Raw genomic sequence first — 42,589 nt, 5'->3', positions numbered from 1 at the left:
ACGTAGGGTAAAGCCAGGTATGATTGTACATTCGGATCGAGGGGGCCAATATCTGTCGCACAAAATGAAAAAACTGATTAAGACTTTTAAGCTAAAACAGAGCATGTCCCGGGCCGATGATCCGTACGACAATGCGTGGGCCGAGTCGTTTTGGAGCAGGCTAAAGGCAGAGCTGAATATGCCGAAAGGTGGATATGAAAGCCTAGAAAAATTAAAGACCGTCCTATTTGAATACATTGACGGATACTATAATACACGAAGGTTGCATTCCTCTTTAAACTATCTGAATCCGGCTGCCTTCGAGGCTGAATACTATCGGCAAACTGGATGAGAAATGAGACTTTTAATTTTACTAACCCGCAAAAGTGTAAACCAAAACGGAACCACGTCACCTATCCCCCAACCTACCGCTGTAATTTTAATGGACAATGAAGAATACCCGCTATCACCATCGGTGGTCAGGTGCGGATAAAAGTTAACTACTGCGGACCAGGTGGAACTGACTTTAACCTTCGTTTTGTACGGAGTAGATAGGAAGCTCCTTACTCATTCGGAAATTTGTAATCCAAACCCCGCGTATGAAGTTTCGGTTCGCAACTGCCAGTACGAAACCTTGCTTTTCGAAGAATGACCTTGCGGTTTTACTTACGTCAGAGGTTAAGATCTTTGCACCCCTTTTAGTGGCCTTGTCTTCTAATCTATCATAGATGGCTTGCGCGATGCCTTGACGGAAATAATTTTTATCTGTGTACATAAAGTCGATGTAAGAGCAGTCTTTTAATGACCTGAAACCGGCTACATTTCCGTCCACTTCGGCGACAATAAAATATTGGGTCCGGATTGCAGCCGTCCAGCGCTCAACGTTTTCAGTTCCTTGCCTCCAGGCATTGCGCTGATCCGGATCGTAGTCGTTGATGCAGGAATCCCCTTATTTCTTGCTGGCGGAATAAACAAGGACAACGTAAGGCAAGCTATTGAAACAGTTCAGCCATTCGGACTTGACCTTTGCAGCAGCGTTCGTACAGGAGGAAAACTTGACCCTGAAAAACTAGAAGACTTCTTTAATGCAATCGTGAACAACGAGTAAGGTTTTTCTTTTAACTCACCATTTCAATTAACAATACTAACATTTCACCGGCCTAACTATACACTTGAAATGTTTTACAATTTTTCCACATAGACCCATTTACCAACTTTGTCCCATCGAAAATGCAGCAGCAATGGAGAATTGCTGCACTGCACTCCCAGATGCAATAATACCAAAACCATATTTAGCCATGAATTCAAAAGAAACACTCGTCTGCGCGGGCCTGATGATGGGTGTGCTTCCCTGTCAGACGACAACAGAATGCACAAGCTCTTCATTTAGCAGGAGTTTGATATTACAGTGAGTAAAACGTATAACACTGATTGTCAGAAATGATTAACCTCAAACAAACAATGCGGGCCTTCTGGATCGTGCTCTTGCTTACAACCTCCCGTATGGCCCATGCCCAGTCCATGCGACTAGCATATTTTGGTAAAACCCTCACGCACTACGGCCTTACAACACTTCTAACCTCATACGTTTCGCTTTGGAAGCAGGAACATTGATACCACTGAGAAAAGGATGAAATCACTTACAAAACTACTGTTGATATGCTCGATGATCTGGCTATTCTCCTGCCAGGACAAGGATGCGTATCCGCGTGAGGACGCTACTTTGTTTCTGCGCCACAAAGGCGCTAATATGCCTATTTGGGTCAAAGGGAACAGCCAGCCTAATAAAATTGTGCTCTTCGTACATGGCGGCCCCGGGGATTGTGCGATGTGTTACCGCTACTACCTCAAAGACCTGGAAAACGATGTGATGATGGCTTACTGGGACCAGCGCGTAGCTGGCGCATCTTCTGGAAAAGTTGATACTGCAACGTTGCGGCTTGAGCATCCTTTTCTGGGTTGATTCAATTTTTTTGCCACCAATTCTACCAGCAGGTGCCATGAACCCCACTGATCCGCAAAATAGCCGGCAAAACTATACCTGTCAACATTTTAAAGGCTGAGCCTTCTTACGATCGGTGTTACCTTTCTGTTGTTCGCGATTTTAATTGCGCATGGCTATTATTATAGACCTTCCCTTTTTTTGGATGTGTGAATTTGAGGCCGGACCACACTGAATCAATACTTAAACAAGTGCTTTCAACAAGTCCAAAGTCATAACCAATTTTGATCACTTTCGGTAACGACAAGTCGGTATCCAGTTGCCCGCCTTTGGGCCAGGATACCCAAAGCATTCCGTCGGATTTGAGTTTGGATTTTAATTTAGGAAAGAGATCTTCCTGATCAACCTGCCGTGTTACAAATAAATGAATGTAATCAAACCCACCTGTCAACTGCTCGCTGAATTCAACATCTGGTAAGTCAAGCGATTGGATCACTACCTTAGGAGCATTGACAAAAAGTGCTTTTGAATTCGGACGAACTCCCATCTTTTCAGCTACCGACCTCATTTTTTCAGCGAGTCTAATATTTTTAAATAATGCGGATTATACATGATCCCAAGTATGTTACCGAAAGGGTCAACGACAGACGCTGTTACAAACCCATCCTCCCTAGCAGTAATCTTTTCATACTCCTTCGCACCTTGAGCGATTAGCTTAGCAAAGACCGATTCCACATTTTCCACATGCCAAAATGCCACAACGCCTCCTGGTTGATCTGTAGCAGATGTTGGATGAAATTTCTTATCGATAATACCCAACTCATGCTCGAAATCCCCTAAACGAAATTCGATGTAAGCAGGATTGTCACCGTTTGGGAATAAGTAATAAGGTTCAACTTCTAGAAAGTTGGAATACCACTTTCTAGCTTCCTGCAAATTGTCAGCAAACAAGGTTATATCCATTGGGTGCCTGTTTTCTTAAAGCAAACAGTGGACCGCCAACGCATATCGATCTCATCACCACTAGCCCGCATTCCTCTCACATTATTAAATGAATAACAGATTGCCAGTTGGTCACCAGCAATTATAGAAAGATTCTCAACATTATAGTAAAATTCTCCTGGAAACTGTCTTTAACGGGCATATTTGCCCAAACTTCTAATTTGGCCATGTCATTCTCCATTTGTTTAAGGATTTTTATAAAAAACATGCCTCCGTACAATCACACAAAGTCTTCCTCTCCGTAAGATAACTTCGCCTGGCGCTGCTGCGAATGCGGACAAACTAGGAAAAGTGCGCTATTCCGGGCTGGAAGATCAGATTGATTGCCTGTTCTCAAATTATGCATAGCGTTATTCACTTAGCGAAGTGACTGCTCCGGTGCTTAATCCGGAACTATTGGTTTTAAAAATCACATTGGCGTTACGCCCTAAGATTGCAAAACCCGAGATGACCTGAACTTTCTAAGCATTGCCCAGAAAGAAGGCGAAGACTATGGTTACAATGAATTCGTAACGAGTGTTGACACAGTGATCCTTGTCAGCAAAACGTATAACTGGGTCAAAAATTCCAGTTTTGAGTTTCCGCATCATGACAAAGCGTACTATGTGATTACGAGCCAGAACTTACCCAAAGACGGATATATCACCTTCTCTAATGATGACTTGAACTTGCTAAAATACATGATTTGAAGGCAACATGTCTGCTTAACTTACGGTGACCCATTTCCATAACTTGCATTATGTTAGTTAGGATTTTTGAAAATATGAGTCTCAAGGTATAATCATTCTTTCATCAACTTGACATGTTGAACCTATTTGAGCATTCACTGTTATCATAACTAGTAAAGTTGTTGAATATCAGATTGATTCACCAGAACTAAATAAGTTGATCAGCAACAGTAAATTCAAGAACAATCCTAAATTTGCTAAATCAACCAATGGCCTCATTATGTTCAACATCACGGACAGAAGTTTGGTTGAGAAATATTAAAGTTAGAAGAATAGAATAAATAACTAAAACGATGTTCATCAATGAGATTATCCGTATTTTTTGCAGGCCTGTTATTAATAACCCTATCATTAAGCCAAGCCTCAGGCTTTGCAAGGAAACGAGAGCTTTATCAGCTGAAAATCTATCATCTGAAAGATAGCAATCAGCGCGACCGCCTGGAAGCCTACTTAAAACAGGCGTACCTGCCGGCACTTCACCGTGCAGGCATTGGCAAGGTCGGTGTTTTTACACCTGCCAGCGATGCTGATTCACTGATCTACGTCTTGATCCCATTTAAGTCGGCAGACCAGTTTTTAACCTTATCGGATAAGATGGCAGATGATAAGAGGTATTTGGCTGCGGGTGAAGACTATCTCAACACGAGCTTTGATAATCCGGTTTTTAAGAACATTGAATCCATTTTTATGGAGGCTATTGCGGGAATGCCAGTGCTTCAAGTGCCAGCTCTGAAATCGGATGCAAGTGAAAGGATTTATGAATTACGAAGATATGAAGCGGCTAGTGAAAAACTGCATGATAATAAAATCAGCCAGTTTAACAATGGCGAACTGGCCATTTTCAAGCGCCTTGGTTTTAATACGGTGTTTTGCGGAAAAGTAAAAGCCGGCAGCAAAGTGCCCAGCCTGGTCTATATGACTTCTTTCGAAAGTAAAGCAGAACGCGATGCGCACTGGAAAGCATTTACTGCTGATTCGGATTGGGTAAAACTAAATGCCCTCCCAGAATATGCACATAATTTTTTAAGAGCAGACATTTACCTACTTCATCCGGTAGCTTATTCTGAGATATAATACGATTATGCAATAATCACTAAAATTTCTTAACAGAAAAAGAGCTTCGAATCATCGGAAGCTCTTTTTCTGTTTAATTGCCTAATGCGATTTAATCAATCGCGTTGTTTTCCCACTTTTGAAAATCGAATTTATTGGGGAGAAGCGAAAAAAATCTCGCATCGCCTTGCACATAAAATTGGTTTACAGGAAAGTACATCAGGTCTACCTTGACAGGTATACGTTTAATATCCCCAACGATTGGTTTTTCACTGGCATCCTCCCTTGCGTAAATGTTTTCAAAGCCGCTGCTTACAGTCGGAGAAAATCATTGTACAAAGGTAGGTCTGCCTGTACATGGAGCCCGTAGCCACCATTGTAAAAGTCCCTTGATTCTAATGGGCGTAATTAGACCGAACCCTGCGCCAAGCCTGATACCGGTTTGGGACCGTTATTACTTTCTGTTGATTGAGTCTGAGCATGCATGGTAACCAGGCCAAGTCCTGCAACGATTGCGATTTTGGATATAAAAACTCATGATTAGAAATTTTGATGAGTAACAATATGAATGAAGAAAGATGAACTGAATAGACAAGTTCCGGTTATTTGGCATTCAATTGTGATACAAACTTACCGGAGGCGTCCTTTCGAATATTGTAAGAAAGCGAATTCGGCAGATTCAGGGATGATTCCCTGGCCATAAAACCTTCAATGGCGAAATACACGATGAAAGTTTAAAGCTTGTTTTCGAGTAACGAGAGAAAATTTGGTGATCGTGCAAACGAAAGGTTTAAAACAATATAACTTCTAAAGTTTTGTGTAACTTAATTCTAAAGTTACACTACATGACGCAATATGGCCAAGTCGGGGCTCAAAATATCCACATCATTAAATATTTTCCTAGTGAATTTTTTGATCCTACCTTTTTCAGCCGAAGTAATCATCAAGTGTACTCTTGGTGATGTTGCTTTGATCAGCAGGAATCTTCATTGCCTTTTAAGCTTTTAAGAAGATCATGCGCCTCCTTTGTCTCGATTTGACGCTGCATTAACATCTCTTCTGCTTCTTGCACCGTTAGCCTATGCGCCTCGCGCTTCTGCGTTTCGAGTTCCGCTAGGTCGGGATCTTTATAGTAAATACTATCAACCTCTGCGGTCAAACCTGGACTGAGCTGCCTGGCAATCCAGAATTTGAGATCGCTTTCCTGCAAACGGCTGCTTTCCCGGTAACTGCTGATGGCAACTGCAACACTTATGGCCTTTGTGAGCAAAAGCACCGCTACCGAGATAATAAGGCCTTTCGAGCGAAGGTCGAAGTGATGGTGGTGTCGGACTTCTGATATTTTTGGGACACTTTCAATAGCTCGCTTGATTTCAGAAAAATACGGCTCTAAATCCGGCTTGATGCAAATTGCTTTAAATCCCTTTTTATATCAATCAAGGTATCAGCAAGCGTTTTGTTTTGCGACTGAGCCGCAGTTTGAATTAGGTTTTCGATTGATGCATTTTTCCTTATCACAAGCGAAAGCACTTCTTCAATCGATTCGAGTTGTTCTTCTATCTTTTTCATAAGCTTTGTCCTAAGTATTTCTTACGTTTTTTCTTTTTGTCGTATTTCTCATTGGCTGGTCAAACTGCTGGGCTGGCCTGAAAAGGTCGTCAAGGACCTGATCGTTCTGCGTTTGCCGTGCAACTGCAATGTGGGGAAATGTTGGTCCGGGCAAATCAGTCTGACAAACATGCTGCGTTCGAAAGTTTTGCATCATTGCTTGCTTCTGATTCTGCCGGATCAAGGCATCCAGTTTGCCAAAGCTCAGACTCCAGTCTATCTTAGACCCTTTAAATTGCAGATCACCTTTAGCGAAGATTTCACTAGTGCCCGATTTACAGTTGAAGATGGTTTGGATGCCTTGCCTTGCCAGCTTGGCGCTCAACTCATTCCATCTCGCAGCGGTCGCGCTTGCTGATTTGATTGCATCAAACAATTCATATCTGACTTTGTCTGCACCTTTAAGATGCTGCCGGGTAACCTGCTGTTTTCCCTTACCCAAATGATAGCCGTATTTGAGGGTGATTTCCTTGCAGACCTTGTGGTTCCGCTCTTTTTGAAACCGGTCTGAAATGGTTTTGCCCTCGTTATTCACCCGGTTATAAATAATATGGAGATGCGGACGATTTTTATCCCGGTGCTCGACCAGGATAAACTGCGAACCGGTAATCTTCATCTTTTCCATGTACTCCAGTGCACGCTGCTTCATAATCTCAGGTGTTAGCAGGGCTGCGTCCTGCTTGCTCCAACTGAGTGAAATATGCCCGACTCCTTTTAAGGTCAGGGTTCAGTTTCCTTTGCATGTTGAAGTCATCGATCATGGAGTGCACTTGACCCTTTCTCACACCTTCGGCTAGCAGTAGACTCGCTTCCTGCTTTTCCATTGCATACCGGACCACACGGCCGAAGCTGCTGCCAATTGTTACTTTACCGATCATCTCTGCCAAGCTTTTTCAGGATCGAATCGATTTGCAAAAGCAGCTCTTGGCAGGATTGCCGGATGAATATCAATCCTTCCTTATGGGCAAGGTGCGTGACCTGATTTAGGTTGTTGGCCATGCCAGTCACTGTTTTCAGACGCCTGAGATCATCAGGTTTTAACCTTGCCGCAGCCAGGCACTTGGTTTCATCCCTACATCCTTTGCCTTGTCTCCGATTAAAAAACGCTCGTTTTCTGTCAGCCTGACCATGAGCTGGCTCTGCCGTTTTACTTTTTTATGTGGCCTGCCGCCTTTCCGGTTATAGGGCTTTGGGTCTTTAATTTCTGTCTTTTCTATCTCACATTCCATTATCTGTGTCAAACCTTTTGCGACCAACCGGAGAAAAAGGCAAGTTTTAGTCACGCGGGAGCGGGAAGGGTTTTTGCGAAGCGAAAACACAAACTCGCTCTCTGATGACTTTTATAAATGCAGCCCGCCAGACTTTTTGAAATTCTGCTGCTTTTTGATCTGTTTTTCAGCCGATTTATTTGCCACTAGCTCATTTAGATCCTTGTAGTTTCGATAAATGTCCGAAGCGTCCACACAGTTTAGTCCCGAAGTCTGATATTTTTCCAGTAGCCTTTTTCCTACTTCGTCCCGGTCCCGATAAATGAAAGCGATACGGTAATCTTGGGGAATATCCAGACTTCGCTTTGCCAGGCTGACTGAGTTTAGCACCAGAAAGTCACTGCGGACCGGCATCTGTTTTCGCAGTGTTAAAAGGGAAAGGAAATCCATAAAGCCTTCCAATACACACACTGACTTGTGCCCGCTATTAATATGGGTAATGTCTTTTGGAGACAATGAGCCCTTGAAGTGTGGGCTTCTGAGCTCGTAGCCACCTGAGCGGTTTTCAAACCCTGCGGCATAGTAGCTCTTGTCTCCAACCTGGTAGTAAACCTCCTTGCAGTAAGGCCTGGCAAGAGAGAGGTCAATGCCCCGATTTTGCAGATACTGGCTGATAGCGAGGTTACTTCCCAAATTCTTTATGCCCGATATCTGGATCGCTGTTTGCTTGCTTGTCAGACGTAACGGTCCGGTCTATATGTGCAGCCCTTACAGTAAGCTGTTGCGGGTGAAACAAAAAATGTCCGGACCCAAGTTTTTCCAGCAATACTTTCGTATCGCATTGGAATAGCTGACGGCCAAGTCGATGATATCGCCTCCTTGGCCGCTTCCGTGCTCGTAATATAGGTTCAGTAAAGGAAGGTGTCTTCTCCTCGCGCAATGGAGAGAGGTACCAATAGTCCTGACCCCGGACGTATTGCGGATGGATGTTGCAGTTTTGCAGGAGTTCTACAATGGAAATCTCCTTGGCGGGTATGACGTATTTCCTCGGCCCGAATGGATATTCATCCATTTGTTGCTTGTTGTTATCAATCAGCGAATTTATAATCGCACAAAGATTCCAAAGATAGAAGCCAACCGTAGTCAAAACTGTTATTGTTGTCAAGCATCTACCGCTCATAGTTTTGAAGGAACTTTACGGTAATGCTTTCTAAAGGTAATTTCTTCTAGGATAGAAGCTTTTGAGGCTTTTCAAGGCACACTTGTATGTGATCGCCGTCCCAATCCGCTCGTCCGCTTGCAGCAATTCAATTTGTTTCACCGCTTTTGCACAGGAAAAGCCAAGCACGGCTGTGGCGGAGAAAGGTCTGACCAAAGTATGCGTGATGTATCCTTATGCGGAAGGCAAAACCTTTGATATGGACTATTATGAAATCAAGCACATGCCGATGGTTGCAGGGTTTTTAGGCTCAAATTTGGTAAAATACACGATTGAGAAAGGCATCGCGAGCGGCATTCCCAACCAGCCATTGCCTTTCATGGCTATCGGTACGTTTTATGTAAAAAGCCTGAGCGACTACCAGGCTGCGATCGGTCCTAATAGAGACGCCATTCGTGCGGATTTTCCAAAATATACCAATATCAGCCCGGTCATTCTGGTCAGTGAGGTGGTTAAATAGTTTAAGCGCGTGCGGCTTCATTGATAATGTATAAATTTGAAGCATTACTGTGTTCAAGTCCTTTATGTTTTCAATAAAAAAACTGATTTCAAAATTTCGGGGAGCCGATCAGCATCCGCAGGCTCATCAATATGATTTGTCCCTTTGTTGTATCGTTAAGGACGAAAACAACTATCTGGAAGAGTGGATCGGGTATCATCGCAAAATTGGTGTCCAGCATTTTTATATCTATGACAATGGTAGTAAAGTGCCGATTCGTACTGCATTAGCAGCCATTAATGCTCCGGCTGATGTTACGGTGATTGATATGCCGGGAAAAAACAAACATGTTAAGGCATACCAGCATTGTCTCGACAGATTCGGCGGTTCTTCCACCTGGATCGGCTTCATTGATATTGACGAATTTATTGTCCCAAAAACAGCAAGTTCAAACCTGCCGGAATTTTTGAAAGACTATGAAAATTACGGTGGGTTAGGGGTTTCCTGGCTGATTTTCGGCTCCAATGGACATGTTCAAAAGCCGGGTGGACCACAGCTGGAGAATTTTACAAAACGCTCGGATGTTACTTTCCCGCCCAATAGGCATATTAAAAGCATTGTGCAGCCCCGATTTGTGAAATCGGCCTATAAGTCGCACTGCTTTCATTATAAACCCGGATATTTTTGTGTTAATGAGCACAACACTGCCATTGATGGCGCGACTGCGGATGTAAGCGTGGATAAAATCCAGCTCAATCATTACTACTGCCGCTCATTGGAGGAATACCATGAAAAGGTTGAAAGAGGAATCAGCGATACCAAGCGTAAGCGGAAACTGGAAGAATTTCACAACCACGATATCCAGGCGAACGTAATTGAGGATACCACGATATTGAAAGTCCTGGAAAAATTAAATAACAGCGTGAATTGATAAGCCCTATTTTTTAGGTGGGACCTTATTCCCGATAACCAGGACTTCTTGCAAAGTAGAGTCATTAAGGATCATTTGCAACCTTTTCGGATCAGGATAAGGGATTTGAAAACCCGGCTTATTTATTGTAGAAAAATCCTTTGTAGCCAGATAATTGCGGACATTTTCTGTTTGGGTCAATCGCCTTGCACGTTCTTCCTTCAACACTCTGAAATCCAATACGGACCGTTGGATGTAGCTGAAAAATACGGCTACGAAAAATGCTGCTGCTACACCCCAAACGGCCTTTCTGACCACGGGCTTGCCCTGTATACTCGTAAGCCTTAACACAAACCAGCTGTTCGCCGCCAGACCCAGCAAGAGGACTTCTGCATAGCGTGGCGGCATATGTATGGAATCGTGCCCGCGGCCGTAAGCGAGTGCGACGATTTGCATGGCGGTCCATGCGAGGCAGCCAAACATTAACAAGTCGGTTTTGCCTATCTGTTTGCGCAGGAAAAGCATGCGGGAGACAAAAAATAAGCCCGGCAGCCACATGACACCAATAAACAATTTGCTGCCGCGCAAAGGCCAGCCCATAAGGCGAAGCATCGTGGATATGAACTCTGAAAACGTGGTGGCATGTAAAATATAATGTCCTTCAACACGGGGCATTGTGAAGTAAGCCGAAACTGCCATTGCAAACAGAATGATCATTAATAAGGCTGTCTTTGCACTTAATAAGCGTTGAAAGTAAGCCCGTGCGAGATAAACAGCGATTACAGCAAGAGGCGTTAACAGGCCCGAGGCCAATGTTAAAATGCTGATCAGGCTCAAAAATAAGATCACCCAGACGGACCAGCTTCTATTGTGAAAATGGGCGGCAATAATCAGTGATGCGAGTGTAAATAGGTTAACAAAGTAAAACTGGCTCTGGAAACCAATCAGGAAATTTTCCCACGAAAAAGGAAGTGATCCGCCTGCAATGATAACGGCAATGATCAGCCATTTTAATCCGGTTATTTTTTCGGTCCGGGCGAGGGTCCAGATAAAAAGTAAGGGCGTTGACGCACCAAACAGAATATTAAAACGTGCTTCGACAATGTTGTTCCAGGATCCGGTCAGCCAGAAAGTGAACAAGGTCATGATGCGCGTAGGCAGGATGCGATGTTCATTGTGTGCAATGAAGAGGTCCTGAAATTGTAATTTTCCCTCGATCCACGGTTTAAGTAAGCCAAGCCATTCAGCATCCCATTGATCCCAAAATGGCAATGAAACGGCAAACCGTTCCACATAATACAAGCGAGGGATGATTAGAGCTAGGGTAGAAAATCCTATTAGAAGACTATTCTTGCTATACTTATTCACAATTGACTGGCTAACATTTAGCAAATATACGTCGTGCCTGGTAAACTAAAAAAAGCCGAATGCCGGGATTCCCAACATTCGGACTGAACACCTAAACCGTTTAATTAGTCATCAAAACTGCCTGAATATAGCAACGCACATGCAACGATGAAAAACCAACCAGCCTCCGGTGGGAATGAAAAAATTAACGGTCATGAAGCCGCATTAATCCACTTGCAAACATAGCGAAGAATAAATGTCGTTGACATTATCTGAGTTTCAATAATCTGACCACTTCCACTTTCTTCCTGCGGGATATTTCCACCTCGGTGCCGTCGCTTACCACAATGTATCCGTGGTCATGGCTCATCTGGGAAATGTGTCTGGGGTTTACCAAATGTGATTTGTGGGTGCGGATAAAACCGAATTCTTCCAGCATTTCATCAAAGTATTTCAGTGTTTTGCTGGTGACAATGGGCTTTTTGTGGGTGGTGTGGATAAATGTATAATTACCATCTCCCTGCATGCGTATGATTTGTTCCAATGTCAGAAACAGCACGCCGTCCTTTGATGGAATGGCAAGCCGGAAATCTTTGGTTTCGCTTTTACCAATATTCTGAACGAGGTTATCATATAAGATCAGGTTGCTTTTGGCATCGGGCATCTGCATTTTCAGATATCTGTCTACCGCATACCTGAGCTCGTCGGGGTCTACGGGTTTGAGCAGATAATCCAGTGCACTAAACCGGATCGCCTGAACCGCATACTGATTGTAAGCAGTTGTGAAGATGACCTCGAATGACGGGTTTACCAGTGCACGCAAAAAATCAAAACCATTACGCTTGGGCATTTCCACATCCAGAAATACGATCCCGGGAGTGAAATACCGCAGGATTTCGAGTGCCTGGTCCACGGACTCCGCTTGCCTGACTTCCGTGATCTCCTCAACAAAACTTTCAATATAATATTTAAGCACAGTGCGTGCTTTGGGTTCGTCGTCAATAATCAGCGCTTTAATCATTTTCTTGATTATACATTGTTGAGATACGTTGATAGTTCAATTTCCACCAGTGTGCCGGTGGCTTCGCCGTTTTCGTCGTAAAGGTCTTCGATGTTAAGCACCGCATGGTTTCCCTGTTTGTTGATCAGGTCGATGCGGTCTTGCGTGATGCTTAACCCCTGCGAATCGTGACTTTTGTATTTGATACTTTGCGATTTTAATTCAAATGATTTCTTTCGTCCAATGCCGTTGTCCTGTATCCTGCAAATGAAAACGTCCTCATTAACCAGCCTGAATTCAATGAGCAGCTTGCGGTCGTCGTCTTTATGCAGCAGGCCGTGCCAAAGCGCATTTTCCACATAAGGCTGTAAGAGCATCGAGGGTAGTGCAACGTCCTCCTCTTCCAGCTCGGGGTCCATAATGATCTCGTAGGTGAAATTCCCTTCAAAACGCATCAATTCCAGTTCAAGATACAGTTCCAGGACCTGGCGCTCTTGTGTAATAGGAATAAGGTCTTTCCCCGAGTTTCGCAAAACCATCCTGAACAGCTTGGAAAACTTATTGAGGTAAGTGCTTGCCTGCGGATATTTCCCGGTTACAATGCATTCCTGAATGCTGTTGAGGCAGTTGAAGATAAAATGCGGGTTCATTTGTGCCCTTAACGCCATCAGCTGGCTTTCGGCAAGCATCTTGCTGATTTTTAGCAACATTAATTCTTTTTGCTCACTCTGGACTTTTTGCTTCTTACGCTGACTGTAAGCCTGATAAACAAAAAACAGCGTCACAGCCGCCAGGATCAGGCATATCGTTCTGAACCACCAGGTTTGCCACCAGTTAGGTCTTACAACCACTTGCAGCTTCTGGATTTTTGTCATCCATCTGCCGAATTCATCGGTGCTCCGGACTTTGAACAGATATTTCCCCGGCAAAAGATTGGTGTATGTAGCCGTAATCGCCCTGCCCGCATTCACCCAGTTTCCGTCAATGCCTTCCAGCTGGTAACTGTATTGCAGGGCCGGGATATCGCGGTGACTTAGTGAAGCATATTGAAATGTAATAAAGTCCTCATCCGGGGCCAGTTCCAGGACACCCCCTTTTTCAAATCCCAGCTTTTCCTGACCAAAGACCTTAATGGAAGTGATAAAAGGCGGCTGTTTTACCGGCACGCCGGCAAAGCTGAAAGGATCTATTAGCAGGATATGGTCCAGCATTACCGCATAGATTTTACCGTTCGCGAATGTGAGGTTGTTATAATAATCCTGCAATGTTTTGCCAAGGTCGATCTCAACTTTCGTCACAGCGCGTGTATCCGGGTTGAAAAACATAAGCCCCTCCCTGCTGGATCCCCAAACCGCGCCGCGCGAATCAATGGCAATGCTGGATAAATAATCATAGAACAGGCCGGTCCTGCTGTCGATACTGTCCAGCGGTGTGCCGTCACGACTTATCTTCACGAGCCCTTTGCCACTCACGGCGGTCCATATGTTGCCTTTTTTATCTTCGGCAAGTTTCAGGACCTGTGCATTAGCGAGTTCTTTATTGGGTAAAATAGAAAAGAACTCTTTCTGGTAATCGAATTTCAGAAGTCCGCTTCCAGGCAGTGAAAACAAGATATCGGTGTTGCTCAGCTGCAAAGAACTCGGGCAATTTTTAAACGCAAATAACCCAAAACGACTATCAGTTCCGTCATAGCGCGTGGTTTTCTTAGTTACCGGATCGTGGCGGTAAATGGCGTCTTCCAGGATCTGGAACCAGATATTTCCTTTATGATCTGTAAAAACAAAGTTTGCGTAGCGGTTGGGCGTTCCTTTTTTTATGTCTGTAAACTTCACCAGTTTATCGCTCCCGTTATGCAGCACGTGCACGCCGGCGTCTCCTACAAACCACCAGGCATCTTTCGCTTTGGTGCACATTACGAACCGGTTTCTTCGCAAGTCTCCGTCCGTGACTGTGTAGCGCTGATAAGTGCGGTTATCGGTATGATAAGCAATAGCCCCATCCTCCTTGCACGCCATCACCAGGTTTTTATCAACCGTAATGGAGTTAGCGTGAGCGAAACCGGTTTCAAGAAAAAATTTGAAATTTGGCAACTGGTATATCGCCTGCAACGGATATTGTGATTGACTTTTACTGACACCATTGATCGTTCCCAGCCATACATTTCCTTCCTTGTCCGTAATTGCGTCCCGGAAATGCCCATAACCAATGCAGTAAGGAAGGTTTTGGTCATACTCAATCTTCTTGATCGGTTGTCCGCGTTCCTTTATATAAGCCGCAAACAACCATGTCGAGATCCATAGCCGGTCCTTATGGTCTATAAATAAATGGTTGATCCCATCGCTGATCTTATTGCCGTCGAGCTCAGGGAAGCTTTGCACGGAGCCCTTTCTAACATTCCAGTAATTAAGCGTCAGGTTGTCGTCGCATCCGTACCAAATGTCGCCTTTGCTGTCAACAGCGAGCGCATTTACATATTTCAAGTCAAATATGGGTGAACGCAGAACATTGTTTTGTTGATGGTAAATTGCTTTTTTTCTGGTGTCGATAAAATAGGGCTTGCTGCCTACAATCCAGAAGCCGTTTCTGGTCGTGTCCCAAACCATGCCGGAAAGAAAATAGTCCGGTACGGCGAACATGGTCGCTGCCGACGGGACAATGGCGGCAAGAGGAAGTAATTTCCCTTTTTCATAAACGTAGATCCTGTTGGAAGTGCCAATCCAAAGGCGCCCGACATTATCCGTCTTAATGGTTACAATCGATTCTTTGTCCAGGGCGGAGAACCGGCTGTCTTTGGAAAACGAACCTGAGCTCACATTGAACAGCATTACGCCGTTCAATAATCCCAGGATGAGCGTATCTCCCTTGCCCAGCGGTTGTATGGCATTAATAAGGAGATTTTTCTGTTTGGGGCCATGCTTGTATTGCTTTACAACGGCCCCGTCGTACCGGTTAAGGCCATTGTTGGTTCCAATCCAGAGAAATCCTGTATCGTCCTTATAAAGGCAACGCACTTGCTTCGCACTAAGACCGTCCTGCCACTTGATATTCTGAAAAATCGTCTGCCCGAAAAGCAACATTGGACTCAGACAAAAAGCAAGTAAAAAGATAAATCTCTGACGCATGCTCCAACCGGATTATTTCTTTGAAATAAGATTGTATTAATGTGAAGTAGCTGATTAACGGCGGCTCATATACTAACCGTTCACCGTTAAATAGCCAGAAGCGACCGTTCCCTCTTTGGTTTTGAAATTTGATGCCGGGTAAGCCAACTTTATTCCGCAATAAAGCAATTAGCCGTGAAAAATAAGGAATTATCCTAATCAACGTTCGTTATGATCAACATGAATGCCCTGACTTCCCGCCTTACCAACCATGGAAAATTTGCAAGTGTGTTTTTCAATGAGCCGGGATATCATATCAGAAAAAACGCTGTTTATTACTTCGGAAATCAATTGACTTCTAAGCTGAACCTGGTGGCAGGCGCCGATGTAAAATCGTTTCAAATTTTAGATAACACTTTCTCGAAATTGCCATCGATCAGACATTTTGCCGTCGATGAAAAGTTTGTTTACTATAAAGGAAAAGCAATCCCCGGTGCTGATCCTTGCTCATTTGTTGTGCTCGGATATGCTTCGGGCAGAGATTGCAATCACATTTACACAGCTTACAAAATCGTTTCCGACGATCCCGATCACTTTGTTAAAATAGATAGGCATTTGTCAAAAGACAGCAGATGTATCTACTATGCTGATCGGGTTATTTCTCATTACGCATCTCACTTTCAGTTAATTGCGAAAGTGGATGGCTTTACTTATTTCCGGGACAAGCACAGTATTTTTGTTAATGGCGTCCGGTTGGATGATCCCGATGTAGATTCTTTTGAAGCGTTGAGGCACGGTTATTCGAGAGATGCGGTCCATGTTTATTTAATGGGTTCTGCATCTCTTAAAATCATTGAGGGCGCAGATCCGGCAAGTTTTCAGGTGATCAATCAGTATTACAGCCTGGATAATAAGCATGTTTACTGGCGTGGCTCACAGCTGACAGAATGTGAGCCATCCACTTACGAAGCTTTAAACTTCTAATCTCTGATAATCTTTTTTCAGTTACCCAACTATACACATAAGGCGCAGCGATGCGCCTTTCTTTTTTGCCCGTTAAGCGCAAAGTTTCAAATCTTTTGAAGTAATATTTTGCCCTTATTGTCTTGTATATGAATACAATTCAGATCTAAACTCTTAACAAATGTTGGCTTGCACACATGCAAAGAACGCCGGACGCGTTGCCGGGTTCCTGTGTTCCCTGCTGTTTCTATTCTCTCCTTATTTTACCAATGCCCAGGAAATTGACCTCCTGCTGAAAGGCGGGCACGTCATTGATCCCAAAAACAACATTGATGCCGCAATGGATGTCGCTGTTTCAGGCGGAAAAATCGTCCGCCTAGCCAGTAACATTCCAGCTTCGGAAGCAAAAAAGACGGTTGATGTAAAAGGATTTTATGTAACGCCGGGGCTGATCGATATGCACGCGCACGTTTTTGCCGGAACTGTGCCCGATGCCTACATTGCCAATGCCTCCACCAGCCTGCCGCCCGACGGCTTTACTTTTCGCGCCGGGATCACAACGGTTGTGGATGCAGGCTCATCCGGCTGGCGCAACTTCCGGACTTTCAAAGCACAGACAATCGATAAAGCGCAAACGCGCGTCCTGGCATTGCTCAACATTGTAGGGACGGGCATGGCCAGCCGTTATGAAGAGCAGGATCTTACCGATATGAACCCTGTTATGGCCGCCAACATGATCCAAAGGCTTTTTCCGAAGATCATTGTAGGTGTAAAAGCGGCACATTACTGGGGCGACTATGCCCAGGTGAAAGCCGCGGTTGAGGCCGGAAAACTGGCCAATGTGCCGGTTATGGTTGATTTTGGCGAACATCAGCCGCCCTTATCCATTGAAAAGTTATTCAAGGAATATCTTCGTCCAGGCGACATTTTCACGCATACATTTTCTCACGGCCCTGCAAACCGCGAAACAGTGGTTGATGAAAATGGAAAGGTAAAATCATTCGTTTTCGAAGCACAAAAGAACGGGCTGATTTTCGATGTCGGGCATGGCGGCGGTGCATTTGCGTGGCGGCAGGCGATCCCTTCGATGCAACAGGGGTTTAAGCCCAATGTGATCAGCACTGACTTGCATACCGACAGCATGAACGGCGCTATGAAAGGCCTGGACAATGTAATTTCCAAATTTCTTAACATGGGAATGACGCTTCCGGATGCCATTCTGCGAGCAACATGGAATCCCGCACAAGTTATCAAACGCCCGGATCTGGGAACATTATCCGTTGGTTCTGAGGCGGATATTGCTGTGTTTAATCTGAGAAAAGGAGATTTTGGTTTTTTAGACACCCGAAAATTAAAACTCAAAGGAGACAAGAAACTGGAAGCAGAGCTGACCATCCGGGCAGGTAAGATCGTCTGGGACCTGAACGGGATCAGCGCGGCGGGTTGGGAATCTGAAACATTGGCTAAATAACTGGTGGTGATGCATTTAATAAGATTCGATAGGATCACAAATGTTATCAAAAGTCACTTTTGGGTGCTGTTTTTGCTTGTTTTTTACAGTAATGGCTTTGGCCATACCTATGATCTGATCATCAAAGGCGGCCATGTTATTGATCCTGCAAATAACATTGATAAGGTGATGGATGTGGCTGTTAGTAAGGGTTTTATCATAAAAATATCGGATAAAATTGACGAGCCTGCTGAGAAAACGATTGATGCAAAAGGCTTATTCGTGACGCCAGGCTTTATTGATATGCATACGCACGTTTTCGTGGGTCCGCATGCAGGTCTTTTTGCCAATGGCGTAAACAGCGTTTCTCCCGATGATTTCACATTCCGGTCCGGGGTAACGACGGTTGTAGATGCAGGAACTTCGGGTTGGCGGAGTTTTCCTTTGTTTAAAAAGCAGGTGATTGATCAGTCCAAAACACGGATTCTGGCCTTTATCAACATTGCCGGGGACGGAATGACCGGCGCTGAACATGAACAAAATATCGCAGATATGGCCCCGGACTCTGCTTTAATGGTCATTAACAAATATGCTGACCTGATCGTGGGCGTAAAGATCGGGCATTATAACGGAGCTGACTGGACGCCTTATGATAATGCGATAAAACTCGCCCGACAGGTCGAGAAGCCGCTTTTTGTGGAATGTCATTTACCTCAATATTCCTTACAGGATCAGCTTGCCAGGCTCAGTGCGGGCGATATGATTACGCATACTTTTGAAAACATTAAGGAGCGGATGCCGATCATTGGCGAAGGTGGAAAGGTGCGGCCATTTGTGCTGGAAGCAAAAAAGCGCGGAGTGTTATTCGATCTGGGTCACGGCGGCGCAGGTTTCTGGTTTGATCAGGCCGCACCGGCGATTAAGCAAGGTTTTGCACCAAATTCTTTCGGCACCGATCTGCACCGGTTCAGCATGAATTCGGGTATGAAAGACATGGCGAATGTAATGTCAAAATTCATGGCGCTGGGTTTGTCCTTGCATGATGTGGTGCAGATCGCAACCTGGAATGCGGCACAAGCAGTTAAGCATGAAGAATTGGGCAATATGAAAGCAGGTAGTGTAGCCGATCTTGCCATTTTCAGGGTTCGTGACGGTCAGTTCGGCTTTACAGATTCCGGTGGGAAAAGTATAGCAGGATCTAAGAAACTGGAAATCGAAATGACGATCAGGGATGGGAAAATTGTGTGGGATTTGAATGGGTTGGGCGCTAAAAAATAGATAATTGAAATAATGGGATTTAATTTTTATAAACAAAAAAGAAGCATTGCGCAGCGATACTTTGGCTTCGGCCTGATAGTAATGCTTCTCTCCGGCGCGCAAAGGCCGGATTTACTGCCAAAAGGCGATCCGGACAATGGCGGCCTGGCAACGCCGGCAGGTTTCGAAGCACTCGTCGTGGCCGACAGCACCGGGCTTGCCCGGCACATTACGGTAAATGATAATGGCGATATTTATGTAAAACTGCGTTATTTCGGAAAAGGCCAGCAGGGTGGAACCGTTGCACTCAGGGACACAAACCGGGATGGGAAAGCCGACATTATTAAAAATTTCGGCAATTACCCCGATCAGAGCAGCCTCGCCAACGGCATCACGATCCGCAACGGATATTTGTATTACAGTTCTTCGCTGTTTGTTTATCGCAGTAAACTGATCCCGGGGCAGCTGCTGCCAGACAGCACCGTGGAGGTGATTCTGAAAGATGACCATGAGCATGGCACACATTGGCACATTACCAAACCCATGGCTTTTGATGACAAAGGAAACATGTACGTGCCTTTCGGAGCGCCTTCGGATGCATGTCAGGATGTGGCCAATGCACCGGGCGGTAAACCGGGAACCATTGGCCTTAACCCTTGCCCGGACCTGGAAAAGCATGGTGGAATCTGGAAGTTCAGTGCTGATAAGCTGAATCAGACGCAGGCCGACGGCAGCTTGTATGCAACGGGTTTGAGGAGCATTGTGGGCATGCGATGGAATAATGCAGATCAAAGTTTATATGCCGTTGTTCACGGGCGCGACAATCTGCGCCGCCTGTTTCCAGACATTTATTCCTCATGGCAAAGCGCCGTTTTACCAGCCGAAGAATTCGTAAAAGTAACGCAGGGAACAAACCTGGGCTGGCCTTACTATTATTTTGACCAGATGAAAGGCAAGAAGATCCTGAACCCGGAATACGGGGGCGATAGCAAAAAAGAGGGTGAAGGAGCTAAATATCAAAACCCGATCATTGGATTCCCCGGACATTGGGCACCCAATGATCTGCTGTTTTACACCGGAAACCAGTTTCCCGAACGCTATAAAAATGGCGCATTCATCGCCTTTCACGGCTCGACAAACCGTGCTCCATATCCGCAGGCGGGCTTTTTCGTTTGTTTTGTGCCTTGGGTAAATGGTAAATTTTCAGAGAAATGGGAAGTTTTTGCAGATGGCTTCGCAGGCATGGACCCCATCATTAATGTAAGCGATGCGAAAGCGCGGCCTATGGGCCTGGCGCAAGGGCCTGACGGCTCACTGTACATTACAGATTCGAAAAAAGGCAAGATCTGGCGGATTATGTTTAAAGGCAATAAGCAGTCATTCGGAGCGCCGCAACTGGCTGCTATGGAGAAGCATAAGCTGGCAGGAAACATCCGAACGCCGGATCCGGTAAAGGATAACCTGGATAAGGATACAAAGCTTGCCGGCGAAAAAATTTACAGCACTTATTGTACACCATGCCACCAATCCAACGGCCTCGGCGACGGCAGCCGTTTTCCGCCTTTGGTGAATTCGGAATGGGTTACGGAAGACAAAAGAAAGCTGATCCAGGCCGTGGCAAATGGTTTGGAAGGGCCGATAGAGGTGCTCGGTAAGCCTTACAATGATCTGATGCCCAAACACGATTTTATCCCACCGGCAGAAATGGCACAGCTCCTAACCTACGTAAGGCAGCAATTCGGCAACATGCCTGACCGCATTTCTGTGGACGACGTAAACCGCGTTTTGAAAAAATAGCCTTAATAATACCATTGAAAAGCGAAAGACATTATTTTACACAGACTTATGGATTACACGGATTTCCTGGTTATTAAAGCCAATGTTCAGTGTTTGCTGATCATTAAAATTAAGCACGTGCCCATCCTGCCTTACTTCATCAATTTTAGAAAAATCCAGCTCCTGAACAAGCCAGCCTTCTTTCTGGGGAATTTCGGCAGCAATAATGCCTTCTTCGGGTAATCCTTTGTCGGGCGTAGAATAGTATGCCGAATAGCCGTAATTAATATCCACTGCCGGTGACCAGGTTGCGTTGCCGACGGTCTGAGAAACAACTGTATAAGCCTGATTTTCCAGGGCGCGAGCCCGCGCGCCTACATGTACACGCGTAGCGCCACGGATGGTTTCGGTGCAGCTTGGAACGAGGATCAGTGATGCCCCCGCGCTACACAACAATTGCGATCCCAGTCCGAATTCAATGTCATAACAGATCTGAATGCCGAATTTGCCCCATGCCGCTTCAAACACGGTCAGTGTTTTAGGTGCGCTTTGGATGCCCCATTCTTCATTTTCAAACCGTGTCATAAAAAACTTGTCCTGGTAACCTACAAGGCCTTTGTCTGAAAAAACAAAAACCCGGTTCAAATGTTTTCTATCGTCTATAACAGGCAAGCTCGGCGCCACGATCACCACATTATATTGGCGCGCCAGGTTTGCGAAAATCTGGCAGAACGACTCCACGAAGCCATTCATCGCCGCAACTTGCAGGAAGATATCTTGTTGAATTTCAAGAGATAATATGCTAACCAGTTCCATGGCGCCGTACTCAGGAAACAGCAATAGTCCGGCTCCCTTAGCTGTTGCGTCGGCCACCCACGTTTCAATGTGTCGCTGCCAGGCTGCTAGGTCAACATGTTCAGAAATGGGATATTGGGCCGACGCAATGATTACAGACATAGGCATTTAGTGATCGATTGGTTTGATCCAGAAAATCATTTGTTTTGAGGAGGAAGCAGTTTCTCCGATATCGGGCCATTCCATGGTACTTTGCAACGCAGGGTCCTTCACATATCCGCGTTTGATCCAGAATGCGTCATTAGGGCGATAGTCGGCTGGCTTGGCGGGGTGATGACCGCCCCGGTCGACGGAGCAAAAACAGCATAAATTGTAATGTCCAAAGCTTCTGGCATGCGCCTCGCGTTCATCAAAAAAACGATGTCCGAGCCCTGAGCCCCGATATTCGGGAAGTAATATGCTTTCGCCAAAGTAAAAAATAGTGCTGATATCGAATCCCGCATCTTCGAATGGTTGCCGGACTTCCGCAGCTTCGTCGGTTAATGGAATGCACGTTGTTGCGCCCACCATCTTTCCATTATCAAAGACAGCGAACAAAAAGGCGCGTTCAGACTGGACGTAAATTTGCAGATAGTCTTTTTCGTAGTCCAGCGACCCCTCATACAAATAAGGATAATCATGGAACACTGTGATGCGCAATGCGCCCAATGCTTCCACCACGGATGCTATTTCAACACCCTTATAAGATGTAAAAGTCAGTTGTTCAGTCATTTTTAGGGTTTGAAACCAGCTCTATCCAATGCGGCAGATTGTAATAAGTGGTTACGCGGCAGATTTTTTCATTTTTTAATTCCAAAAAAGCGGCTGCCGGAAGTTTGTAAGCCTGTCCGTAAGCCTCAGGGAAGCCCTCTTCGCCTTTTTTGTAAATTCCTCTCACTGTGAATTCCACCGCCACCCGGGAGTCGTCCGCTGTTGTGAAGAAGACCATGTCGGTCAGGGTTTCTTCATACGATTCGTCCATCTGGCCAAGAAACTCAGTGAATTTTTCGATGCCGATGCGCACCTCGCCCTGGTTAGGCTCGTGCCTTACTTCCGGGTGCAGCAAGGCGAGCATGCCGTCCCAGTTTTTATGATTAAAGCTTGAATAATATGCTTGTACGATGTCCAGAGAAGCCATGTCAGTTCATTAATGTTATTTAATAATAAGAAAATAGAGCAGTAACTAGTTCAACGGAACGTATATAAAAGTGAGGAAGCCATTAATTCGCAGCCAGTTTGATTGCCGCAATCAAGTCAGCAATAGTGAAGTATTTTGCAGTTTTTTGTTGCCATTGCATTTGCCAGGTTGTACCAGCTGCACCCCGATCGCAACGGACTTTGAATGTTGCATTAATGTCGTCAGTCAGGCCAAAACCTTCGCGCTGTAATGCCCGCCTGGTCCAGAAAGCCAAGACAGGATCACCCGAAATGCTTATGGAATGTGTGCAAACATCCTGGTAAATGTTGAATGTGCCGCTAGATTTATCAAAAAAGAATCCATTCTTCTCAAACGCAGCTTCAAATGCCCCGTTCAAAACCAGATCTTCGGGGACGCCAGCCACAAGTTCGCCGTTTTGCTGCATAAGCCAGAGAATATCAGCAGCTTGTAATGCAAGATCGAGTTCGTGTGTGCTTAGTAAGATGGCTTTCCCGGTTTGTCTGGCCAAATTATGCAGCAAGCGCATCATTTCCACGCGGTTAGGCAGATCCAGATGTGCAGTAGGCTCATCGAGCAGAATGAGTTCTGTGTCTTGTGCAAGCGCGCGTGCCAGCATGACCTTTTGCCGTTCACCATCGCTCAGCTGATGGATTTTCCTGTTTACCAAATTTTCAACATTGGCCAGTGAAATTGCTTCTTCGATCTTTTTATGGTCGATCTCACTTAATGCACCAAGCCAGCCGGTGTAGGGCGTGCGTCCTAATGTAATTACTTCCAGTGCGGTAAGGTTTCCAGCCTCGATGCGCTCCGTCAAAACAAGGCTCAATGTTTGTGCGAGCTGAGCCGATTTCAAGCCGGAAAGAAGCTGCTGTCCGATGTAAACAGTGCCTTCCAAAGCGGGTTGGAGGCCCGCAATTGTCCGCATTAATGTCGATTTTCCCGAACCATTGGAGCCAAGCAGGCACACAAGCTGCCCCGGTAGGAGGGTTAGGTTCAGGTTTTTTGAAATAATGCGTTCTGTACGCTTGGTCTTATATCCAATAGACAAATTCTTCGTTTCCAAAAATGGTTTTACATCACTCATGAGAAAGAAGAACGGAGGTTATTGCGGCTGATAATGATCCAGATAACCACCGGCGCGCCAAGCAGGGAGGTGACAACATTCACCGGAATGACGATTTGCATGCCGGGCAACTGGGCAATGATGTCACATAAAAGCAGCAGCACCATGCCGGTGAGGCAGCAGCCGGGAATGAGCACGCGGTGGTCTGACGTGCCAAACAGTGAGCGCGTTATATGCGGAACAGCAATGCCGACAAATCCGATCGGACCGCAAAATGCGGTAATGCTGCCGGTTAGCAAGCTGGTGCTGAGCATGATGATCAGTCGTGTTTTTCCAATGGTAAGGCCCATGCTTCTGGCGTAATTTTCACCCAACAATAATGCATTAAGCGATTTGGAAGATATAAAAGCGAGTAACAGCCCAAATGCAACCACACCCGAAAGCGCATAAAGATGATATTGTGTAACGCCACCCAGCGACCCGAATGTCCACATAATGTACTCCTGCAATTGTTCGGGCTGACTGAAATATTGCCAAATGCTGACAATGGAGAGCGTTATCGTCCCGATCATCACCCCGACGATCAGCAATATTACATTGTCCCGGATCCTTCCTGCAATCAGTAATATCAGCGAAAGCACCAGTGCAGATCCCAGCGAAGCCATCACGATGATGAGCCAACTGCCCGAAACGCCAAGTTTGCTGATCGCATACATGCTAGCGCTGCTTCCGCCTGCAAGCATCACCGCTGCCACACCCAGTCCGGCGCCTGCTGTTATGCCCAGCTCCGACGGCCCTGCCAAAGGATTTCGGAACAAAGTTTGCATTTGTAGTCCACTGACGGATAGTCCGCAACCGACAAGGATTGCCGTTATCGCTTTTGGGATGCGGATTTTTTCAATGATGAAAAGCCAGGCAGTGTTTTCGGAGTCTTGTAAAAAAATGATTTTAAAAACTTCTTTAAGCGGAATTTGCACGGAGCCCAGCATTACATCCAGCACAAAAACCACAACTGCCAGCGTTACCAGTCCCGAAAAAGTGAGGCGGTGCGCATTCAGGGGCGTTTTAAGCGATGGTGCTTTGTTGAGGGATCCGACCATTATTTGAGCTGCTTATAATAGACCAAATTATGATTCGGCAGGAGTTCCGGATGCAATATTTTGATCAGATCAGACAGGACAGTGTGTGGATTTACAGTTCCGGATTCAAAAAAATCATTCGCGCCCTGCTCATTAACACGTCCATTGTAACTGAACATTTGTCCCGATTTATAAGCCTTAAAATCGCTGTAACGTGAATCCTGCGCCAGAATGTTGGCTTTCGTATCACTTTTATCGAACCCAACATTTAGCCAGGCGTCGGCTTTTAAAGCAATTGGATATACAGATTCGAAGTTCAAAGGCAAACTGCCCGTCGCCTTCATATTACTCCAATGATAATCCCCTCCCGCATCCCTGAAAAACTGTGACATATAGCTATCCCCATTTGGCAAAAACCATGCGTCTTTGGTATTCAAGCCTGAGATAACAGATGGCTTGATTTTCACCTCCTTAGCAAGCTGAGCCAGCCGAAGATATTCATTTTCGATCTTACCAAACTTGTCATTGACCAACTCTTCCTTATTTAATAATGCGGCAATGAGCTTAACCCACTCGGCACGGGCCAGCGGCGTTTTCTCAATCCATTCCGAATTAATCAAAATTGGAATTCCTGCCTGCGTTAAAATGCTGTATTGGTCCACTTTCGCGCCGGGCCCGCCCATGGCCATCAGCACATTCGGGTGCATTTCCACGAGCTTTTCATTATTCAATCCCTGATCCCGCCCAATGTTAGCCACTTTGCCAGCTTCAATGCGCGCTTGAATTTTAGGCGAATAAATGTATTGCGGGTTGCTCAGCCCAGTGATAATGTTCTCTGAATCCAGAAATTCCAGTAATGCAGCATGCATGGAGGAAGTAGCCACAATGCTTGTAACCGGGATGTTAATCACCTGCGCATCTTCAAAACCTTTCGGTCGTGGTGTTCCTTTTTCGAGCAGGATGTATTTTGAAGTATCCGTTGCCGTTTCAAAAGGGCTCAGGATGCTTACAATTTTGTAATTATTGTGATAGGTTATTGTAAATCCTTGTGCGTGATTGATCTTGGTTTGGTCCTTGTAATTAACCGATTTCGAAGTAATGTTCTCCTCCCTTTTCGATGAATTTTCGGGATTACAGCTAAGGATTATTAGATAAAGAAAACACGAAAGGCAGAGGTTTTTGATCATTAGACGATATAAGGAGCGTTGAGCAGAATAAAAATGTAGAAACAAAGAATCAGATATAGGATAGCATTTGCTTCACATTTGCCAAGCCGTTCTGGATGACCTCAGCTGATTCTGTTCCTTGATAGTAACCAATAAGATGTAATTCGCTATAAGCATTGATCGTATGTTTCAGCAATTTTTTGTCATATTTTCTTAATCTGCCCTTGTAATCCTCAATGCTTTGTGGCTTTACAAAATGAATACCTTCTTTTTGTTTCAGATATTCATCAAGAATTAGCAGCGCCGCTGAATAAGCAGTGCCCGCGGCCATTCTTACATATTTAATGTCCGAATACAATCCATCCTTTTTGCCTGCTTTTTCAGTCAGTATTTGTCTGGCATTTTCAAGATATCTTGCTGCTTCCGCACTTGGAGATAAAGGGTTTTCCATACTTTTCTTAGACATAGTTGTGTATTTGATAATGATATTTGTTTAGACGCAGGCCAGGGAAATTGGTCACTCAAAAATAGCACTTATTTTTCAAAGGCGTCAGAGGCCTCGGTCCGCAATTGGCACACTTTTAATATTTTTCAAGCCATGCCAGCACAATCTCTTTTACAGTTTACAGGGAAAAGTATATACTGCGCCGTTGCAGATGCGCACATTGATCCATGGATCCCCGTTGACCGGGCGATCATCACGCATGCGCACAGCGACCACGCGCGCTGGGGAAGCAAACATTATCTGGCTCACAAGGATAGCGAACCCATTTTACGGCTGCGATTAGGGCAGGATATCTCTTTACAAACTGTTGAGTACTACGAGAAATTTGTGATCAATGGTGTCACATTTTCATTGCATCCTGCGGGGCATATCATTGGCTCTGCGCAGGTCCGGGTGGAGTATAAGGGGGAAGTCTGGGTTGCGAGCGGCGACTACAAGCTTGAAAATGACAACTTTGCAACGCCTTATGAGCCAGTCAAGTGCAATGTTTTTATTACCGAATCAACCTTCGGTTTGCCTATTTACAAATGGCAGCCTCAGCATGAGGTGATGAGCGAAATTGACAACTGGTGGCGGCAGAATAAAAGTGAAGATAAAGCCAGTGTGCTCATGGGCTATTCATTGGGAAAAATGCAGCGGATTTTGAAAAATATTGAATTACAAGACAAGATAATCTACGCCCACGGTGCTATTTATACATTAAACGAGAGGTTAAAGCAGGCCGGTTTTGATCTGCCCGAATTAACATTGGTCACCAAGGAAACCGACCGGAGGCTATTTCGGGGATCATTGGTGTTAGCCCCGCCCTCGGTCGACAGCAGCACGTGGATCAAAAAGTTCGCCCCCTATTCCCTCGGTTATTGCTCAGGATGGATGGCCCTTCGCGGCGCCAAAAACCGCCGAGCCGTGGACCAGGGTTTCGTATTGAGCGATCACGTGGACTGGCCGGACCTGAACACGGCTGTAAGAGAATCGGGAGCCGAAAAAGTATATGTAACGCATGGCTATACAAGCATTTACGCAAGATATCTGAACGAAAATGGCATTGAAGCAGGTGAAGTTCACACCATGTACGGCAACGAAGACGAAAACGAGGAAGAAGAAGTTGTACAAGACATCAGCGCCGGAACCGACGCCTATGAAAAGCATAAAGAATCATTAGATGACGAAGCCATCATCGACACAAAACCATCAACGAAACAGCTTCAACAAGCAAAGTCCCCTTCAGGGGATTTAGGGGAAGGGGATTTAGTAGTATGAAACAATTCGCAGAACTTTTCATGAACCTGGACCGCACCAACAAAACCAATGCAAAGGTGGAGTTGATGAAGCAATATTTTCTGACTGCATCCGACGAAGACAAACTCTGGGCATTAACGCTTTTTACCGGTCGCCGGCCTTCGTTTAAGGTGAACAGGACCATGGTAAAAGAATGGGCGGCAGAAGAAGCTGGTATTCCAATGTGGCTTTTCCAGGAAAGTTATCATAGTGTAGGCGATTTGGGCGAAACCATTTCATTGCTTTTGCCTAAAAGTAAGGTCGACGGATCGGACAAATCGCTTACCGAATGGTTCTATTATCTGGGACTATTACCCGGTATGACGGACGAAGAAAAACGTGACCATATCTTGCAAGCCTGGATGCAATTGTCTCAGCACGAGACTTTTGTTTTTAATAAATTATTGATGGGCAGTTTCCGGATCGGGGTTTCGCAGACATTGGTGGTGCGTGCATTAGCGGAAGCTACGGAAACTGATTCTAATGTGATCGCCCACCGGGTCATGGGTCAGTGGGAGCCGTCGGGGACGACCTTTGAGCAGTTGATATTAGATAAAGGGGAAAATGACAACGCATCGCGCCCATATCCGTTTTTCCTGGCTTATCCCATTGAAGGCGACGTTTCCGGTTTGGGAAACCCCGAAGATTGGTTTGCCGAATGGAAGTGGGACGGCATTCGTTCACAAATTATTTATCGAAACAATGAGCTTTTTATCTGGACACGCGGTGAAGAGTTATCAACCGAAAAATTTCCGGAGCTGCATTTTTTAAGTGAAGTTTTGCCAAACGGAACGGTCCTCGACGGAGAGATCGTAAGTTACATGGATGATAAACCGATGCCATTTAATGTGCTGCAAACACGTATTGGCAGGAAAAATCTATCCAAAAAAGTGCTGGAAGAAGCGCCCGTCGCATTTTTGGCTTATGACATTTTGGAAGTCAATGGTGTAGACATCAGGGGCCTTACCCAGCAACAGCGCCGGACGGAGCTGGAACTCATTCATCAGAAAGCGCCTGATCAATTTGTATTTAATCTGTCGCCGCTCATTGATTTCAAAGAGTGGGCAGTTTTGCGGGAGTTACACACGCTTTCCCGGCAGAATATTGCGGAGGGTTTTATGATCAAAAGGAAAGAAAGCACTTATCAGGTAGGCCGTAAAAAAGGCGATTGGTGGAAATGGAAAATCGATCCGTTAAGTGTCGATGCCGTGCTCATTTACGCCCAGAAAGGCTCCGGCAGGCGCGCTGAATTATTCACCGACTATACATTCGCCGTCTGGGGCGAAGACGGGAAGCTGGTCCCATTCGCAAAAGCATATTCCGGACTGACAGACGTAGAAATTGGCCAGGTCGATTATTTCATCAAGCGAAACGTCCTGGAAAAATTCGGTCCGGTAAGGACTGTCAAGCCCGAATTGGTTTTTGAAATAGGCTTCGAAGGCATCAACGAATCATCCAGGCATAAATCCGGAATCGCAGTAAGGTTTCCTAGGATTCTGCGCTGGCGGAAGGATAAGAAAGCAGAGGAAGCAGATACGCTGGAAGCGTTGAAGGGGATTTTGGAGATGTATAAGTGAGGGCTACCAAATGACCGGTAAAATCTCGTTGTATTGCTGAAACTTATCATCAGCTGATATAAGCGCCAAGGTCTGGGATAACGCAGTTGCTAAAATAAAGCGATCAAAAGGGTCGCCATGTCCTGAGATGAAAGGAATCTTCTCATAACTGTCAAGTGCATCATGCGAGATTGGTAATGATGAAATCCCTATTCTTTTGAGCTCTTGAATATATTCCGAGATTGCCTTAGAGAGTTCCAGCTTCCCTATCTTCTTTTTGATCGCCATTTCAAAAAACGATACAATGCTTACAAAGCAAATAGAGTTGGAATCGGAAATGATAGAACGAGCTTTGTCGGACAGCCGATTTTCTTCATCGAGTAACCAAAGCACGACGTGTGTGTCTAAAAGATAAGTCATTACATGTAATCGGCTAGGTCATTGATAGGATCATTGAAGTCATCAGACATCTTGACAGTGCCTTTCATTGTGCCTAGCGGGCGCTTGGTTTCTGAAAATGGGCTTTCAGCGTCTTCCATAAATGTGATAAGCACTTTTGCTTTATTTTTCAAAGGAGGAGCTTCCTTTAATGTAACCTGCCCATTTTCGTAGATTCCTTCGATCGTAGTTAACATATCCTCGTGTTTTTGGATTATAACAAATATATCAATTAGACAAGAAATACATATAATTTAGCTTCTATGTTACAAGCGTTATTTGATGGAATAAGTTTTTAATTAAAATTGAAATACACTTTACAAACATCCCTTTGACCAAATCCCCCGGACATACAATCGTTGAACATTGGTTTAAGGCCAAGAAGTGGAAGTGGGCGGCGTTTCAGAAGGAGGCGGCTGAGGCTTATCTGGAAGGGAAAAGCGGCTTGGTGAATGCGCCAACGGGGAGTGGAAAGACCTATTCGCTCTGGCTTCCGATATTGATCCGACATATTAATGAAAAGGCCAATAAGGAACTCAAACCAAAACGAGGCCTGCAAGTCCTGTGGATCACGCCTTTGCGCGCATTGTCCAAGGACTTATTTCGGAACATGGAAAGTGCTGCGCTGGAAATGAACCTGACCTGGCGCGTAGGCATTCGCACCGGCGACACCAATGCCAAGGAAAAAAGTGATCAGAAAAAGCAAATGCCTGATGCGCTGATCATTACGCCGGAAAGTCTGCACATTCTTTTTGCACAAAAAAACAGCACAGAAATATTTAAAAACCTGCACACCATTGTCGTTGACGAGTGGCATGAGCTCATGGGCAGCAAGCGGGGGACACAAACGGAACTGGCGTTGACGAGGCTCAGAAGCATCAGGCCAGACCTTCAAACCTGGGGCATTTCGGCAACCATCGGCAACCTCGACGAGGCGAAACATGTGCTGCTCGGCATGAAGTTCCCGGTTGCCAAGTCCACCGTGATCAAGGCAAATACAGATAAAAAAATCCTGGTCGAAAGCATTATCCCTGAACGCGTGCAGACGTTGCCGTGGTCGGGATATATGGGGACGAGCCTTGTTGACCAGGTGGTAAAAATTGTCAATGAAAGTAATACGACGCTACTTTTTACAAACACGCGTTCCGGAACGGAAATCTGGTATCGCACCATTATTGATAAATACCCTGAATTTGCTGGCATTATGGCGCTGCACCACGCGTCGCTGGATAGGGAAATCAGGGATTGGGTGGAGGAAGCGCTGCACGACGAGCGGCTCAAACTGGTTATATGCACAGCCAGCCTCGATTTAGGAGTCGATTTCCGGCCCGTTGACACGGTCATTCAGGTTGGGAGTCCGAAGAGCATTGCACGGTTTATTCAGCGTGCGGGCAGGAGTGGTCACAGGCCGGGCGTGGATAGTAAAGTTTATTTCTGTCCTACCAATGCTTTGGAGCTGATTGAGGCTGTTTCGCTTCGGGAAGGCGTTGCAAAAAATATGCTGGAAGACCGTCCGCCGGTGGCTCATGCATTCGATGTGTTGGCGCAGTGGATGATGACTTTGGCAGTGGGCGAAGGTTTTGATGAGGCTCAATTGTTTGATGAAGTTTGTGACGCTTATGGTTACCAATATCTGAACAGGCAGGAGTGGGAGTGGCTTTTGGGATACATTACCACTGGAAGCTCTTCGCTTCATGTATATGATGAATACAAAAAAGTAGAGCGTGTCGATGGCCTGTATAAGGTGACAAGCCGGCGCGTTGCATTGCGTCACAGACTAAGTATGGGCACGATCGTCTCTGAAACAGGCATTAAGGTAAAGCTGCAAAGCGGGAAATATCTGGGAACGGTTGAGGAGTCGTTTGTTACATGGATGAAACCGGGCGATGTTTTTACTTTCGCCGGCATGACCGTCGAATTTTTACGAATTCATGAAATGACGGTTAGTGTCAAAAAAGCAGAGGGAAAAAAAGGCTTTCTGGTGCGCTGGGCTGGCGGACGAATGCCGCTGTCATCACAGTTGTCCACATTCATCCGCGAGCGATTGGCAGATGCGCTTGATAATCCGCATAAGGAGCTCGAACTGGCCAAAATGCAGCCATTATTGGAATTGCAGGCAAACCGGTCTATGATTCCGAAGACCGACGAACTGCTTATAGAGCAATGTGAAACCCGGGAAGGTCATCATATTTTCATATTTCCATTTGAAGGCCGTTTGGTGCACGAAGGGATGTCCATTATACTGGCCTATCGCCTTAGTCAACTCAAACCGATTACATTCTCAGTGGCCATGAATGATTATGGTTTTGAATTATTGAGTGACCAATATGTTGATTTTGCGCAGGTAATGAAGGAAGTCGATCTTTTTTCTACAAAACATTTAGTCGATGACATTTATCAAAGTGTGAATGCAACCGAAATGGCCAAACGGAAATTCAGGGAAATTGCCGCAATTTCAGGATTAATGTTTCAGGGTTATCCGGGCAAAAATGTTAAAACACGACAGTTACAGGCTTCCAGTTCGCTGCTATTTACGGTAATGACCAAATATGAAGACAACAATTTGCTGATCAAGCAGGCTTACCAGGAAGTTTTGACTTACCAGTTGGAGGAAGTGCGAATGCGGGAGGCGCTTGACCGGATCGCAACTCAGAAAATAATTGTAAAACAAACCCGCAAACCAACGCCTTTTTCGTTCCCTATTATGGTAGACCGGCTACGAGAACAACTTACATCGGAAAAGCTGGATGACCGGATCCAGAAAATGATCAAACAGTATAGTAATGCAGATTGAAATCAAAGAAAACCATTTCATTTTACTCACACAAAGAGCCATTTTTTGGCAAGAAACGCAGACATTACTAATCGGAGACCTTCATTTAGGCAAGATCACCCATTTCAGAAAAGAAGGAATTGCGGTGCCGCCCAATGCGATTGAAAACAATTTCGAAAGATTGAACGAGCTGGCTCAAAACACCGGTGCCACCCGCATCATTTTCCTGGGAGACCTGTTTCATGCCCAATACAATGCTGAATGGGAGCTTTTTAAGAACTGGCGCACGGCACATCATTACATTCAAATGCTGATCGTTATCGGTAACCACGACATTTTGCCGGTAAGTATGTTCCTGGAATGCAACCTGGAAGTGCATTTAAACGATTATGAAGAAGGTAATTTTATTTTCACCCATCACCCAAAAGTCGATGCAGTTTCGGAAAAATTCATTTTCGCTGGCCACGTCCACCCCGTTTTCACAACCTACGGAAAAGGCCGTCAAAGCGTCCGCCTTCCCTGTTTCGTAATCGATAACCATCAAGCCATCGTCCCCAGCTTCGGCGTTTTTACAGGCGGTTTTCAAATGGACCTGGCCAAGGATAGGAAGATTTATATTACTACCGAGACCAAGGTTTTTTCCGTTTGTTAATCCGGTTGTAATTAAGTTATTAAAAGGAAAACCGGAAAAATTTGGAATCAGATTCCATATTTTTCCGGTCCTTGTTATTTTTAACTTGTGAAGAACACTATTTAGCTGCTAAAATTTCCAAGAGGTAGTTCCTCTAATTAGTGCCCCACTTCAATCGGAATAGACTATGCCTCGAAAGAAATGGGAAAAACTGTGTCACAATTTATCTTTTAGGAGAATCAAGCTTCTATAGAAATCTGCTTTTCTGACTAATTGTTCATTCATCAAAGTTATCTCATTGAGATGTATAGGAAGCCATTTCTTTTGAAGGGCGAGATCAATTTGTAACTCCATAGCTTCGAAAAATCTCTTTCCAAAGTACTCTACTTCGGAAACGAATTCATTATAACCCATTGAAAAGATACCGCGCCCTGCACTCCAGACAGATGCGTTATTTATCATCTGATCAGCTTTCCAAATTATTTTAACCTCGTCTTTGCACTTAAAAAAACCTATCAATGGGCCAAATTCTAAATGGTTGTTAGTTAAAGTGCGGCATGAAACCCAGGTAAGATCATTTCCATATCTGATTTTTTGCTCATTGCAATATTCAAACAGGTTGGAGTAACTATTTAGGGCTGAATAGTAGTTTTCAGAAACATCCGTAGCGATGCGTGGAAATATTTCGGTGAAATCTTCAATAAATCGGACTAAGTAATAGTCCACAAAACGTGAATTATTGGTATGCTCAATCTCATTACTCTCTTTAGAATATTGATATAATTTTTTGGTCCCTAAGTTCAGGCAATAATGGCTGTCGGTTAGGCTGAACCAGCTCGCGGTTTGATGCGGCTCAATGCCGAGGGGTTCAGTTCGGTCTGGATGTTTTAATGTAAACTCGACAAATGGCAGATCCTGTTGGAGAGTATGTTGCATTATGAAATTAATAGAGGTTCATTTTACATTGCGAAGTTGAATGTCGAATACATTACAAATGGATTCAATAATTTCACTAATGACTAGTTCATTTTCAGCGCTTACACGCACCCACCATCCTGACCCCTCAAATTTCACTATTTGTAATGCCCTGTTATTAGATTCTGCACTGAGGCTAACTGTATCCGAAAACCATAGTTTACCCAGTCCGAATTTTTCTAACGTCGCATCGCACTTACCAAGATCGTGCGAGGTAAAGTTAGAGTTAACAAAGACCATCGATCGTTTTGTTTCTAAATGTCTATATCTGGCAAAAACGTTCCTAAAAAGTAGCTTTTCAAGCGAGGCTGACCACTGCCTTCCTGCACTTATAGCATTTTTTATAACAAAGATTCCATTTGTGGCTCGATTTATCAGGATATGGTCAATAGAACCTCCTCCCACTCCAAATAACAAATGATTATATGGAATTTCTTCCTCGCCAGTTCGTATATTCTCGTGATAAAAATCGATGATATCATATACATTGGTACGGATATCTGGGGATGCTATCAAGTCATTGCATTTTATGCCCATTGTTAACAGGAACTCAATGTGTTGACTGCTAAGGGATGTTTGTGCCACATCCTCCAATCGCATGACATCTAATCTACCAGCACCTTCAATTTTTTCTGCGAACGATTTGTCAAACAGGAGCCCGTATTTAATGACGCTTCTCATATACGATGAGGTTAATATTTTGCCCTTCTTCTTATCGTTGAGTGTTATTGTGTTAATGTTGAGTTATGAAATTTTAACTTAAACGTTAGAATCGAGATCCCATTACCTTACACCGGCAAAGAAGCATTCAAACATCAAATCACACTGCTCTCAACCATTATAACTATTCTCCAATTTAGCAACCAACGTCGCCACACGGAGCTGATTCACAATATGTTCCCGCATTTCTGGTGTTACTTGGCTTAGGTTCTCTGTAAATAAAAAGCTTTCTATCATTGCGTGCAGCGACCCAATCACTTCGCTTCCTTTATCTGTTTGAAAAAACTCTTTTACGATCTCGAATTGCTGCATTAACGCAACTTCGTTACCGATAAATTTTTCATTCCCTCCGTTCATTTCTTTGTTAGTCGAATTTTGTAGTGTGTACATATTTTTGATGAAGTTTGATTGTGAACTTGATTGAACCGAACCCGGATGCCATTGTTCTGTGGCAATGCTCCGGGTTTTTTTGTTGTATTTGGTTTGGGGATATTTCCCCAGAATGCGTGCAAATAAAAAGCCGGTTACGGCTTGTATGTAATAATAGTCTCAATTTCAAAGTGGCCATATTCGATCAGAATTTCTTTCATTCTGGACTCCGACATGCTTCCCTTATGCGTGTAATCCCGCCATGCATTTGTCAATTTTCCTTTCTTCTCATCGGGAGAAAGATTAGGATAAATATTCTTAATCCACCAGTCGAACGCCTCTTTAATAGTTGAGAATTTCTTCATTAAGCAAACATAAAAACTATTTGGGGAAATTTCAACAAATTAATGAAAAAGAGATTTTAATTTTTCAAAAGCTCCCTAACCTCATCCTTGAACTCCTCATCAATTCGCCTACTTATAAGAAGACCGTTGATGATTTTTTGAAATTCAAATTCTGTAATAGCCCCGCAAGATGGGATGTCTCGCTTTGCGTTTAATGTTAATAATTCAGTTTCTGTGTAGGAAAAGTAATTGTTGCAATTGACGTAAGTGAAATCATGCAATCGATTATTAGCGGTTTCATGGTCGATGCAGACCAATGTTTCTAGACTGTCCCTGACGCGCATGATATGTTTGAGATTCTTTTCAAACTGGGAGGTGCAGCAAACGGTCGTCAGATAGCCGCCATCTATTTTCTTGATGAAAATGTGATAATGCGGAATGCCGTTGGCGATATGCGGGTCGGAGATATATAGGATGTTTCCTGCAACGAGTGCGTGCATTAATTCTTCTGCCTTCATGTTGCGGCAGACTAAGCGTTGGCAGTGTCGAAAAATAGCTCCTTTGCTATTTCCAGATCTTCCTTTTTATCGTTGAATAAGCCTTTGTCGTCAATGTAGTTTTCGAAAAAATCATTAATGTCCATTTTGTAGCTGGATCCTGATTTTTCTATTTTTTCCTGAAATCTTTTCCACTCAGGGAAATAATGCGAATAACTAGCCAGCTCAAATTGGTCTAGTCCGTTATAGTTTTTTAGTATTTCATCTGCCACTTCCAGATCGGTTTCTGAAAATACTTTGGCATTCATTTCCTGAATAGAAGTGATGATCTGCCCGTCTAAAATCAAATATTGATCAAAATATTGCTTGTCTGAGGACTCCGGGGCAACTTTGCTTTCCACTAAGTTCTTGGTATTGGACGGCACAGCGCCCCATTCCATTGCATAATGCGTGTCACCGGTAACAGTTCGCGCATATTTCCTGAGATGCAGCCTGTTAACCAGCCAGATCAACTTCAATGCTTTCATTTTATTGATAGCACCCTGGTTGTAGGCAGCAAAATAATTGATTAGTTGGGCAGCTTTCTTGTAGTTATAACCTTTCATGATATGTGCGTGAATGTGCAGCACAAATATAACCCATTAGTCTTGTAATTAATGATTTGCAAGGCATACTAACGCTCTGACTTACCAAGGGTAGCCTCCCGCTTATCCTCCGGTAATTTTCTCTTACCATCCGCCATCTTCATGAACTCCAAAATTTCTCCATATCTCGTATTCCAGGGATTGAAAAATTGAGTGATCATAGGAACATGTTTCTTGCCCTTTTGAATGTGGTAAGGCGTTTCGGGGGAGTAGGCTTGTAGGGCTTTGATGAATTTTTCGTTGCTTTCCAGAATGGAAGGATAGGTTTTTCCGCCCCGGTAAATGAGCATGGGAGGCATGTTGCGGTGCAGGTGATAAAGCGGTGTGGCTTTTTTCCAGGTGTCAGGGTTATTGGAAAATGTGTTGAGATAGGTGTTGCCTTTTTCGAACTTTTCTTCCAGCAGATAACCATGCATATCCAGCCCGGCAGCGTCGATAAGGATCACGCCTGCAAGCGGATTTTCCAGGCCGAGGTTTTTGAAATAATGGTCATCCGTAGCGATAAGTGCCGCCAGATGGCCGCCTGCGGAATGTCCGGACAGGAAGATTCTCTCAGGGTTTCCACCATACTGACTGATATTTTTCTTCACCCAATCAACAGATTTGGCAACCGAAACAGCCATGGCATCATAGCCAGCCGAGGGGCTTAACGGGTAATCTACAATCACGGTTACTACGCCTTTTTTGGCCCAATGTCCCCCAATAATGTTGTATTGCGACTTCTTGCCGGAATTCCAGTTGCCGCCATGAACAAAGATCAGGACATCACCGGGCCCGGAATGCTTCTTTGGCGCAAACACATTGAGTTGCTGTTCTGCGGAAGTTTTATCTGCTTTTTGGTATACAATATTCTTCGACTTCGTTATCCTTTTGAAAGAACAACCTGATAATGTGAGCATAAATGCGCCCAATAAAATCATTAAAAGTATTAGTGTGATCCGTGCCTGCGCTTTCATAAATCTTTCTGAATATGATAACACATACGTGAGAAGCATCTTAAAAGATTTAAAAGCAAGTAGTTAAATCATGGCGGCGGCTTAGTTTTATTATTCTGGTGGAAAAAATAGAGTACAATATGGCTGAGGTGATTAACATTGAAGTAAACGGCAAAACCCACCGCGTTACGGCGGACCCGGAAATGCCGCTGCTTTATCTTTTACGAAATAACCTGCAACTGAATGGCCCGAAATATGGCTGTGGCATAGAGCGTTGCGGCAGCTGTATGGTGTTGCTGAATGGCAAAGCACAACCTTCATGTGTGATTCCCGGCTCTGCGGCGGCGGTTTATGAGGTTACAACTCTGGAAGGTTTGGCCAAAAACAGTGTGCTGGATCCCATTCAGGAGGCATTTATTGAAGAGCAGGCAGCGCAATGTGGCTATTGCATTAGCGGAATGATCATTTCGGCTAAGGCACTTTTAACAGAAAACAAAAATCCAACTGACCAGCAAATACGGCAGGCTTTGCAACGGAATTTGTGCCGCTGCGGAACGCACACGCGCATTATTAATGCTGTAAAAAAGGCGGCTGCTAAATTGAATAAATGATGGACGAATTGAATGATATAAAGTCTGGCAGACGTGGTTTTCTTCGGAGTTCGGGTTATCTGCTGATGGGTTTTACGCTCATGCCCGGACTTGGATTTACTATGCAGCCGGATGAATGTTATTCGCCGGAACAAACATTGATCGCAGATCGCGAGGCAATTGATTCCTGGATCGGATTTGATGATACGGGCATTCTGACGGTGTTGACGGGTAAAATGGAGCTTGGGCAGGGCATAAGGACGGCTTTGATGCAAATGGCAGCCGAGGAGCTGGACATTGAGATGAAGCAGGTCCGGATTATCATCGCGGACACCGGACAAACGCAGGACGAGCGCTATACGGCCGGAAGCGGTTCCATTGAAGGAAGCGGAAACGCTATCCGAAACGCTGCTGCGGAAGCCAGGAAGTATCTTTTAACATTGGCTGCAAAGGAATTAGGCTCAAATGTGGAGGAACTTTCGGTCCATAATGGAATTGTTAAATCAGGCAAAAATCAGAAAACAATTGCCTATAAAGATCTTGTAAAAGGAAAACGCCTGGAAACAGAAGTCACTGGAAAGGCTGATCTGAAAAAGCCTGCTGATTACAAGCTTGTCGGTAAGCCGATCAAAAGGACTGACATTCAAGAGATAGCGGTGGCGAAAACGCATTTCATCCAGGATCTGCGATTCCCGGATATGTTGCATGCGCGGGTGATGAGGCCACCGGTTTATAATGCCAAGTTGGTTTCGCTTCCAGCGGAACAAATCCAAAAATCCCCTGGCGTTTTGAAGGTCGTGGTTAACGGAAGTTTCGCTGCTGTGATCGCTGCGCAGGAATACGAGAGCATTAAGGCGCTGGAAAAGATGAAGCAACTGGCCAGGTGGGAGAGTAAGGCCATATCGCCCTTGCAGGATCAACTATATGGCGATATGGTCGAAAATGGCGCTGCGGGCAAGATCGTTGAAGGGGATAAAAATCCGAATAAAAAACCCTCTGAGAATGCATTGACGTTTGAAGCAGAATACAAACGGCCTTACCAGATGCATGGCTCCATTGGTCCGTCTTGCGCGATTGGTCTCTGGAAGAATGATCAGCTGACGATCTGGTCGCATACGCAGGGCGTGTATCCCTTGCGAAGTACAATCAGCGATTTGGTGGGTCTGCCTCTGGAAAAAATCAGGGTCATAGGCATGCCGGGAGCGGGTTGCTATGGACATAATGGTGCCGATGATGTGGGAGGTGATGCTGCATTACTGGCCTTGCAAATGCCTGGAAAGCCGGTCCGTGTGCAATGGATGCGGGAAGACGAGCACAAATGGGAGCCTTATGGATCTGCTATGGTTCTAAAAATTAAGGCTGCATTGACTGCTGATGGCAAAGTAACCGCTTGGGAAACAGATATATGGTCGGATACGCATAGTTCACGGCCTGGCGGAAAAGCGGGGCATTTGATTGCAGGACAGCATTTGGAAAAGCCATTTGCTTTTGAAGGCGGTGGATTTGCAGGAGGCACGCATCGGAATTCGCTTCCGTTGTATAATTTTGAATTCAAAAATGCCTCTGTTCACAGTTATAAAGGTCCTTTACGGACTTCTGCATTGCGAAGTTTGGGTGCTTATGGCAACATTTTCGCATTGGAATCTTTCATGGATGAGCTGGCTGCAAAAGCGGGGAAAGATCCCGTTCAATTCCGTTTGGATCATCTAAATGATGATAGGGCCAAAGAAGTGATTACGACTTTGGTGAAAAAAGCAGGTTGGGATTTGAAAAAAGAGCCCGGATTAGGAAAGGGTTTTGCTTTTGCTCAATATAAAAATAATGCGTCCTATTTTGCTGTAAAGGCCGAAATCAAGCTGGATAGGGCGGCAAAAACCTACCGTCTGGTGAAATTGATTGGTGTAATTGATGCAGGGCAAGCCATTAACCCGGATGGAATTATCAATCAGACTTCCGGTGGAATGATCCAGGCTGCGAGCTGGACCATGTTGGAGCAAGTTCAGTATGGTGCAAATGGTGTAGAAAGCAGTTCGTGGGAAACCTATCCGATTTTTCGTTTTGAAGATGTGCCGGATACGGAAGTGTTTGTGATTGACCGGCCGGAACTCGAACCGCTTGGTGCGGGAGAAGCGGCACAAGGGCCCGTGTCAGCTGCGATTGCGAATGCTATTTTTGATGCGACGGGAAGCCGTTTGCGGGAACTTCCGCTTACTTCTGAGAAAATTGATTGGAGTAAAATCAGCTGACAGGGATTGCACGGGCAGCATTGCTGAATGCAAGATGCCTTGTGATAACGCGGATGAGCTCGTCCGCTTTGAATGGCTTGGTCACAAAATCGTTAAAATGGCATGATGCAAGTTCCGGGGCGTTTTCAGCGAAAGTATCTGCTGTAAAGGCGATTACAGGCACATGAACATATTTCGGATATTGGCTCCGAATAATTTTCATTGCAGTAATGCCATCCATAACCGGCATTTGAATGTCCATTAGAATCAGGTCATAATCCTCGTCATCATCGAGGCTGGTGAGCACTTCCCTGCCGTTGCCGCAGATCGTAAAATCTGCTTCCCATCTTCTGAGTAAATGTTTGAGCAGCATCTGGTTAGCAGGAACATCGTCCGCTGCCAAAATCCTGAAACCTTTCAGTGAGAGGTTTTCGGGAGCGCTGGCTTTTTCTTCTTCTAACGAAAGGTTGCCTTTTCCAAAATTAAGCACAACACTGAAAGTCGCACCTTCGCCAAGCTTGCTTTTGGCAGAAATGGTGCCGTTCATCAGTTCTGTAATTTTGCGCGTAATGCTTAAACCTAGCCCCGTTCCACCGAAATATCGGCTGGCATTGTTGTGGTGTGCCTGAGAAAAACTTTCAAAAATGTCGTTTAACTTGTCTTCGGAAATGCCTATGCCTGAGTCAGATACGTCAATTCTGAGATCCACATTCCTGCCGTGATCTTTTTCCAGCTGAACGGCAATTTTGACAAAACCATTTTCTGTAAACTTAATGGCATTGCCAACGAGATTATTGAGAATTTGATTCAGACGATATGCGTCGCCCATGAGGATCTGAGGAACGTCATCGGCACATTCAAACAGCAGGTCAATGGATTTTTCCCTTGCCCGCACATCAAATGTCCGGATCAGCACATCCAGCTTTTCTTTTAAGTCAAACTGAAAACTTTCCAGCCCGAATTTTCCAGCTTCAATTTTAGAAAAATCAAGAATGTCGTTCAGGATAACGAGCAGGTTATCAGCCGAACTTTTGATCATTTTTAAATATTCCTTGTCCTGTCCCTGGAAATCGCTGTTTAACAGGATATCCGTAAAACCAATAATCCCGTTCATGGGCGTGCGGATCTCGTGGCTCATCGTGGACAGGAAGTCGGACTTGATGCGCGTTGCTTCTTCGGCGTCGCGCTTGGCCTGTATGAGTTCCTGTTCCGCCTGTTTCCGGCTGGTAATGTCTATTGCAGTCCCGAGAACTTCTTGCACCGTTCCTGCTTCATTGCGCTTAAACGGCACTTCCCGCGTGATAATCCAGACCTCCGAGCCATCCTTGTGTTTGAGCCTGAACTCCTTTTCAATCACATCTTCATCCTTCACATAATGCCGCATATAATGATAATGCCGCCGGAAAGTAAGCTGATCCTGATTATTAATGATCTGTTTCAGCCCGTTCTTAGAGTCGGTAGCAATATCATCTTCGGAGTAGCCCAGTATTTTCCAGATTTGTTTATTATGAAAAATATTGGTCCATTTCTCAATGTCGATCACATAGATAATGTTGGGTGACAGGAGGGCGATCTTATTTATTAATTCCTCTTTCTCAGCTAATTCATGCCTTGCATCTTCCCGGTCTTTTTCCACTTCGAGCATTTGCCCGAGCGTGTGAAAGGCCTTGGTCAGCTTTTCGGCCGTGATCTCGGATTTGGGATAATAATCCGTTGCACCCGCTTTCATCATTTCCACGGCAATCCGCTCGTCGCCCTGGGAAGTGAGCACGATAACGGGCAGCTGCGGCACCCTTTCTTTGATCTTTTTCAGCAATTCAAGTCCA

Annotated in this window: 48 protein-coding genes (1 of these 48 only partly in view); 17 read left to right on the top strand and 31 right to left on the bottom strand. The window is 44.9% G+C overall.

What is annotated here, in order from left to right:
* On the top strand, positions 1–331 hold a 331-nt coding region (locus G395_RS0124300), incomplete at its 5' end, for an integrase core domain-containing protein (RefSeq protein ID WP_026632173.1).
* Between the two features lie 174 nt (positions 332–505).
* Here G395_RS0124300 and G395_RS31805 read toward each other — a convergent pair.
* Entirely contained in the window at positions 506–916 is a 411-nt protein-coding gene (locus G395_RS31805) for a GNAT family N-acetyltransferase (RefSeq protein WP_084439815.1), read from the bottom strand.
* Between G395_RS31805 and trpF the strand changes: the two genes are divergently transcribed.
* From trpF to G395_RS0124285, 3 genes are all read left to right on the top strand, one after another.
* A complete protein-coding gene (gene trpF, locus G395_RS0124290; RefSeq protein ID WP_229204283.1) occupies positions 875–1,087 on the top strand; it encodes a phosphoribosylanthranilate isomerase in 213 nt (70 codons plus the stop codon). The genes G395_RS31805 and trpF overlap by 42 nt on opposite strands.
* A 332-nt stretch (positions 1,088–1,419) precedes the next feature.
* Positions 1,420–1,593, top strand: coding sequence for a hypothetical protein (locus tag G395_RS32565; RefSeq protein ID WP_157486800.1), 174 nt, complete (start codon positions 1,420–1,422; stop codon positions 1,591–1,593).
* Positions 1,594–1,609: 16 nt separating this feature from the next.
* Positions 1,610–1,942: a hypothetical protein gene (locus tag G395_RS0124285; RefSeq protein WP_035361959.1), complete on the top strand. Its 333-nt coding sequence runs from the start codon at positions 1,610–1,612 to the stop codon at positions 1,940–1,942.
* Between the two features lie 118 nt (positions 1,943–2,060).
* Here G395_RS0124285 and G395_RS0124280 read toward each other — a convergent pair whose 3' ends face one another.
* Positions 2,061–2,489, bottom strand: coding sequence for a hypothetical protein (locus tag G395_RS0124280; protein ID WP_026632438.1), 429 nt, complete (start codon positions 2,487–2,489; stop codon positions 2,061–2,063).
* Positions 2,486–2,884 (bottom strand): VOC family protein, encoded by a 399-nt coding sequence (locus G395_RS0124275; RefSeq protein WP_026632437.1) that lies wholly within the window; start codon positions 2,882–2,884, stop codon positions 2,486–2,488. The genes G395_RS0124280 and G395_RS0124275 overlap by 4 nt, the downstream gene beginning before the upstream one ends.
* 1,070 nt (positions 2,885–3,954) lie before the next feature.
* On the opposite strand from G395_RS0124275, the gene G395_RS0124260 reads away from it, so the two are divergent.
* Entirely contained in the window at positions 3,955–4,725 is a 771-nt protein-coding gene (locus G395_RS0124260) for an NIPSNAP family protein (protein ID WP_026632436.1), read from the top strand.
* 952 nt (positions 4,726–5,677) lie between these two features.
* Here G395_RS0124260 and G395_RS0124245 read toward each other — a convergent pair.
* The 8 genes from G395_RS0124245 to G395_RS30205 form a co-directional block, all read right to left on the bottom strand.
* Entirely contained in the window at positions 5,678–5,980 is a 303-nt protein-coding gene (locus tag G395_RS0124245; RefSeq protein ID WP_026632435.1) for a hypothetical protein, read from the bottom strand.
* Positions 5,981–6,093: 113 nt separating this feature from the next.
* Positions 6,094–6,273, bottom strand: coding sequence for a hypothetical protein (locus tag G395_RS0124240; RefSeq protein WP_026632434.1), 180 nt, complete (start codon positions 6,271–6,273; stop codon positions 6,094–6,096).
* A 10-nt stretch (positions 6,274–6,283) separates the two neighbouring features.
* A complete protein-coding gene (locus G395_RS31295; RefSeq protein WP_229204282.1) occupies positions 6,284–6,961 on the bottom strand; it encodes a relaxase/mobilization nuclease domain-containing protein in 678 nt (225 codons plus the stop codon).
* Between the two features lie 4 nt (positions 6,962–6,965).
* Positions 6,966–7,190: a hypothetical protein gene (locus tag G395_RS31290; RefSeq protein WP_051350352.1), complete on the bottom strand. Its 225-nt coding sequence runs from the start codon at positions 7,188–7,190 to the stop codon at positions 6,966–6,968.
* On the bottom strand, positions 7,180–7,311 hold the full coding sequence (gene mobC / locus G395_RS31800) for a plasmid mobilization relaxosome protein MobC (RefSeq protein ID WP_084439809.1): 132 nt from the start codon (positions 7,309–7,311) through the stop codon (positions 7,180–7,182). Before mobC ends, G395_RS31290 begins: the two co-directional genes overlap by 11 nt.
* 38 nt (positions 7,312–7,349) lie before the next feature.
* Positions 7,350–7,541, bottom strand: coding sequence for a plasmid mobilization protein (locus G395_RS0124225; protein WP_026632433.1), 192 nt, complete (start codon positions 7,539–7,541; stop codon positions 7,350–7,352).
* A gap of 111 nt (positions 7,542–7,652) precedes the next feature.
* On the bottom strand, positions 7,653–8,213 hold the full coding sequence (locus tag G395_RS32255; protein ID WP_157486799.1) for a DUF8464 domain-containing protein: 561 nt from the start codon (positions 8,211–8,213) through the stop codon (positions 7,653–7,655).
* Positions 8,203–8,685 carry a hypothetical protein gene (locus G395_RS30205; RefSeq protein ID WP_157486798.1) on the bottom strand — a complete coding sequence of 161 codons (483 nt, stop codon included), beginning with the start codon at positions 8,683–8,685 and terminating at the stop codon, positions 8,203–8,205. Before G395_RS30205 ends, G395_RS32255 begins: the two co-directional genes overlap by 11 nt.
* A gap of 76 nt (positions 8,686–8,761) precedes the next feature.
* On the opposite strand from G395_RS30205, the gene G395_RS0124210 reads away from it, so the two are divergent.
* Entirely contained in the window at positions 8,762–9,199 is a 438-nt protein-coding gene (locus tag G395_RS0124210) for an EthD family reductase (protein ID WP_229204281.1), read from the top strand.
* Positions 9,200–9,263: 64 nt separating this feature from the next.
* Positions 9,264–10,109, top strand: a complete 846-nt coding sequence (locus G395_RS30200) for a glycosyltransferase family 92 protein (protein WP_051350351.1) — start codon at positions 9,264–9,266, stop codon at positions 10,107–10,109.
* 6 nt (positions 10,110–10,115) lie between these two features.
* Here G395_RS30200 and G395_RS0124200 read toward each other — a convergent pair whose 3' ends face one another.
* The 3 genes from G395_RS0124200 to G395_RS0124190 form a co-directional block, all read right to left on the bottom strand.
* Positions 10,116–11,390 (bottom strand): hypothetical protein, encoded by a 1,275-nt coding sequence (locus G395_RS0124200; RefSeq protein ID WP_051350350.1) that lies wholly within the window; start codon positions 11,388–11,390, stop codon positions 10,116–10,118.
* 313 nt (positions 11,391–11,703) lie between these two features.
* Entirely contained in the window at positions 11,704–12,456 is a 753-nt protein-coding gene (locus G395_RS0124195) for a LytR/AlgR family response regulator transcription factor (protein WP_026632429.1), read from the bottom strand.
* 8 nt (positions 12,457–12,464) lie between these two features.
* Complete coding sequence (locus tag G395_RS0124190; RefSeq protein WP_026632428.1) at positions 12,465–15,557, bottom strand: sensor histidine kinase; 3,093 nt, start codon at positions 15,555–15,557, stop codon at positions 12,465–12,467.
* A 210-nt stretch (positions 15,558–15,767) separates the two neighbouring features.
* Between G395_RS0124190 and G395_RS0124185 the strand changes: the two genes are divergently transcribed.
* From G395_RS0124185 to G395_RS0124170, 4 genes are all read left to right on the top strand, one after another.
* Positions 15,768–16,520, top strand: coding sequence for a DKNYY domain-containing protein (locus G395_RS0124185; protein WP_026632427.1), 753 nt, complete (start codon positions 15,768–15,770; stop codon positions 16,518–16,520).
* A gap of 160 nt (positions 16,521–16,680) precedes the next feature.
* Positions 16,681–17,970: an amidohydrolase/deacetylase family metallohydrolase gene (locus tag G395_RS30195; protein ID WP_051350348.1), complete on the top strand. Its 1,290-nt coding sequence runs from the start codon at positions 16,681–16,683 to the stop codon at positions 17,968–17,970.
* Positions 17,971–17,979: 9 nt separating this feature from the next.
* The gene (locus G395_RS0124175) at positions 17,980–19,227 is read left to right on the top strand and encodes an amidohydrolase/deacetylase family metallohydrolase (RefSeq protein WP_084439807.1); all 1,248 of its coding nucleotides are present in this window, start codon (positions 17,980–17,982) and stop codon (positions 19,225–19,227) included.
* Positions 19,228–19,239: 12 nt separating this feature from the next.
* Positions 19,240–21,003 (top strand): PQQ-dependent sugar dehydrogenase, encoded by a 1,764-nt coding sequence (locus tag G395_RS0124170; protein ID WP_051350347.1) that lies wholly within the window; start codon positions 19,240–19,242, stop codon positions 21,001–21,003.
* A gap of 36 nt (positions 21,004–21,039) precedes the next feature.
* On the opposite strand, the gene G395_RS0124165 is transcribed toward G395_RS0124170, so the two are convergent.
* From G395_RS0124165 to G395_RS0124135, 7 genes are all read right to left on the bottom strand, one after another.
* Positions 21,040–21,939, bottom strand: a complete 900-nt coding sequence (locus tag G395_RS0124165; RefSeq protein ID WP_035361966.1) for a carbon-nitrogen hydrolase family protein — start codon at positions 21,937–21,939, stop codon at positions 21,040–21,042.
* A 6-nt stretch (positions 21,940–21,945) separates the two neighbouring features.
* Positions 21,946–22,548 (bottom strand): GNAT family N-acetyltransferase, encoded by a 603-nt coding sequence (locus G395_RS0124160; protein WP_026632423.1) that lies wholly within the window; start codon positions 22,546–22,548, stop codon positions 21,946–21,948.
* Positions 22,541–22,954: a nuclear transport factor 2 family protein gene (locus G395_RS0124155; RefSeq protein ID WP_026632422.1), complete on the bottom strand. Its 414-nt coding sequence runs from the start codon at positions 22,952–22,954 to the stop codon at positions 22,541–22,543. The genes G395_RS0124160 and G395_RS0124155 overlap by 8 nt, the downstream gene beginning before the upstream one ends.
* 82 nt (positions 22,955–23,036) lie before the next feature.
* Entirely contained in the window at positions 23,037–24,059 is a 1,023-nt protein-coding gene (locus tag G395_RS0124150) for an ABC transporter ATP-binding protein (RefSeq protein ID WP_026632421.1), read from the bottom strand.
* Complete coding sequence (locus tag G395_RS0124145; RefSeq protein WP_084439804.1) at positions 24,056–25,138, bottom strand: FecCD family ABC transporter permease; 1,083 nt, start codon at positions 25,136–25,138, stop codon at positions 24,056–24,058. The genes G395_RS0124150 and G395_RS0124145 overlap by 4 nt, the downstream gene beginning before the upstream one ends.
* Complete coding sequence (locus G395_RS0124140; protein WP_026632419.1) at positions 25,138–26,304, bottom strand: ABC transporter substrate-binding protein; 1,167 nt, start codon at positions 26,302–26,304, stop codon at positions 25,138–25,140. Before G395_RS0124140 ends, G395_RS0124145 begins: the two co-directional genes overlap by 1 nt.
* A 49-nt stretch (positions 26,305–26,353) precedes the next feature.
* Positions 26,354–26,749, bottom strand: a complete 396-nt coding sequence (locus G395_RS0124135) for a DUF5618 family protein (protein WP_051350346.1) — start codon at positions 26,747–26,749, stop codon at positions 26,354–26,356.
* Between the two features lie 132 nt (positions 26,750–26,881).
* Here G395_RS0124135 and G395_RS30190 point away from each other — a divergent pair, with 132 nt between their 5' ends.
* Both G395_RS30190 and G395_RS0124125 read left to right on the top strand, forming a co-directional pair.
* A complete protein-coding gene (locus G395_RS30190; RefSeq protein WP_051350345.1) occupies positions 26,882–28,048 on the top strand; it encodes a ligase-associated DNA damage response exonuclease in 1,167 nt (388 codons plus the stop codon).
* A complete protein-coding gene (locus G395_RS0124125; RefSeq protein ID WP_026632417.1) occupies positions 28,045–29,643 on the top strand; it encodes an ATP-dependent DNA ligase in 1,599 nt (532 codons plus the stop codon). The genes G395_RS30190 and G395_RS0124125 overlap by 4 nt, the downstream gene beginning before the upstream one ends.
* Before the next feature lie 3 nt (positions 29,644–29,646).
* Here the strand turns inward: G395_RS0124125 and G395_RS0124120 are convergent, their stop codons facing one another.
* Both G395_RS0124120 and G395_RS0124115 read right to left on the bottom strand, forming a co-directional pair.
* Positions 29,647–30,042, bottom strand: coding sequence for a type II toxin-antitoxin system VapC family toxin (locus G395_RS0124120; protein ID WP_026632416.1), 396 nt, complete (start codon positions 30,040–30,042; stop codon positions 29,647–29,649).
* A complete protein-coding gene (locus tag G395_RS0124115; RefSeq protein WP_026632415.1) occupies positions 30,042–30,257 on the bottom strand; it encodes a hypothetical protein in 216 nt (71 codons plus the stop codon). Before G395_RS0124115 ends, G395_RS0124120 begins: the two co-directional genes overlap by 1 nt.
* 134 nt (positions 30,258–30,391) lie before the next feature.
* On the opposite strand from G395_RS0124115, the gene G395_RS0124110 reads away from it, so the two are divergent.
* Both G395_RS0124110 and pdeM read left to right on the top strand, forming a co-directional pair.
* On the top strand, positions 30,392–32,854 hold the full coding sequence (locus G395_RS0124110) for a ligase-associated DNA damage response DEXH box helicase (RefSeq protein ID WP_026632414.1): 2,463 nt from the start codon (positions 30,392–30,394) through the stop codon (positions 32,852–32,854).
* Positions 32,844–33,485 carry a ligase-associated DNA damage response endonuclease PdeM gene (gene pdeM, locus G395_RS0124105; protein ID WP_026632413.1) on the top strand — a complete coding sequence of 214 codons (642 nt, stop codon included), beginning with the start codon at positions 32,844–32,846 and terminating at the stop codon, positions 33,483–33,485. The genes G395_RS0124110 and pdeM overlap by 11 nt, the downstream gene beginning before the upstream one ends.
* A gap of 195 nt (positions 33,486–33,680) precedes the next feature.
* Here the strand turns inward: pdeM and G395_RS0124100 are convergent, their stop codons facing one another.
* The 7 genes from G395_RS0124100 to G395_RS30185 all read right to left on the bottom strand — a co-directional run bounded on the left by G395_RS0124100 (position 33,681) and on the right by G395_RS30185 (position 37,969).
* Entirely contained in the window at positions 33,681–34,400 is a 720-nt protein-coding gene (locus G395_RS0124100) for a DUF5984 family protein (protein WP_026632412.1), read from the bottom strand.
* An 18-nt stretch (positions 34,401–34,418) separates the two neighbouring features.
* A complete protein-coding gene (locus G395_RS0124095) occupies positions 34,419–35,120 on the bottom strand; it encodes a hypothetical protein (protein WP_026632411.1) in 702 nt (233 codons plus the stop codon).
* Positions 35,121–35,270: 150 nt separating this feature from the next.
* Positions 35,271–35,549 carry a hypothetical protein gene (locus G395_RS0124090; RefSeq protein ID WP_026632410.1) on the bottom strand — a complete coding sequence of 93 codons (279 nt, stop codon included), beginning with the start codon at positions 35,547–35,549 and terminating at the stop codon, positions 35,271–35,273.
* Positions 35,550–35,683: 134 nt separating this feature from the next.
* Positions 35,684–35,893 carry a hypothetical protein gene (locus G395_RS0124085; RefSeq protein WP_026632409.1) on the bottom strand — a complete coding sequence of 70 codons (210 nt, stop codon included), beginning with the start codon at positions 35,891–35,893 and terminating at the stop codon, positions 35,684–35,686.
* 56 nt (positions 35,894–35,949) lie between these two features.
* On the bottom strand, positions 35,950–36,390 hold the full coding sequence (locus tag G395_RS0124080) for a hypothetical protein (protein ID WP_026632408.1): 441 nt from the start codon (positions 36,388–36,390) through the stop codon (positions 35,950–35,952).
* Between the two features lie 11 nt (positions 36,391–36,401).
* Positions 36,402–36,974, bottom strand: coding sequence for a type II toxin-antitoxin system antitoxin SocA domain-containing protein (locus G395_RS0124075; RefSeq protein ID WP_026632407.1), 573 nt, complete (start codon positions 36,972–36,974; stop codon positions 36,402–36,404).
* A 68-nt stretch (positions 36,975–37,042) separates the two neighbouring features.
* Positions 37,043–37,969, bottom strand: coding sequence for an alpha/beta hydrolase (locus G395_RS30185; protein ID WP_229204280.1), 927 nt, complete (start codon positions 37,967–37,969; stop codon positions 37,043–37,045).
* Between the two features lie 119 nt (positions 37,970–38,088).
* Between G395_RS30185 and G395_RS0124065 the strand changes: the two genes are divergently transcribed.
* Together G395_RS0124065 and G395_RS0124060 are read left to right on the top strand one after the other, a co-directional pair.
* Complete coding sequence (locus G395_RS0124065; RefSeq protein WP_026632406.1) at positions 38,089–38,559, top strand: (2Fe-2S)-binding protein; 471 nt, start codon at positions 38,089–38,091, stop codon at positions 38,557–38,559.
* On the top strand, positions 38,556–40,784 hold the full coding sequence (locus tag G395_RS0124060; RefSeq protein ID WP_229204279.1) for a xanthine dehydrogenase family protein molybdopterin-binding subunit: 2,229 nt from the start codon (positions 38,556–38,558) through the stop codon (positions 40,782–40,784). Before G395_RS0124065 ends, G395_RS0124060 begins: the two co-directional genes overlap by 4 nt.
* Here G395_RS0124060 and G395_RS31285 read toward each other — a convergent pair.
* Positions 40,777–42,589: the 3' portion of a response regulator gene (locus G395_RS31285; RefSeq protein ID WP_051350343.1), read on the bottom strand. Its footprint extends 191 nt past the window's final position; only the last 1,813 of its 2,004 coding nucleotides appear in the window; the start codon falls outside the window, past its right edge; it ends in the stop codon at positions 40,777–40,779. The genes G395_RS0124060 and G395_RS31285 overlap by 8 nt on opposite strands.

The sequence above is a fragment of the Dyadobacter alkalitolerans DSM 23607 genome, assembly GCF_000428845.1.
GTDB lineage: Bacteria > Bacteroidota > Bacteroidia > Cytophagales > Spirosomataceae > Dyadobacter > Dyadobacter alkalitolerans.
Note: the sequence above shows the minus strand (reverse complement) of the source record. Positions and strands in the feature narration are given on the sequence as shown.

Coding starts and splice junctions, on each gene's coding strand:
- G395_RS32565 (WP_157486800.1), top strand. CDS start 1,420: ATGATTAACCTCAAACAAACAATGCGGGCCTTCTGGATCGTGCTCTTG.
- G395_RS0124285 (WP_035361959.1), top strand. CDS start 1,610: ATGAAATCACTTACAAAACTACTGTTGATATGCTCGATGATCTGGCTA.
- G395_RS0124280 (WP_026632438.1), bottom strand. CDS start 2,489: ATGAGGTCGGTAGCTGAAAAGATGGGAGTTCGTCCGAATTCAAAAGCA.
- G395_RS0124275 (WP_026632437.1), bottom strand. CDS start 2,884: ATGGATATAACCTTGTTTGCTGACAATTTGCAGGAAGCTAGAAAGTGG.
- G395_RS0124260 (WP_026632436.1), top strand. CDS start 3,955: ATGAGATTATCCGTATTTTTTGCAGGCCTGTTATTAATAACCCTATCA.
- G395_RS0124240 (WP_026632434.1), bottom strand. CDS start 6,273: ATGAAAAAGATAGAAGAACAACTCGAATCGATTGAAGAAGTGCTTTCG.
- G395_RS31295 (WP_229204282.1), bottom strand. CDS start 6,961: ATGAAGCAGCGTGCACTGGAGTACATGGAAAAGATGAAGATTACCGGT.
- G395_RS31290 (WP_051350352.1), bottom strand. CDS start 7,190: ATGATCGGTAAAGTAACAATTGGCAGCAGCTTCGGCCGTGTGGTCCGG.
- mobC (WP_084439809.1), bottom strand. CDS start 7,311: ATGGCCAACAACCTAAATCAGGTCACGCACCTTGCCCATAAGGAAGGA.
- G395_RS0124225 (WP_026632433.1), bottom strand. CDS start 7,541: ATGGAATGTGAGATAGAAAAGACAGAAATTAAAGACCCAAAGCCCTAT.
- G395_RS30200 (WP_051350351.1), top strand. CDS start 9,264: ATGTTTTCAATAAAAAAACTGATTTCAAAATTTCGGGGAGCCGATCAG.
- G395_RS0124195 (WP_026632429.1), bottom strand. CDS start 12,456: ATGATTAAAGCGCTGATTATTGACGACGAACCCAAAGCACGCACTGTG.
- G395_RS0124190 (WP_026632428.1), bottom strand. CDS start 15,557: ATGCGTCAGAGATTTATCTTTTTACTTGCTTTTTGTCTGAGTCCAATG.
- G395_RS0124185 (WP_026632427.1), top strand. CDS start 15,768: ATGATCAACATGAATGCCCTGACTTCCCGCCTTACCAACCATGGAAAA.
- G395_RS30195 (WP_051350348.1), top strand. CDS start 16,681: ATGTTGGCTTGCACACATGCAAAGAACGCCGGACGCGTTGCCGGGTTC.
- G395_RS0124175 (WP_084439807.1), top strand. CDS start 17,980: ATGCATTTAATAAGATTCGATAGGATCACAAATGTTATCAAAAGTCAC.
- G395_RS0124170 (WP_051350347.1), top strand. CDS start 19,240: ATGGGATTTAATTTTTATAAACAAAAAAGAAGCATTGCGCAGCGATAC.
- G395_RS0124165 (WP_035361966.1), bottom strand. CDS start 21,939: ATGTCTGTAATCATTGCGTCGGCCCAATATCCCATTTCTGAACATGTT.
- G395_RS0124160 (WP_026632423.1), bottom strand. CDS start 22,548: ATGACTGAACAACTGACTTTTACATCTTATAAGGGTGTTGAAATAGCA.
- G395_RS0124155 (WP_026632422.1), bottom strand. CDS start 22,954: ATGGCTTCTCTGGACATCGTACAAGCATATTATTCAAGCTTTAATCAT.
- G395_RS0124150 (WP_026632421.1), bottom strand. CDS start 24,059: ATGAGTGATGTAAAACCATTTTTGGAAACGAAGAATTTGTCTATTGGA.
- G395_RS0124145 (WP_084439804.1), bottom strand. CDS start 25,138: ATGGTCGGATCCCTCAACAAAGCACCATCGCTTAAAACGCCCCTGAAT.
- G395_RS0124140 (WP_026632419.1), bottom strand. CDS start 26,304: ATGATCAAAAACCTCTGCCTTTCGTGTTTTCTTTATCTAATAATCCTT.
- G395_RS0124135 (WP_051350346.1), bottom strand. CDS start 26,749: ATGTCTAAGAAAAGTATGGAAAACCCTTTATCTCCAAGTGCGGAAGCA.
- G395_RS30190 (WP_051350345.1), top strand. CDS start 26,882: ATGCCAGCACAATCTCTTTTACAGTTTACAGGGAAAAGTATATACTGC.
- G395_RS0124125 (WP_026632417.1), top strand. CDS start 28,045: ATGAAACAATTCGCAGAACTTTTCATGAACCTGGACCGCACCAACAAA.
- G395_RS0124120 (WP_026632416.1), bottom strand. CDS start 30,042: ATGACTTATCTTTTAGACACACACGTCGTGCTTTGGTTACTCGATGAA.
- G395_RS0124115 (WP_026632415.1), bottom strand. CDS start 30,257: ATGTTAACTACGATCGAAGGAATCTACGAAAATGGGCAGGTTACATTA.
- pdeM (WP_026632413.1), top strand. CDS start 32,844: ATGCAGATTGAAATCAAAGAAAACCATTTCATTTTACTCACACAAAGA.
- G395_RS0124100 (WP_026632412.1), bottom strand. CDS start 34,400: ATGCAACATACTCTCCAACAGGATCTGCCATTTGTCGAGTTTACATTA.
- G395_RS0124095 (WP_026632411.1), bottom strand. CDS start 35,120: ATGAGAAGCGTCATTAAATACGGGCTCCTGTTTGACAAATCGTTCGCA.
- G395_RS0124090 (WP_026632410.1), bottom strand. CDS start 35,549: ATGTACACACTACAAAATTCGACTAACAAAGAAATGAACGGAGGGAAT.
- G395_RS0124085 (WP_026632409.1), bottom strand. CDS start 35,893: ATGAAGAAATTCTCAACTATTAAAGAGGCGTTCGACTGGTGGATTAAG.
- G395_RS0124080 (WP_026632408.1), bottom strand. CDS start 36,390: ATGAAGGCAGAAGAATTAATGCACGCACTCGTTGCAGGAAACATCCTA.
- G395_RS0124075 (WP_026632407.1), bottom strand. CDS start 36,974: ATGAAAGGTTATAACTACAAGAAAGCTGCCCAACTAATCAATTATTTT.
- G395_RS30185 (WP_229204280.1), bottom strand. CDS start 37,969: ATGAAAGCGCAGGCACGGATCACACTAATACTTTTAATGATTTTATTG.
- G395_RS0124065 (WP_026632406.1), top strand. CDS start 38,089: ATGGCTGAGGTGATTAACATTGAAGTAAACGGCAAAACCCACCGCGTT.
- G395_RS0124060 (WP_229204279.1), top strand. CDS start 38,556: ATGATGGACGAATTGAATGATATAAAGTCTGGCAGACGTGGTTTTCTT.